Genomic DNA, 57,671 nt, shown 5'->3' with positions numbered 1-57,671 from the left:
TCCCTTCGCTAAAAGCGAAAAAAATCGATGCGATCATGTCCTCGCTTTCCATTACTGAAAAACGTCAGCAGGAAATTGCCTTTACCGACAAGCTTTATGCAGCCGACTCGCGTCTGGTTGTCGCTAAAGATTCTGCTATTCAGCCGACTATTGAGTCGCTGAAAGGTAAACGTGTCGGCGTGCTGCAGGGCACGACTCAGGAAACGTTCGGTAACGAGCACTGGGCGCCAAAAGGCATTGAAATTGTCTCCTATCAGGGACAAGACAATATCTATTCTGACCTGACTGCCGGGCGTATTGACGCCGCATTCCAGGATGAAGTCGCGGCCAGCGAAGGCTTCCTGAAACAGCCGGTCGGTAAAGATTACAAATTCGGCGGCCCGTCTGTGAAAGACGAAAAGTTATTCGGCGTGGGTACCGGTATGGGGCTGCGCAAAGACGATAACGAGCTGCGCGAAGCGCTGAACAAAGCCTTTGCTGAAATGCGCGCTGACGGGACTTACGAGAAGCTGGCGAAAAAGTATTTCGATTTTGATGTTTACGGCGGTTAATCACCGCAGGTGCTGATAAAGCCCGTAGATTTTTGACGCGTTGAATTTATGCCTGATGGCGCTGCGCTTATCAGGCCTACGGTGATTTTGTAGGCCGGATAAGGCAAAGCCGCCATCCGGTATTTAACGGTTAGTCTGAAATCAAAAGAGGCTTACTACTCCACCACACACGACAGGACAGGCAGCATGTTGTATGGCTTTTCAGGTGTTATTTTACAGGGCGCAATTGTTACGCTGGAGCTGGCACTCAGCTCGGTGGTACTGGCGGTTCTGATAGGTCTTGTCGGCGCGGCAGCTAAGCTGTCGCAAAGCCGGGCAATGGGGCTTATTTTCGAAGGGTACACAACGCTTATCCGCGGGGTTCCCGATCTCGTCTTAATGCTGCTCATTTTCTACGGGTTACAAATTGCGCTGAATACCATTACCGATGCCATCGGTATCGGCCAGATTGATATCGATCCGATGGTCGCGGGTATAATTACGCTTGGGTTTATCTACGGCGCCTATTTTACCGAAACGTTCCGTGGTGCGTTCATGGCTGTGCCAAAAGGTCATATTGAGGCCGCGACGGCATTCGGTTTTACCAGCTCACAAATATTTCGCCGCATTATGTTCCCGGCGATGATGCGCTATGCCTTACCGGGAATAGGCAACAACTGGCAGGTCATTCTTAAGGCCACGGCGCTGGTGTCACTGCTTGGACTTGAAGACGTGGTGAAAGCCACTCAGCTTGCCGGGAAGAGTACCTGGGAGCCGTTCTATTTTGCCGTGGTGTGCGGGGTCATCTATCTGGTGTTTACCACTGTTTCTAATGGTGTGCTGCTGTACCTTGAGCGCCGCTATTCCGTGGGTGTGAAGAGGGCTGACCTGTGATCGAGATTATTCAGGAATACTGGAAGTCCCTGCTGTGGACCGACGGATATCGCTACACTGGCGTCGCTATCACCCTGTGGCTTTTGATTTCGTCAGTAGTGATGGGCGGAATACTGGCGCTGTTTTTGGCGATTGGCCGCGTTTCCAGTAATAAATTTATCCAGTTCCCTATCTGGCTGTTCACCTATATTTTTCGTGGGACGCCGCTGTACGTTCAGCTACTGGTGTTTTATTCCGGGATGTATACGCTGGAGATAGTCAAAGGCACGGACTTCCTTAACGCATTTTTCCGCAGTGGGCTGAATTGTACCGTGCTGGCATTGACGCTGAATACCTGTGCCTACACGACGGAGATTTTCGCCGGGGCTATTCGTTCCGTACCCCATGGTGAGATTGAAGCCGCGCGCGCATACGGTTTCTCGTCATTCAAACTGTATCGCTGCATTATTTTACCTTCCGCGCTGCGTATTGCGCTGCCGGCTTACAGCAATGAAGTCATTTTAATGCTGCACTCCACGGCGCTGGCATTTACCGCCACGGTGCCTGATTTGTTGAAGATCGCCCGCGATATCAACTCGGCAACGTATCAGCCGTTTACCGCCTTCGGTATTGCCGCTGTACTGTATTTGATAATTTCATATGTCCTGATCAGTCTGTTCCGTAAAGCGGAAAAACGCTGGTTGCAGCATGTATCCTCTAAATGATTCGAGTAACACGATGTCTGAAAATAAATTAAACGTTATCGATTTACATAAGCACTACGGCGAACATGAAGTGCTGAAAGGGGTATCGCTGCAGGCCAATGCGGGTGATGTTATCAGTATTATTGGTTCGTCAGGTTCGGGTAAAAGTACCTTCCTGCGCTGCATTAACTTTCTGGAAAAGCCGAGTGCCGGAACGATTGTGGTTAGCGGTCAGAATATTGGCCTGGTGCGCGACAAAGACGGTCAGTTGAAGGTTGCAGATAAAAATCAGCTGCGTCTGCTACGCACGCGACTGACGATGGTCTTTCAGCACTTCAACCTGTGGAGCCACATGACGGTGCTGGAAAACGTGATGGAAGCGCCGATTCAGGTGCTGGGGCTGAGCAAGCAGGAAGCCCGCGAACGTGCGGTGAAGTATCTGGCCAAAGTCGGTATTGATGAGCGCGCGCAGGGCAAATATCCGGTACATCTGTCCGGTGGTCAGCAGCAGCGCGTCTCTATTGCGCGTGCGTTGGCGATGGAACCGGAAGTGTTGCTGTTTGATGAACCCACATCGGCGCTTGACCCAGAACTTGTGGGCGAGGTGTTGCGTATTATGCAACAGCTGGCCGAAGAGGGTAAAACCATGGTGGTCGTGACCCACGAAATGGGATTCGCTCGACATGTCTCCACGCACGTGATTTTCCTGCATCAGGGGAAAATTGAGGAAGAGGGCGACCCGGAGCAGGTATTCGGTAATCCGCAAAGCCCGCGTTTGCAGCAGTTTCTCAAGGGCTCGCTGAAATAAGTAAGTTGCCCGGAGGCGTTACGCTTTCCGGGCCTACCGCTTTAACGCGCTGTACTCCAGACGATAAACCCAGTCGTCATACGCTATGCCGTTCACTTCATAGGCTTTTTCAAGCACCTGAGTGCGTATAAATCCTGTTTTTTCCAGAATGCGTATCGACCCGGTATTTCCGGCTAATACATAGGCATTTATCGCCGTTACGCCAGCCTGTTGAAAGGCATAATCGCACACGGCACGTACGGCTTCGCTGGCAATCCCTTTTCCCTGCGCCCGCGGCGTGATGGCATAGCCAATATCAGCTTCCTGAGGATAAAGATGGCTTATCTGTAAGCCAATATCGCCCAGTTGCGCCGTGTTGTTGTGCTCCCGGATAACAAAGGTATGTCGAGCGGAAAGGCGTCTGGCGAAGAGCAGGCGAGTATCTTTGGTTGGGGCGATATCACCCATGAAACGCATGACGTCCGGATTTTCTCGTAGCCGCTGGAAAAAAGGCCAGTCAGCGAGTTGGTATAAAGAGAGAGTAAGTCGGGGTGTTGATATTATCGCCATAACGTCGCCATTGTGGTATTTGGTTTTTTAACCATACCACCACAATGGCAACAGTGAAGGGATATCAGACATTATAGGATGACATCGGCCAGCGCTTCTTCCAAATCGTACCAACGAAACGCAAAACCTGCCCCCTCCAGTCGCTTGGGCAACGCGCGCTGCCCCCCGAGGACCAGCACCGAGGATTCGCCCATCAGCAGCCGTATAGCGGCTGCCGGAACGCGCAGGATCGCCGGGCGGTTTAGGGCATGACCCAGCGCATGGGCGAACTGTTCATTGCGAACCGGGTATGGCGAAACCATATTGAAGGGACCGCGCAGATCGTTATCCAGCAGCCAGATAATCCCGTTGACCATATCGTCAATATGGATCCAGGCCAGGTATTGACGCCCATTGCCGATAGGACCGCCAAGCCCCAGACGAAACGGTGGAACCATCTTTGCGAGGATCCCGCCTGTAGAGGCCAATACAACGCCAGTACGCAGCAAACATACGCGGGTTTTGTCGCTTTGCGCAGCGCTGGCGATCTGTTCCCAGCGGGCGCACAACTTATGGGTGAATTCATTATGTGGCGGTTCTTCTTCCGTCACAACGACTTCACCCAGATCGCCGTAGTATCCCGTAGCGGAACCAGAGATGAGTACGGCAGGCGGCGTGTTGCTGACTTTGATTAAATCGACCAGTTTCTGCGTAATCCCCCAGCGGCTCTGGCACAAACGCTCTTTTTGCTCAGCGCTCCAGCGTTTGTCGGCGATAGGCTCTCCGGCAAGATTGATGACAGCATCAACGCCATCGAGGTTTTGCTGCTCTTCCAGCCCTTTCCATAGCGTGACCCGGGAGTCCAGAATCTGACGAGCCTTATCAGGAGTACGTGTCACTACGGTAATCTGATGCCCCAGTTCCAGCAGGCGGGGGATCAAATGACGTCCAATCAGGCCAGTACCGCCGGTAATCAGAATCTGCATGTCGCCTCCCGGGTTACGTTTAGCGCTGCCAGCTCAATGTCATGGAAACGGAGTCGGCGTAACGCAATGCGTGAAGTTTATCGATCTCCACTTCAGCATAAGTGACCCAGTGATGTTCGCGTGCGATATCGAGCACATCTTGCGTTAATTTTTCCAACAATGAGAAGCGGTTACTCTCAACGTGCGAAATGATGCTCTTGGTGATGGTGCGATAATTCAGCGCATCGTTGATATCTTCACTGGTCCGGGCTTTGTCTGCTGGATAGTGGATGGCAATATTGATGACGATATCCTGTCGGTTCAGAATCTCTTCTTCTTTAATGCCGATAAAAGTGCGCAGACGAAGGTTTTTTATACGAATAATTGCGTCAGGTTGTGACATTGCAGGTTTCCTCCATGTATGAACCTTTTCATGATACACGAGAACCGAATCGCGTTAACTTTTCTCGCTCTGCGCTTGCTGCATCGCCCGTTCTGTTGCAGGACGAGTACGGATACGTTCGTACCAGTTATTGACCGCCGGATAGTTGTCGAGGTCGATACGCTGGCGCTGGTGGAGATTAATCCACGGCCAGCAGGCAATGTCGGCAATGCTGTAATGATCGCCACCCAGCCAGGGTGATATTTCCAGGCGTTTATTCATGACGTTGTACAGTTGCTGGGTTTCCACCTGATACCGTTCAATGGCGTAGGGGATAGTCTGCGGTGCGAAGTGGCTGAAGTGATGATTTTGTCCCAGCATTGGCCCAAGTCCGCTAACCTGCCAGAAGAGCCACTGCAGCGTGGTGTGGCGCTCGCGTAATTCGCCGCTGAGTAGCTTACCGCTCTTTTCCGCCAGGTAGAGTAAAATCTCGCCAGACTCAAACAGGCTAATGGGTTTTCCGCCATCCTCCGGGACGCAGTCGATGATGGCCGGAATTTTATTATTCGGTGAAATCAGCAAAAAGTCAGGGCGGAACTGGCTGCCTCTGCTGATATCTACATGAATCAGACGGTATTTTAACTGCGCCTCTTCGAGAAACAGTGTGATTTTGTGCCCGTTTGGCGATGGAGTGTAGTAAAGGTCGATCATTTTCAGCGTCCGTTTTGTCATGAACCGGTCACTACAAGTATAGAAGCTGCCGACGTGCGTGAGTTTTCATCAAGTGACAGCGAGAGAAAGACTCTATATTTTGAAAGAAAGCCAATACACTTCAGAGGACATTATGAGCAAACCTGCAATTACGCTGTGGTCAGATGCCAACTTTTTCTCCCCTTATGTACTGTCTGTTTATGTCGCTCTGCAAGAGAAAGGGCTGCCTTTTACGCTGAAAACTGTCAACCTCAATAGTGGCGAACACTTGCAACCTTCATGGCAAGGGTATGCGCTGACGCGGCGCGTACCGGTTCTTGACATTGACGGTTTTGAACTGAGTGAATCCTCGGCGATTGCCGAGTTCCTGGAAGAGCGTTTCGCTCCACCACAATGGGAGCGCATTTATCCGCACGATCTACAAAAACGGGCTCGCGCCCGCCAGGTTCAGGCCTGGCTCCGTAGCGATCTGATGCCTATCCGGGAAGAGCGTTCGACGGATGTGGTTTTTGCTGGCGTGAAGAAAGGTCCGTTGACGGAAGCAGGAAGGGCCAGTGCGGAAAAATTGTTTGCCACGGCGGGCAGTTTACTGGCGCACGGTAAGCAGAATTTGTTTGGTGAATGGTGTATCGCAGACAGCGATTTAGCGCTAATGCTTAATCGACTGGTTCTGAATGGCGATGATGTACCAGAACAGCTCGCAGAGTATGCCACCTTCCAGTGGCAACGCGCTTCGGTACAACGTTTTATCGCGCTTTCAGCGAAGCGTTCCTGCTGAAAGTAGGGACGTAATCCAGTATCATTGAAAGGTATTTTTCAACGAGGGGTGAGTGATGAAACTGATGTTCGCATCGGACATTCATGGTTCGTTGCCGGCTACGGAATGCGTACTTGAACGGTTTGCCCAAAGCGGTGCGCAATGGCTGGTGATACTGGGCGATGTATTGAACCATGGGCCGCGTAATGCGCTGCCAGAGGGCTACGCGCCAGCGCAGGTCGCCGAGCGTTTGAATGAGCAGGCGTCGCGGATAATTGCGGTACGTGGTAATTGCGACAGCGAAGTGGATCAGATGCTTCTGCATTTTCCAATAACCGCGCCGTGGCAGCAAATTCTGACTGACAGCCAGCGACTCTTTCTGACGCACGGACATCTTTTTGGTCCGGATAACTTACCACCGCTCAACACCGGCGATGTGCTGGTTTATGGACATACGCATCTGCCGGTGGCAGAGCGACGTGGGGATATCTACCAGTTTAACCCGGGTTCGGTAAGCATCCCGAAAGGGGGATTTACGGCAAGCTACGGGATTCTGGATGATAATGTTCTCAGCGTGATGGCACTCAATGATCAAAGTATTATTGCGCAGGTCGAGATTAATCCGTAAGTTACCCCACAAACGTAAACGCGCCGTAAGAGCGCTAGAAAAAAGAAGGTTTCCTGATGGTGGAACAGCGTCGTTTGGCAAGTACTGAATGGGTGGATATTGTGAATGAAGACAATGAAGTCATCGCACAATCCAGCCGGGAACAAATGCGGGCACAATGCTTGCGCCACCGTGCAACGTATATCGTTGTACACGATGGTATGGGTAAAATTCTGGTTCAGCGTCGCACTGAGACAAAGGACTTTATGCCCGGTATGCTGGATGCTACCGCGGGGGGGGTTGTTCAGGCTGATGAGCAGCTTCTGGACTCCGCGCGTCGTGAAGCTGAAGAAGAATTGGGCATTGCCGGTGTCCCGTTTGCCGAGCACGGTCAGTTTTATTTTGAAGACCAGAACTGTCGCGTCTGGGGCGGGCTGTTTAGCTGCGTTTCTCACGGACCGTTTGCGCTGCAGGAAGAAGAAATTAGTGAAGTGTGCTGGCTGACGCCGGAAGAAATTACCGCGCGCTGTGATGAATTTACACCGGACTCACTGAAGGCACTGGCGCTGTGGATGACACGCAATGCCAAGAATGAAAGTGCGAAAGCCGAAAAACACGAAGAAGCTGAGTAAATTCAGCACCGCCGATCCTGGATGACGGGATCGGGAGTCGTTGTAGGCCGGATAAGCCGCTGATGCGCATTATCCGGCCTTGTTGTTTAATGGTAGCCCATTATCTGCGCGCCAATCACCACCACGCTGGACATAATAAACAGCAGTCCCAACAGCGTGGCGCCTACCTTCAGCCAGTTACGAAAATCCACCCGACAAACGCCTAACGTTGCCATCAGTGATGCCGACGTAGGATAGATAATATGACTGAATCCGTCACCAAACTGGAATGCCAGAACGGTGACCTGACGGTTGACGCCAACCAGATCGCCCAACGGTGCCAGTAGCGGCATGGTCAACGCAGCCTGACCGGAGCCGGAGGTAACGAAGAAATTAAATACCGCCTGGAACAGCAGCATAAACCACGCCGCAATGGCGTTATCCAGACCGCTAATGCCGTTGGCGATGCTGTGCAGCAGGGTATTCAGTACGCTGGCATCGCCCGCTTCACCATTGCCTACCAGCAGCAATATCCCCTTGGCAAAACCAACCAGCAGGGCAGGGGCAATCATCATACGCGCACCCTCAGTAAATGAGGACGCCATGATGTTAACCGTCATGCCGTTGAGCCGAAAGACGACGCCGATAATGCCAATCACCAACCCCATAGTGAAGAACTGGCTGGCAATCTCCGGGATAAACCACGCGTGGACGATAACGCCCCAAATGACCCACACGATCACGCCCGTCAGCACCATCAGTACCAGCCAGTCGCCGAGCGTGAAGCGGCGCTCAATGACCTCATCCTGCTGTTCGCGGAAGAAGCGGTCTGATTCATGCACGCGTGACAGCAGCGGATTCTTTTTGATGCGCGCCGCGTAGGCCAGCGTGAATGTCAGACCGATCATCGTCGCCACAACCCACACCACGATGCGCAGACCCGAACCCGAGAGCACAGGGACACCGGCAATACCCTGTGCGACAACCACACAGAATGGGTTCATCCACGAACTGGCAAAGCCAATTTGGGTGGCAATGTAGGTCACCAGTACGGTGGTGATACTGTCGTAACCTAAGCGTACCATCAGCGGCGCGATGATAATGGCAAAGGCGACAGCCTCTTCCCCCATGCCAAATACCGCGCCACCCAATGAGAAGAGAATAAACAGCACCGGGATAAACAAGACCTCGTTACCCCGGGTATGGCGGATGAGCGCCAGGATGCCGTTATCAATGGTTCCGGTGCGCATCACGATGCCAAACGCGCCGCCAATCACCAGCATAAACATAATGATGCCAACGGCAGTACCGAATTTAGAGCCGGAGGTTAACCCTTCAAACGGGAAGTTCATCAGACCAGGACTTTCGTCACCGGTGGTAAAGAACTTAACCGGGTGATACTGCTCTTCACCGGCTTCATTGGTCAGAATTCGGAATGAGTGGGGATCAACAACCTTGCGGGTCTTGGTTTGCCCATCAACCTGATACTGCACTTCCTGACTGTCGAACATCCCGACGGGAACAACCCAGGTCGCCAGACTGGTTAAAATGGCGACGAAAAAAATTATCACCAGCGTGTCGGGCATCGCCCACTTTTTGGCTGACCGTGTTTCTGTTACTGCTGACATGAAAGACTATCCCTGTTGCAATGCAAAAGAGGGTAAGTATGCAAACAGGAGAATAGTTATTCATTGATGCAGCGAATCCTGGTAAATGTTTCAGATTATGCAAACGGGAAAAACAGATATAAAAAAACCGGAAATATTAGCTATTTCCGGTTTGATAAGCAGGATGTGTTGCCGGATAAAGCATCCGGCACACGCAGCAAATTACTGCTGCTGCTGGGAAGACTGGATCGCGGTCAGAGCGATGGTGTAGACGATATCGTCTACCAGCGCGCCACGAGACAGGTCGTTCACCGGCTTGCGCATACCCTGCAGCATCGGCCCGATGGAGATCAGGTCGGCAGAACGCTGTACCGCTTTGTAGGTGGTGTTACCGGTGTTCAGATCCGGGAAGATGAACACGGTAGCGCGACCTGCAACCGGAGAGTTCGGCGCTTTGGATTTTGCTACATCAGCCATAACGGCGGCGTCATACTGCAGCGGGCCGTCGATCATCAGGTCAGGACGTTTTTCCTGTGCCAGACGAGTCGCTTCACGTACTTTCTCTACGTCGCTACCTGCACCAGAAGTACCGGTGGAGTAGGAGAGCATTGCTACGCGCGGTTCGATACCGAAGGCAATCGCGGATTCAGCGGACTGAATCGCGATTTCTGCCAGCTGTTCTGCGGTTGGATCCGGGTTGATCGCGCAGTCGCCGTAAACGTAAACCTGATCCGGCAGCAGCATGAAGAACACAGAAGACACCAGGGAACTACCCGGTGCAGTTTTGATCAGCTGCAGCGGTGGACGAATGGTATTCGCGGTAGTGTGAACGGCACCGGAAACCAGACCGTCAACGTCGTCCTGTTCCAGCATCAGGGTGCCGAGAACGACGTTGTCTTCCAGCTGTTCGCGGGCAACGGTTTCGGTCATGCCTTTGTTCTTACGCAGCTCGACCAGGCGTGCAACGTAGCTTTCGCGAACCACTTCCGGGTCAACGATTTCAACGCCAGCGCCCAGCTCAACGCCCTGAGACGCCGCAACGCGGGTGATCTCATCCGGGTTACCCAACAGTACGCAGGTTGCGATACCGCGTTCAGCACAGATAGCGGCCGCTTTAACGGTACGCGGTTCGTCGCCTTCCGGCAGAACAACGCGTTTGCCCGCTTTACGCGCCAGTTCGGTCAACTGGTAGCGGAACGCTGGTGGAGACAGACGACGGCTGCGCTCAGACGTTGCGGTCAGAGATTCAACCCAGTCGGCGTTGATGTAGTTAGCAACGTATTCCTGAACTTTCTCAATACGCTCGTGATCGTCAACCGGAACTTCCAGGTTGAAGCTCTGCAGGCTCAGAGAGGTCTGCCAGGTATTGGTGTTGACCATGAATACCGGCAGGCCGGTTTCGAATGCACGTTCGCACAGCTTAGTGATGCGCGCGTCCATTTCATAGCCGCCAGTCAGCAGCAGGGCGCCGATTTCCACGCCGTTCATGGCCGCCAGGCATGCTGCAACCAGCACGTCCGGACGGTCAGCGGAAGTCACCAGCAGTGAACCTGCGCGGAAGTGTTCCAGCATGTGCGGAATGCTGCGTGCGCAGAAAGTCACAGACTTCACGCGACGGGTATTGATATCGCCTTCGTTCACGATGGTGGCGTTCAGGTGACGCGCCATATCGATTGCACGGGTGGCGATCAGATCGAAGCTCCACGGCACCGCGCCCAGAACCGGCAGCGGGCTGGACTCCTGCAGTTTAGCCGGATCAACTTTGATCACTTTCGCTTTGGAAGAGTCGTCGAAAATCTCAGACAGATCCGGGCGAGTACGGCCCTGCTCATCAACCGGTGCGTTCAGTTTGTTAACGATTACGCCGGTGATGTTGGTGTTTTTCGCGCCGCCGTAGCTGCTGCGAGTCAGTTCAATACGCTCGTTCAGCTGTTCCGGGGTATCGGTACCCTGAGACATGACGAAGACGATTTCCGCGTTCAGCGTTTTCGCGATTTCGTAGTTCAGAGACTGCGCGAACTGATGTTTACGGGTTGGGACCAGGCCTTCAACCAGGACAACTTCAGCGTCTTTAGTGTTCGCGTGATAGTTCGCGATAATCTCTTCCATCAGCACATCTTTCTGATTGCTGGACAGCAGAGATTCAACGTGGCTCATCTTCAGCGGCTCAGCGGCTGGCAGAGAAGAGTTAGCACGCACGATGCTGGTAGTCTGGTCAGGCGCATCGCCACCGGCACGAGGCTGAGCGATAGGCTTAAAGACGCTCAGACGAACGCCTTTGCGTTCCATAGCACGGATCACGCCAAGGCTGACGCTGGTCAGGCCGACGCTGGTTCCGGTAGGGATCAGCATAATAATACGGGACACGGTTTATCCTCTTTCGTTACCGCCAATTTAGACGGGTTACAAAACAGCACCGCCAGCTAGGCTGGCGGTGTGAAATCAGGCAGTCAGACGGCTCGCGTCTTGCGCGATAACCAGTTCTTCGTTGGTTGGGATAACCACCGCAGGACGGGTACCTTCTTTGTTGATGAAACCAGATTTGCCGAAACGTGCGGCCAGGTTACGTTCGTGGTCAACTTCGAAGCCCAGAACGCCCAGTTTGCCCAGAGACAGTTCACGAACCATCGCGGCGTTTTCACCAATGCCACCGGTGAAGACAACCGCATCCAGACGACCATCCATCAGCGCGGTGTAGGAACCGATGTATTTCGCCAGACGGTGGCAGTAAACGTCCATTGCACGTTTAGCGTCTTCTTTGGTGGTGTAGTTGTCTTCAACATAACGGCAGTCGCTGGTGACTTCAGTCAGACCCAGCAGGCCAGACTCTTTGGTCAGCATTTTGTTGATCTGGTCAACGCTCATGCCCAGGGTGTCGTGCAGGTGGAAGATGATCGCCGGGTCGATGTCACCGGAACGCGTACCCATCACCAGACCTTCCAGCGGGGTCAGACCCATGGAGGTATCAACACATTTACCGTTACGGATTGCAGAAACAGAACCGCCGTTGCCCAGGTGGCAAGTGATGATGTTCAGTTCATCAACCGGTTTGTTCAGCATTTTTGCCGCTTCCTGAGTCACGAAGAAGTGGCTGGTACCGTGCGCGCCGTAACGACGAACGCCATGCTCTTTGTACAGGCTGTACGGCAGGGCATAGAGGTAAGATTCTTCCGGCATAGTCTGATGGAACGCGGTGTCGAATACGGCCACGTTTTTGTCTTTCAGATTCGGGAAGGATTTCAGCGCTTCAGCGATACCGATCAGGTGTGCAGGGTTGTGCAACGGTGCAAAAGAGGCTGCATCTTTGATACCCTGAATAACGGAATCGTCGATAACTACAGAGCCGGTGTATTTTTCGCCGCCGTGAACAACACGGTGACCAATCGCAGTCAGCTGAGCAGACAGTTCTGGTTTTTGTGCCAGAATAGTATTAACGATAAAATTCAGCGCTTCACTGTGAGCGGCGCCTGCACCTAAAGCCGCTTCTTGTTTACCGCCATCCATTTTCCATTTGATACGTGCTTCTGGGAGATGGAAACATTCGGCTAAACCAGAAAGGTATTCTTCACCGTTTACTGCATCGATGATGGCAAATTTCAGTGAGGAGCTACCGCAGTTCAGAACCAGTACTAACTTACTCGACATGGAAGTACCTATTTATGATACGTGGCTAAAAAAACGTCAGGGAGTCATAGAGCGTAGCGCATGATGACACCGACGTTTATGATTAACATCATGCGCCAGGGTCTTTTTGGGCACGATGGAATAAATACCTTTGAGTCTATGTCATTTTGCGTATTTTTCAGCCAATGGCATACTATGTGTCAATTTGACGACTCAATGATTTTGGACTAAAGGCCTTACAGGCCGGCACAGGATACCTGAATGTGGGTATCAAAGACAAAATGTTTTGAACGATGTCCTTTGTAGTTGTTGTTTTGCACAAATTTTTTAATTTTTATATGTGAAGTTGAGGTAACCGCCATGTCGACACCGGATAATCGTTCCGTCAATTTTTTTAGCTTGTTCCGCCGGGGGCAGCACTACGCGAAGACGTGGCCAATGGAAAAGCGCCTCGCGCCCGTGTTTGTAGAGAACCGCGTGATCCGTATGACACGTTACGCAATCCGTTTTATGCCGCCTATCGCCGTCTTCACGTTATGCTGGCAAATTGCGTTGGGTGGTCAGTTGGGACCGGCTGTGGCGACCGCGCTGTTTGCGCTGAGCCTGCCAATGCAGGGCATGTGGTGGTTGGGTAAGCGCTCCGTGACACCGCTGCCGCCTTCGATTCTCAACTGGTTCTACGAAGTTCGGGGGAAATTACAAGAAGCCGGACAGGCGTTATCGCCGGTTGAAGGGAAGCCTGATTACCAGGCGCTGGCTGACACGCTTAAGCGTGCCTTCAAACAACTGGATAAAACTTTCCTCGATGATTTGTAATTGACCCCTGATTACGCATATAAAAGAAGGCACAAGATGCCTTCTTTTTTTTCATCGCAGTAGTAGTGATACAGGAGTCCCAAATGGAAATGACCAACGCTCAACGTCTGATTTTGTCGAATCAGTACAAAATGATGACTATGCTCGATCCCACTAACGCCGAGCGTTATCGTCGTTTGCAGACGATTATTGAACGCGGTTACGGTTTGCAGATGCGCGAGCTGGATCGTGAGTTTGGTGAGCTGACGGAAGAAACCTGCCGTACGATTATCGATATTATGGAGATGTATCACGCATTACATGTGTCCTGGACTAATCTTAAGGATGCACAGGCCATTGATGAGCGCCGCGTGACCTTCCTCGGTTTTGACGCCGCAACGGAAGCCCGTTTCCTCGGATACGTTCGCTTTATGGTCAATGTGGAAGGTCGCTATACCCACTTTGATGCGGGTACGCATGGCTTCAACGCCCAGACCCCGATGTGGGAAAAATATCAGCGTATGTTGAACGTCTGGCACTCTTGCCCGCGCCAGTATCACCTGAGCGCGAATGAAATTAACCAAATCATTAATGCCTGAGGGGGCGAGCGTGCAGTGCAAAGGTTTTCTGTTTGATCTGGATGGAACGCTGGTCGATTCCTTACCCGCAGTAGAACGCGCGTGGTGCAACTGGGCCGATCGTTTTGGCCTCGATCACGACGAGGTGCTCGGATTTATTCATGGCAAGCAGGCCATTACCTCTCTGCGACACTTTATGGTGGGCAAATCTGAGGCTGAGATCGCTGCGGAGTTCACCCGTCTTGAGCAGATCGAAGCGACGGAAACCGCTGGGATCACCGCGCTGCCGGGGGCTGTTGAGTTGCTTAACCACCTCAATAAAGCGGGTATTCCTTGGGCGATTGTGACCTCCGGTTCTATGCCGGTCGCACGAGCGCGCCATCGTGTCGCGGGGCTTCCCGCGCCTGAAGTGTTTGTCACCGCCGAACGGGTAAAAAGAGGGAAACCAGAACCAGACGCTTATCTGTTAGGTGCTCAACTGCTGGGTCTCGCACCGCAAGAGTGTACCGTGGTTGAAGATGCGCCCGCTGGTGTGCTTTCAGGACTGGCGGCTGGGTGTCATGTGATCGCGGTCAATGCGCCTGCGGACACGCCGCGTCTGGATGAGGTCGACTTTTCGTTGACCAGTCTGGAACAGATTTCCGTGACCAAGCAACCCAACGGAAATGTGGTCGTAGTAAGAAATACCTGATCATGATTTAGCCCCAGATTGTTGGGGCTTTTTTATGGCAGAATCGACTCATCCCTCTCATTTAACAAGGATATGTTGTGAACGGTGAATTGATATGGGTTCTCTCATTGTTGGCGATTGCCGTCGTTTTGTTTGCCACTGGCAGAGTGCGTATGGATGCAGTTGCTCTGTTGGTCATCATTGCCTTTGTTCTGAGTGGAACACTGAGCATCTCAGAGGCTTTTTCGGGTTTCAGCGATCCTAACGTTATTTTGATTGCGGCTTTATTTATCATTGGTGACGGCCTGGTGCGTACCGGGGTGGCAACGGTGATGGGGGCATGGCTGGTGAAGGTGGCCGGCAGTAGTGAAGTCAAAATGCTGGTTTTGCTGATGATCACCGTCGCCGGGCTCGGTGCCTTTATGAGTTCCACTGGCGTAGTCGCGATTTTTATTCCTGTTGTTTTAAGCGTATCTATGCGCATGCAAACCTCGCCCTCGCGTCTGATGATGCCGCTTAGCTTCGCGGGGCTTATCAGCGGCATGATGACGCTGGTGGCGACGCCGCCCAACCTGGTCGTCAACAGTGAGTTACTGCGCGAGGGGCTCAACGGTTTCAGCTTTTTCAGCGTGACTCCGCTTGGGCTGGTTGTTCTGGTGCTCGGCATCATTTACATGCTGCTGATGCGTTTTATGCTCAAAGGTGAGGACTCCGGGCAACAGGGGGATGGCTGGAAACGCCGGACCTTTCGCGATCTTATCAAAGAGTATCGTCTGACGGGGCGCGCCCGCCGCCTGGCTATTCGTCCCGGCTCGCCGATGATTGGCCAGCGTCTTGACGACCTGAAGCTGCGTGAGCGCTACGGGGCGAACGTGATTGGTGTTGAGCGCTGGCGTCGCTTTCGGCGCGTAATTGTGGACGTTAATGGGGTCTCTGAGTTCCGTGCCCGTGACGTTTTGCTCATTGATATGTCCGCCGCTGATGTCGATCTGCGCGAATTCTGCAGTGAACAATTGCTGGAGCCGATGGTGCTGCGCGGCGAGTATTTTTCCGAACAGGCGCTTGATGTGGGGATGGCTGAGATTTCGTTGATCCCGGAATCAGAATTAATCGGTAAAACGGTAAGGGAAATCGCGTTTCGTACGCGTTACGGCCTGAATGTCGTCGGGGTGAAGCGTGATGGTACGGCGATGGACGGCGCGGTAGTGGATGAACCGTTGCTGATGGGCGATATCATTCTGGTCGTGGGTAACTGGAAACTTATCACATCGTTGGGTAAAAAAGGCCGCGACTTTGTGGTGTTGAACATGCCGGTCGAAGTCAGTGAAGCGTCTCCGGCGCACAGCCAGGCACCGCACGCGATTTTCTGTCTGGTTCTGATGGTTGCGTTAATGCTGACGGATGAAATACCCAATACGGTGGCCGCAATTATCGCCTGCCTGCTGATGGGGAAATTCCGGTGTATTGATGCAGAGAGCGCCTATAAGGCGATCCACTGGCCAAGCATTATCTTGATCGTCGGGATGATGCCTTTTGCGCTGGCTTTACAAAAGACCGGCGGTGTCGATCTGGTGGTAAAAGGACTCATGGACGTCGGTGGGGGATATGGCCCGTACATGATGCTGGGTTGTCTGTTTGTCCTGTGTGCGACCATTGGTTTATTTATCTCGAATACCGCAACAGCGGTGCTGATGGCACCGATTGCGCTGGCGGCGGCAAAGTCGATGGGCGTTTCGCCGTATCCTTTTGCGATGGTGATTGCGATGGCGGCTTCCGCCGCCTTTATGACGCCGGTGTCTTCACCTGTTAACACGCTGGTGTTGGGGCCGGGTAACTACAGCTTTAGCGACTTCGTGAAGATTGGCGTACCGTTTACGGTGATTGTCATGGCAGTGTGCGTGGTGATGATCCCGATGCTGTTCCCGTTTTGACCGCCGCAGTAAACGCCTGATGGCGATGCGCTTATCAGGCCTACGGATATCACGCCTACCTGTAGGCCGGATAAGGCGTTAGCCGCCATCCGGCAAAATCGTTTAAAGTGGTGAATCCTGACTGATTTCATCTAATGAGAGGTGAAAGCTTGGGACAAACATGTCCATAAAGTAGTCCATCTCTTCGCTGCGTCGTGACTCCAGCGTTTTTTCCAGACGTGTTTTCGCCAGCAGAAACTCGTTGTTACCGGCTGAGAGTTCTTCCAGGCACTTCAGATACGCGCACAGGGCATCGGCCTGTTTAACAATCGATCTTTCTTCTTCACTTAAGGCATGTTCATCAATGAGCGGTGCAAAAATATCGCGCAACTCATCGGGAACCATATCGACCAGTTTTTGCTGGGCAATTTTCTCTATCGCTTTATATTCCTGAGCAATCTGCGAGTTGAAATATTTCACTGGGGTAGGGAGATCGCCGGTTAACACCTCTGACGCATCGTGATACATCGCCAGCAGGGCAATACGCTCAGCATTTACCTGACCACCAAATTTACGGTTTTTGATCGCGGCCAGCGCATGAGCAACCATGGCAACCTGCAGACTGTGTTCAGACACGTTTTCGGTGCGCACGTTGCGCATCAGCGGCCAGCGGTTAATGAGCTTCAGACGGGATAGGTGGGCAAAAAAATGGCTCTGCTTCATAACGACCCTTATATGATGGCAACCTAAGAGTCATTGTGCGCAGAGAAGGCTGTCAGATGCAAATACTCGTCATACTGGTCCGACAGCCTTTGTTTAATTACAACTGGTGATAGCCTGACAGGAAGCGCTCGAATTTACTTAGCGACATTTCGATATCGTCAATACGCGGCAGTGTGACGATACGGAAATGATCCGGCCACGGCCAGTTGAAAGCCGTTCCCTGAACCAGCAGGACTTTTTCCTGCAGCAGAAAGTCGAGAACCATCTTCTGGTCGTCGTGAATATTGAAGCGTTTGGCATCAATTTTCGGGAACATATACAGCGCGCCGCGTGGCTTCACGCAGGAGACGCCCGGAATATCATTAAGTAATTCCCATGCCCGGTTGCGCTGTTCATACAAACGTCCGCCTGGCATGATAAATTCGCTGATGCTCTGGTATCCACCCAGCGCGGTTTGAATGGCGTGTTGCGCTGGAACGTTGGCGCATAAACGCATGGAGGCCAACATTTCAAGACCTTCAATATACCCTTTGGCATGTTTCTTCGGCCCGTTCAGTACCATCCAACCCTGGCGGAACCCCGCAACACGATAAGTTTTTGACAGGCCATTGAAGGTAATAGTCAGCAGATCCGGGGCCATTGCCGCAATTGAGTGATGCTCGGCATCATCATAGAGAATTTTGTCATAAATCTCGTCAGCAAAGATAATGAGGTTGTTCTGGCGAGCAATCTCAACAATCTCCATCAGCAGCTCTTTAGAGTAAACGGCGCCGGTAGGGTTGTTTGGGTTAATGATGACGATCCCACGTGTGCGCGGGGTGATTTTTGCCCGAATATCATCAAGGTCCGGGAACCAGTCTGACGATTCATCACACAGGTAGTGCACGGCATTACCGCCAGAGAGCGATACTGCCGCTGTCCACAGCGGGTAATCAGGTGCAGGAACCAGCATTTCGTCCCCACTGTTCAGCAACGCCTGCATCGCCTGAACGATTAATTCAGAAACGCCATTACCGATATAAATGTCCTCCACGGTAACATCGCGCATCCCGCGGGCCTGGTAATGCTGCATGATCGCTTTGCGGGCTGAATAAAGACCTTTTGAATCGCAATACCCTTGTGCGGTAGGCAAATTGCGGATCACATCGACCAGAATTTCATCTGGTGCTTCAAACCCGAATGGCGCAGGGTTGCCGATGTTGAGTTTCAGAACTTTATTGCCTTCTTCTTCCAGGCGCTTTGCTTCCTTCAGAACCGGGCCACGAATGTCATAACAGACATTTTCTAATTTGCTGGATTTTTCAATGGGGGACATGAATCTTGACCTTTTTAGCTGTGAATGCCACTCCCTGCCGTGGAAGTCAGCACAGAACAATGTACTCCCCCGACGGTGAGTTTTGAAGGGTCTTTAGTAGAAGATTTCGAAAGTTGCGATGTTATAATTAACTGTTAATAACTAAATAATGAAATTAATATAGAATTATAATCTTGATATTTTTGATTTTGTGGTTATATGTTTCGAGGTGGCGGCTCGGGTATGGTGATTTGTTTTGGTAAAAATAGTGAGATGTGCAAAACGGGGCGCGGTCGGGAGTATCTGCTGTATTGCGCAATTCGAAAATACTGAGGTTTGAGCCTGACAAACTGTTATCGGCCTGATCTGACAACGACGCGGTGTGAATCTATTGTTAAGTATAATTAATGAATGGTGGCATTCTTAATTAATTATTATTTAATATTTAAACAGTATTTATTGAACGCGTTAATAATACGAAAACTGCCAGTCTGAGTTATCACCTTTTTGCTTCGATTAATTCGCGATAACACTTATAAATATAGTGGTTTTAGGTTAAGATAAGTCCCATGAAATGGTACGCAACTTGTGTTTTGCGATAATTCTAATGTTAGTTAAGAGTTTCTAACATACTGAAAAGTTAGTTTTTAATGTGTAAATTAGTGTTCGTTAACTATTTTTCAAATTTACAAAATTTACATGTTTTCCATTAGTCAGAATCATCCAACAGCTAAAAAAATGACTCTTTCTCGTTGCTATATTCCGATGAGTGTCACGGGTATTATATAGCGCTGAAAGGGAATTGTTTCGTTTGTTAAAGCAAATACATCCTTATTTTCACCTGGTTACACCTGGTGAAACTGCGAGGGAGGCCCATTACAAATGGAGTTGTTTGTTTCTGAATGCACAGCATTAACCCGGTATGACCCGCGAGTAAGTGAAAAATTATGATAAATGCAAATCGTCCGATAATTAACCTCGATCTCGATCTGCTGAGAACCTTCGTTGCCGTTGCCGATCTGAATACCTTCGCGGCTGCGGCAGCTGCGGTATGTCGCACTCAGTCTGCGGTGAGTCAGCAAATGCAACGTCTCGAACAACTTGTGGGGAAAGAGTTGTTCGCGCGCCATGGACGTAACAAACTACTGACCGAGCATGGGATTCAGTTGCTGGGTTACGCCAGAAAAATATTGCGTTTTAATGATGAGGCATGCTCATCATTGATGTTTAACAATCTTCAGGGAGTGTTAACTATTGGCGCTTCTGATGAGTCAGCGGATACTATCCTTCCTTTTCTGCTGAACCGGATAAGTTCGGTTTATCCGAAGCTTGCGCTGGATGTCAGAGTGAAACGCAACGCTTACATGGTGGATATGCTGAAGTCACAAGACGTTGATCTGGTGGTGACAACCAACCGGCCAGGCGATTTTGAGTGTCTGAATCTGCGTACCTCACCTACGCACTGGTATTGTGCGGCCGAATATATTTTACAAAAAGGTGAGCCGGTGCCGCTGGTGCTGCTGGATGATCCGAGTCCGTTCCGCGATATGGTACTGGCAACGCTGAACGCTGCACAGATCCCGTGGCGTCTGGCCTATGTTGCTTCAACATTAGCGGCTGTTCGTGCGGCAGTGAAGGCGGGGTTGGGCGTGACTGCCCGTCCTGTAGAAATGATGAGCCCGGATTTACGCGTACTGGGCGCGGCGGACGGATTGCCACCGTTGCCGGAAACGGAGTACTTGCTGTGCTGCGACCCTGCATCACAAAATGAGCTGGCTCAGGTGATCTTTAAGTCGATGCAGACCTATCAAAATCCCTGGCAATACAACCAGTTTACCCCTGAAGGGGGAGACGATTCGCTGATTGTCGAAGGCGACTTTGAGTGATGTACCATAAATAATCGTTATAAAATGTAAGTGCAAAAAAGAGTCGCTGGTGATGAAAAAACATCCAGTGGCTCTTTTTTTATGCAAATAATGGTCGGAGATGGCATTTTGTATACCAAAACTTAACAAAATCAGTAGGTAAAAAAATCACCTACAAATAGTGCAAAAAACAATCACTCGAGGCGCTATTCATTTTCATGTTAAAAAACTAGAGAAATTGTTGCTGTTTTTTATGGTGAATTAACAAAAGCGTGTCACAGATCAAGAAAATACTCCCATTTAGGGGGAGGCATCTGTGTGAATTCCTGTCAAAATAGACGGGTATCATTTTTTTACTTCACTACGGACACGATTCAACAACATTAAAAATGACCGATGACGCGATCGAAATGGGTCTAAATAGCACTTTATGTTAATGGTGTTGGAGTTGTGTAAAATAATGTGAGGAAACTTTTGTTAAAGTTGACAAAAGGTTATAGAAAGGAGTAAAAAACCCCATCAATTAGCTGTCTAAAATGATTTTTCACAGTGATTGTAAGGTTTTTTTTATTCCTCCCCATGAATCGATGTGGCGTTCATCTGCCGAAAAGAGCAGAGAATTTGGCGCTACTTTTGATGAGTAAGCAATGAGTATGTCAACATCCACTGAAGTCATCGCTCATCACTGGGCATTCGCTATCTTTCTTATTGTCGCCATTGGCCTGTGCTGCCTGATGCTCGTCGGCGGCTGGTTTTTAGGTGGTCGCGCACGCGCGAGATCTAAAAACGTGCCGTTTGAATCAGGTATCGACTCGGTCGGCACCGCCCGCTTGCGCCTGTCTGCCAAGTTTTATCTGGTAGCCATGTTCTTCGTTATCTTCGACGTTGAAGCGCTGTATCTGTTCGCATGGTCAACCTCTATCCGTGAAAGCGGTTGGATTGGCTTTGTGGAAGCTGCAATTTTTATTTTTGTGTTACTGGCAGGTCTGGTTTATCTGGTGCGTATTGGCGCGCTGGACTGGACGCCCGCGCGTTCACGCCGCGAGCGTATGAACCCGGAAACGAACAGTATCGCTAATCGTCAACGCTAACCGCGAGGCATTAAGATGGATTATACGCTCACCCGCATAGATCCTAACGGTGAGAACGACCGTTACCCCCTGCAAAAACAGGAGATCGTAACCGACCCCCTGGAGCAGGAAGTTAACAAAAACGTGTTCATGGGCAAGCTGCATGACATGGTTAACTGGGGCCGTAAAAACTCAATTTGGCCATATAACTTTGGCCTTTCCTGCTGCTACGTAGAGATGGTGACCTCGTTTACCGCCGTGCATGACGTGGCCCGTTTTGGTGCAGAAGTATTGCGTGCATCGCCGCGTCAGGCTGACCTGATGGTCGTAGCCGGAACCTGCTTTACCAAAATGGCCCCGGTTATTCAGCGCCTCTACGATCAGATGCTGGAACCGAAATGGGTTATTTCCATGGGCGCCTGCGCCAACTCCGGCGGTATGTACGATATCTACTCGGTAGTGCAGGGCGTTGATAAATTTATTCCGGTCGATGTGTACATCCCGGGATGCCCGCCGCGTCCAGAAGCGTACATGCAGGCACTGATGCTGCTGCAAGATTCCATTGGCAAAGAACGCCGTCCGCTCTCCTGGGTGGTTGGCGATCAGGGCGTTTATCGCGCCAATATGCAGTCAGAACGCGAGCGTAAACGCGGCGAACGTATTGCTGTAACGAATCTTCGTACACCAGACGAGATTTAATTTGCGCCTGTCGGCAGCAGCACTTCCTTCGCTTACCACTACATAAATAGCGCGAAGCACTGCCGACCACCACGGACCATTTGCAATGGTGAACAATATGACCGACTTAACCGCGCAAGACGCCGTATGGCAAACACGGGATCACCTTGATGACCCGGTCATTGGCGAACTGCGCAACCGTTTTGGGCCGGATGCCTTTACCGTTCAGGCTACTCGCACTGGGGTACCCGTTGTCTGGGTCAAGCGTGAACAGTTACTCGAAGTTGGCGATTTCTTAAAGAGACTGCCGAAACCTTACGTCATGCTGTTTGACTTACACGGCATGGACGAACGTCTGCGTACGCACCGCGAAGGGTTACCCGCCGCGGATTTTTCCGTTTTCTATCACCTGATCTCCATTGAACGCAATCGCGATATCATGCTCAAGGTGGCTTTGTCTGAAAACGATCTGCGCGTACCGACTTTCACCAAACTGTTCCCGAACGCCAACTGGTATGAGCGTGAAACCTGGGAAATGTTTGGCATCGACATCGAAGGTCACCCGCACCTGACGCGTCTGCTGATGCCGCATACCTGGGAAGGCCATCCGCTGCGTAAAGACTACCCGGCGCGTGCGACCGAATTTGACCCGTTTGAGCTGACTAAAGCCAAACAGGATCTGGAAATGGAAGCGCTGACCTTCAAACCTGAAGACTGGGGCATGAAGCGTAGCACCGAAAACGAGGACTTTATGTTCCTCAACCTCGGTCCTAACCACCCGTCTTCCCATGGTGCGTTCCGTATTGTCCTGCAGCTTGATGGCGAAGAAATCGTCGACTGCGTACCTGACATCGGCTACCACCACCGTGGCGCTGAAAAGATGGGCGAACGTCAGTCCTGGCACAGCTACATTCCGTACACTGACCGTATCGAGTACCTCGGTGGCTGCGTGAACGAAATGCCGTACGTGCTGGCAGTCGAAAAGCTGGCGGGTATTACCGTACCGGATCGCGTCAACGTGATTCGCGTCATGCTGTCTGAACTGTTCCGTATCAACAGCCACCTGCTGTACATCTCCACGTTCATTCAGGACGTCGGCGCAATGACTCCGGTATTCTTCGCCTTTACCGACCGTCAGAAAATCTATGACGTTGTGGAAGCGATCACCGGTTTCCGTATGCACCCGGCCTGGTTCCGTATCGGCGGTGTGGCACACGATCTGCCGCGCGGTTGGGACAAACTGCTGCGTGATTTCCTCGACTGGATGCCAAAACGTCTGGATTCTTACGAGAAAGCCGCACTGCGTAACACCATCCTGAAAGGCCGTTCGCAGGGCGTTGCCGCTTACGGCAAGAAAGAAGCGCTGGACTGGGGCTGTACCGGTGCTGCGCTGCGTGCGACCGGTATTGATTTCGACGTGCGTAAAGCGCGTCCGTACTCTGGCTACGAAAACTTTGACTTTGAAGTCCCGGTTGGCGGTGGTGTATCCGACTGCTATACCCGCGTGATGCTGAAAGTTGAAGAGCTGCGCCAGAGTCTGCGCATCCTTGAGCAGTGCCTCAATAACATGCCGGAAGGCCCGTTCAAAGCGGATCACCCGCTGACGACGCCGCCGCCGAAAGAGCGCACGCTGCAACATATCGAAACCCTGATCACCCACTTCCTGCAGGTTTCGTGGGGACCGGTTATGCCGGCAAACGAGTCCTTCCAGATGGTGGAAGCGACCAAGGGTATTAACAGTTACTACCTGACCAGCGATGGCAGCACCATGAGTTATCGTACCCGTATCCGTACCCCGAGCTATGCGCACCTGCAGCAGATCCCGGTAGCGGTACGTGGCAGCCTGGTGTCCGACCTGATCGTCCATCTGGGTAGTATCGATTTTGTTATGTCAGATGTGGACCGCTAATTATGCACGAGAACCAACAACCACAAACCGAGGCTTTTGAGCTGAGTGCGGCTGAGCGTGAAGCGATTGAGCACGAGAAGCACCACTACGAAGACCCGCGTGCGGCGTCCATTGAAGCGCTGAAAATCGTTCAGAAGCAGCGTGGCTGGGTGCCGGATGGGGCGATCTACGCGATCGCTGACGTGCTGGGTATCCCGGCAAGCGACGTCGAAGGTGTTGCGACATTCTACAGCCAGATCTTCCGTCAGCCGGTCGGTCGCCACGTGATCCGCTATTGCGACAGCGTCGTGTGCCATATCAATGGCTACCAGGGGATCCAGGCTGCGCTTGAGAAAAAACTCAACATCAAGCCGGGGCAGACGACCTTTGATGGTCGCTTTACGCTGCTGCCGACCTGTTGCCTGGGGAACTGCGACAAGGGGCCGAATATGATGATCGATGAAGATACTCATGCTCACCTGACCCCGGAAGGCATTCCCGAACTGTTGGAGCGGTATAAATGAAAGACATTATCCGTACTCCCGAAACGCATCCGCTGACCTGGCGTCTGCGTGATGACAAACAGCCTGTATGGCTGGACGAATATCGTAGCAAGAACGGTTATGAAGGTGCGCGTAAGGCCCTGACCGGGCTGTCACCGGATGAAATCGTCAACCAGGTAAAAGACGCTGGCCTGAAAGGGCGCGGTGGCGCAGGCTTTTCCACCGGTCTGAAGTGGAGCCTGATGCCGAAAGACGAATCCATGAACATCCGTTACCTGCTGTGTAACGCCGATGAAATGGAACCCGGCACCTATAAAGACCGCTTGTTGATGGAACAGCTGCCGCACCTGCTGGTGGAAGGCATGCTGATCTCCGCGTTTGCGCTGAAAGCGTACCGTGGTTACATCTTCCTGCGCGGTGAATATATCGAAGCGGCTGTGCATCTGCGCCGCGCGATTGCCGAAGCGACCGAAGCCGGTCTGCTTGGCAAAAACATCATGGGCACCGGTTTCGATTTCGAACTGTTTGTGCACACCGGGGCGGGGCGTTACATCTGTGGTGAAGAAACCGCGCTGATCAACTCCCTCGAAGGTCGCCGTGCTAACCCACGCTCCAAGCCGCCGTTCCCGGCAAGCTCTGGTGCATGGGGTAAACCGACCTGCGTTAACAACGTCGAAACCCTGTGTAACGTACCGGCTATCCTCGCAAACGGCGTGGAGTGGTACCAGAACATTTCGAAGAGCAAAGACGCGGGCACCAAACTGATGGGCTTCTCTGGTCGCGTGAAGAATCCGGGACTGTGGGAGCTGCCGTTCGGCACTACTGCGCGTGAAATCCTCGAAGATTACGCGGGCGGCATGCGCGATGGCCTGAAGTTCAAAGCCTGGCAGCCGGGCGGCGCGGGGACTGACTTCCTGACTGAAGCACATCTCGACCTGCCGATGGAATTCGAAAGCATTGGTAAAGCCGGTAGCCGTCTGGGTACCGCGCTGGCGATGGCGGTTGACCACGAGATTGGCATGGTTGGGCTGGTGCGTAACCTCGAAGAGTTCTTTGCCCGCGAGTCCTGTGGCTGGTGTACGCCGTGCCGTGATGGTCTGCCGTGGAGTGTGAAAATTCTGCGTGCGCTAGAGCGTGGCGAAGGCCAGCCTGGGGATATCGAGACACTTGAGCAACTGTGTCGTTTCCTCGGCCCGGGTAAAACCTTCTGTGCACACGCACCGGGTGCGGTGGAACCGCTACAGAGCGCCATTAAATATTTCCGCGAAGAATTCGAAGCTGGCATTAAGCAGACCTTCAGCAATACCCACGCTATTGGTGGTATTCAGCCGAACCTGCTGAAAGAGCGCTGGTGATCACAGGGTTAGCCCTGTGTCGCGATAAGAAATTCGATTAACGCTTGGTCACTGACCGAGCCAACTGGAAGCATGCTGACTATGGCTACGATTCATGTAGACGGCAAAGAATATGAGGTCAATGGAGCGGACAACCTGCTGGAAGCTTGTCTGTCTCTCGGCCTTGATATTCCATACTTTTGCTGGCACCCGGCGCTGGGCAGCGTCGGTGCTTGCCGCCAGTGTGCGGTGAAGCAATATCAGAACGCGGAAGACACGCGTGGTCGCCTGGTGATGTCTTGTATGACACCGGCCACCGAAGGTACCTTTATTTCTATTGATGACGAAGAAGCGAAGCAGTTCCGCGAAAGCGTCGTCGAGTGGTTGATGACCAACCACCCGCACGACTGCCCGGTCTGCGAAGAGGGCGGTAACTGCCACCTTCAGGATATGACCGTCATGACTGGTCATAGCTTCCGTCGCTACCGCTTCACGAAGCGTACACACCGCAACCAGGATTTGGGGCCGTTCATCTCTCACGAAATGAACCGCTGCATCGCCTGCTATCGCTGCGTACGTTACTACAAAGATTACGCCGATGGCACGGATCTGGGCGTGTATGGCGCACATGACAACGTCTACTTCGGTCGTCCGGAAGACGGTACGCTTGAGAGCGAATTCTCCGGTAACCTGGTAGAAATTTGTCCGACCGGCGTGTTTACCGACAAAACGCACTCCGAGCGTTATAACCGTAAATGGGATATGCAGTTTGCCCCGAGCATCTGCCAGCAGTGTTCCATTGGCTGTAACACCAGCCCGGGTGAGCGTTACGGCGAACTGCGTCGTATCGAAAACCGCTACAACGGTACCGTTAACCACTACTTCCTCTGCGACCGTGGTCGTTTTGGCTATGGTTACGTGAACCTGAAAGACCGTCCGCGTCAGCCGGTACAGCGTCGTGGCGATGATCTGATCACCCTGAACGCTGAGCAGGCGATGCAGGGGGCGGCAGATATTCTGCGTCAGTCGAAGAAAGTGATCGGTATCGGCTCTCCGCGCGCCAGCGTTGAAAGTAACTTCGCGCTGCGTGAACTGGTCGGTGCGGATAACTTCTATACCGGTATAGCCCAGGGCGAGCAGGAACGTCTGCAACTGGCACTGAGCGTGCTGCGTGACGGCGGGATTCATACTCCGGCACTGCGCGAAATCGAATCTTATGATGCGGTTCTGGTGCTGGGCGAAGATGTCACCCAAACCGGTGCGCGCGTTGCGCTGGCAGTGCGTCAGGCGGTGAAAGGTAAAGCGCGTGAAATGGCGGCGGCACAGAAAGTGGCTGACTGGCAGATCGCAGCAATCCTTAACATCGGCCAGCGTGCTAAGCATCCGCTGTTCGTTACCAATGTCGATAACACCCGCCTGGATGATATCGCCGCTTGGACCTATCGTGCACCGGTTGAAGATCAGGCGCGTTTAGGTTTCGCTATCGCTCATGCGCTGGATAACAACGCGCCGGCGGTTGACGGTATCGACCGTGACCTGCAGAACAAAATTGACGTTATCGTTCAGGCATTGGCCGGGGCGAAGAAACCACTGATTATTTCCGGCACTAACGCCGGTAGTGCCGAAGTGATTCAGGCGGCTGCCAACGTGGCGAAGGCGCTGAAAGGCCGTGGTGCAGACGTCGGCATCACCATGATTGCTCGCTCGGTTAACAGCATGGGCCTCGGCATGATTGGCGGTGGTTCCCTTGACGATGCGCTGACCGAGCTGGAAACAGGCCGCGCTGACGCCGTTGTGGTGCTGGAAAATGACCTGCATCGCCATGCTTCAGCTGCTCGCGTTGATGCCGCTCTGGCGAAAGCGCCGCTGGTACTGGTCGTTGACCATCAGCGTACGGCAATTATGGAAAACGCCCATCTGGTGCTTTCCGCTGCAAGCTTCGCTGAAAGCGATGGTACGGTGATTAACAACGAAGGCCGCGCCCAGCGTTTCTTCCAGGTCTATGACCCATCCTACTACGACAGCAACACCGTAATGCTGGAAAGCTGGCGCTGGCTGCACTCGCTGCACAGCACCGTGCAGAGCCGTGAAGTGGACTGGACGCAGCTCGACCACGTTATCGACGCGGTCGTTGAGAAGTTGCCGCAGCTGGCAGGCATTAAAGATGCCGCGCCGGACGCAAGCTTCCGTATCCGTGGACAGAAGCTGGCGCGTGAACCGCACCGCTACAGCGGTCGTACCGCAATGCGCGCCAACATCAGCGTACACGAACCGCGCCAGCCGCAGGACAAAGACACCATGTTCGCCTTCTCTATGGAAGGGAACAACCAGCCGTCTGCGCCGCGTTCACAAATTCCGTTTGCCTGGGCTCCGGGCTGGAACTCCCCACAGGCGTGGAACAAGTTCCAGGATGAAGTGGGCGGTAAACTGCGTCATGGCGATCCGGGCGTGCGTCTGATCGAGGCTTCTGCGGGGGATATGGCGTACTTCACAACCGTTCCGGCGAGCTTCCAGGCTCAGGAAGGTCAGTGGCGTATCGCGCCTTACTATCACCTGTTTGGTAGTGATGAAATGTCCCAGCGTGCGCCGGTCTTCCAGACCCGTATGCCGCAGCCGTACATCAAGCTCAACCCGGCAGATGCCGCGAAGTTGGGTGTTAATGCCGGTACGCGCGTTTCTTTCAGCTACGATGGCAACACGGTTACGCTGCCGGTTGAAATCGCTGAAGGATTAACGGCAGGGCAGGTTGGTTTGCCGATGGGCATGCCTGGCATCGCGCCGGTTCTGGCAGGTGCGCGTCTTGAGGATCTGCAGGAGGCACAACAATGAGTTGGATTACACCCGATCTGATTGAGATCCTGCTGAGCATTCTCAAAGCGGTGGTGATCCTGCTGGTGGTGGTCACCTGCGGGGCATTCATGAGCTTTGGCGAACGCCGTCTGCTGGGTCTGTTCCAGAACCGTTACGGACCGAACCGTGTGGGCTGGGGCGGTTCGCTCCAGCTGGTTGCGGACATGATCAAGATGTTCTTTAAAGAAGACTGGATCCCGAAATTCTCGGATCGCGTCATCTTTACCCTGGCACCGATGATCGCCTTCACCTCGCTGCTGCTGGCTTTCGCCATCGTGCCGGTGAGTCCGAACTGGGTAGTGGCCGACCTGAACATCGGGATCCTGTTCTTCCTGATGATGGCGGGCCTCGCGGTATACGCGGTGCTGTTCGCCGGCTGGTCCAGTAACAACAAATACTCACTGCTCGGTGCGATGCGTGCGTCTGCGCAGACGCTGAGCTACGAAGTGTTCCTCGGACTTTCCCTGATGGGCGTGGTGGCGCAGGCCGGTTCATTTAACATGACCGACATCGTCAACAACCAGGCTGATATCTGGAACGTTATTCCGCAGTTCTTTGGTTTTGTCACCTTTGCCATCGCGGGCGTGGCGGTGTGTCACCGTCACCCGTTTGACCAGCCAGAAGCCGAGCAGGAACTGGCCGACGGTTACCACATTGAATATTCCGGTATGAAATTCGGTCTGTTCTTCGTGGGTGAGTACATCGGTATTGTCACCATTTCTGCGCTGATGGTTACCCTGTTCTTCGGTGGCTGGCATGGCCCGTTCTTACCACCATTCGTCTGGTTCGCGCTGAAAACCGCGTTCTTCATGATGATGTTCATTTTGATTCGTGCGTCGTTACCGCGTCCTCGTTATGACCAGGTAATGTCCTTCGGCTGGAAAGTCTGTCTGCCGCTGACGCTCGTCAACTTGCTGGTAACGGCGGCTGTCATTCTCTGGCAGGCGCAATAAGGGACACAAAGACCATGACCTTAAAAGAATTGTTCGTAGGTTTCGGCACCCAGGTACGCAGTATCTGGATGATCGGCCTGCATGCGTTCGCGAAACGCGAAACGCAGATGTACCCGGAAGAGCCGGTCTATCTACCGCCCCGTTTTCGTGGTCGTATCGTTCTGACACGTGATCCTGACGGTGAAGAGCGCTGCGTTGCCTGTAACCTGTGTGCGGTAGCGTGTCCGGTAGGCTGTATCTCTTTGCAAAAAGCAGAGACCAAAGATGGCCGCTGGTATCCGGAGTTTTTCCGCATTAACTTCTCACGCTGCATTTTCTGCGGCCTGTGTGAAGAAGCCTGTCCGACAACGGCTATTCAGCTGACTCCAGATTTCGAGCTGGGTGAGTACAAGCGCCAGGACCTGGTTTACGAGAAAGAGGATCTGCTGATCTCCGGTCCGGGCAAATACCCGGAATATAACTTCTACCGGATGGCAGGTATGGCAATCGACGGCAAAGATAAGGGCGAAGCAGAGAACGAAGCTAAGCCTATCGACGTCAAGAGCCTGTTACCGTAAGGAGAGGGGCAATGGAGTTCGCTTTTTATATCTGTGGCCTGATAGCCATTCTCGCAACCTTGCGGGTGATCACCCACACCAATCCGGTACACGCACTGCTGTATCTGATTATTTCGCTGCTGGCGATTTCCGGGGTGTTCTTCTCGTTAGGCGCTTACTTCGCCGGTGCGCTGGAAATTATCGTCTACGCGGGCGCTATCATGGTGCTGTTCGTATTCGTGGTAATGATGCTCAACCTCGGTGGTTCTGAAATTGAACAGGAACGCCAGTGGCTGAAACCTCAGGTGTGGATTGGTCCGGCGATTCTGTCGGCCATCATGCTGGTGGTCATTGTTTACGCCATTCTGGGCGTAAACGATCAGGGCATAGACGGGACGCCAATTAGCGCGAAAGCAGTCGGTATTTCCCTGTTCGGACCGTATGTACTGGCGGTCGAACTGGCTTCGATGCTGCTGCTGGCGGGTCTGGTTGTGGCCTTCCACGTGGGGCGCGAAGAGCGTTCAGGTGAAGTGCTGAGCAATCGCACCGATGACCGCGCGAAAAGAAAAACGGAGGAGCACGCATGATCCCCTTACAACATGGACTGATCCTCGCTGCGATTTTATTCGTCCTGGGTTTGACCGGTCTGGTTATCCGCCGCAATCTGCTGTTTATGCTGATCGGGCTGGAAATCATGATTAACGCCTCTGCGCTGGCCTTTGTGGTCGCCGGAAGCTACTGGGGCCAGACCGATGGTCAGGTGATGTACATTCTCGCCATCAGCCTTGCGGCTGCGGAAGCGAGCATTGGACTTGCGCTGTTGCTGCAACTTCATCGCCGTCGCCAGAACCTGAACATCGATTCAGTAAGTGAGATGCGTGGATGAACATGCTTGCCTTAACCATTATTCTGCCATTTATTGGCTTTGTATTACTGGCGTTTTCTCGTGGTCGTTGGTCAGAAAATCTGTCCGCTACCGTGGGTGTCGGGTCGATTGGTCTGGCCGCGCTGGTGACTGCGTTTGTTGGCGTTGATTTCTTTGCCAATGGCCAGCAGGCTTACAGCCAGCCGCTGTGGACGTGGATGTCAGTCGGTGATTTCAACATCGGTTTCAACCTGGTGCTGGACGGCCTGTCGCTGACCATGCTCTCCGTGGTGACCGGTGTCGGTTTCCTGATCCACATGTTCGCCTCCTGGTATATGCGCGGAGAAGAGGGCTATTCTCGTTTCTTCGCCTACACCAACCTGTTTATCGCCAGCATGGTGGTTCTGGTGCTGGCGGATAACCTGCTGCTGATGTACCTCGGCTGGGAAGGCGTGGGCCTGTGCTCCTATCTGCTGATTGGTTTCTACTACACCGATCCGAAGAATGGCGCTGCGGCAATGAAAGCCTTCGTGGTAACCCGTGTTGGTGACGTATTCCTGGCGTTCGCACTGTTCATTCTCTACAACGAGCTGGGCACGCTGAACTTCCGCGAAATGGTGGAACTGGCGCCTGCGCATTTTGCAGACGGCAACAACATGCTGATGTGGGCAACCCTGATGCTGCTGGGCGGTGCGGTCGGTAAATCTGCACAGCTGCCGTTGCAAACATGGCTTGCTGATGCGATGGCTGGCCCGACGCCTGTCTCCGCGTTGATCCACGCCGCGACGATGGTTACCGCCGGTGTCTACCTGATTGCACGTACGCACGGCCTGTTCCTGATGACCCCGGAAATCCTGCATCTGGTGGGGATTATCGGTGCTATCACGCTGGTGCTGGCGGGTTTTGCTGCGCTGGTACAGACCGACATCAAACGTGTTCTCGCTTACTCCACTATGAGCCAGATTGGCTACATGTTCCTGGCGCTTGGCGTTCAGGCGTGGGATGCGGCGATTTTCCACCTGATGACGCACGCCTTCTTTAAAGCGCTGCTGTTCCTGGCATCCGGCTCGGTTATCCTGGCCTGCCACCACGAACAGAACATCTTCAAGATGGGCGGCCTGCGTAAGTCTATTCCGCTGGTGTATCTCTGCTTCCTGATTGGTGGCGCGGCGCTGTCGGCTCTGCCGCTGATTACCGCTGGCTTCTTCAGTAAGGATGAGATTCTGGCCGGTGCGATGGCGAACGGTCATATCAATCTGATGGTTGCAGGTCTGGTCGGTGCGTTCATGACCTCGCTGTATACCTTCCGCATGATTTTCATCGTGTTCCACGGTAAAGAACAAATTCACGCTCACGCCGGGAAGGGGATTACCCATCATCTGCCGCTGATTGTGCTGATGATCCTGTCCACCTTTGTTGGCGCGCTGATTGTGCCGCCACTGCATGGCGTACTGCCGGCGACGACCGAGCTTGAGCATGGTCGCGTCATGACGCTGGAAATTACTTCCGGTATCGTCGCGATTGCGGGCATCCTGATCGCAGCATGGCTGTGGCTGGGTAAACGCCAGCTTGTGACATCGATTGCCAACAGTGCGCCAGGCCGTTTGCTGGGTACCTGGTGGTATAACGCCTGGGGCTTCGACTGGCTGTACGACAAAGTGTTCGTCAAGCCGTTCCTCGGTGTTGCATGGCTGCTGAAACGCGATCCGCTGAACGCAATGATGAACATTCCGGCGATCCTGTCTCGCTTTGCAGGTAAAGGCCTGCTGTTAAGCGAGAACGGCTATCTGCGCTGGTATGTGGCATCAATGAGCATCGGCGCCGTTGTTGTGCTGGCACTGTTGATGGTACTGCGTTGAGTTTGTTGGCTGGATGAACGACTGCCGGATGGCGCTGCGCTTATCCGGCCTACAAACCCAAAAATAATTTTTAGAATTCGTTGAAAATCTGTTCCTGAAGTACAGGCGTCATCGGCGAAGTCAGACCGAATACCGCCAGCGCAGAGCAACCGGAGCGTACTGAAGTACGTGAGGATTGCGAGCACTGCCGGGATTTGGGCTGATGAGTGAGATAGCCTGAGCAGGAGTAAATATAAGGGACATACTTAGCTATGTTATTACCCTGGTTGATATTAATCCCCTTTATCGGTGGCTTCCTGTGCTGGCAGACCGAACGCTTTGGCGTGAAGGTGCCGCGCTGGATAGCGCTGATTACCATGGGACTGACGCTGGCGCTTGGCTTGCAACTGTGGTTGCAGGGCGGCTATTCACTGACGCAATCCGCTGGCATTCCGCAGTGGCAGTCTGAGTTTGTCCTGCCGTGGATCCCACGTTTTGGCATCTCTATTCATTTAGCCATCGACGGTTTGTCGCTGCTGATGGTGGTGCTGACCGGTCTGCTCGGTGTTCTGGCGGTACTTTGCTCCTGGAATGAAATCGAAAAATACCAGGGCTTCTTCCACCTGAACCTGATGTGGATCTTAGGCGGCGTAATCGGCGTATTCCTTGCCATCGACATGTTCCTGTTCTTCTTCTTCTGGGAAATGATGTTGGTGCCGATGTACTTCCTGATCGCGTTGTGGGGGCATAAAGCCTCTGACGGTAAAACGCGTATCACGGCGGCCACCAAGTTCTTCATTTATACCCAGGCGAGTGGTCTGGTGATGTTGATTGCCATCCTGGCGCTGGTGTTTGTGCACTACAAAGCGACCGGCGTGTGGACCTTCAACTATGAAGAACTGCTGAATACCCCGATGTCCCACGGCGTGGAATACCTGCTGATGCTGGGCTTCTTCATCGCCTTCGCGGTGAAAATGCCGGTGGTTCCGCTGCACGGCTGGTTGCCGGATGCGCACTCCCAGGCACCGACCGCAGGTTCCGTTGACCTGGCGGGGATTCTGCTGAAAACGGCGGCCTATGGTCTGCTGCGCTTCTCCCTGCCGCTGTTCCCGAACGCGTCGGCGGAGTTCGCGCCTATCGCTATGTGGCTTGGCGTAATCGGCATCTTCTACGGCGCGTGGATGGCCTTTAATCAGTACGATATCAAACGTCTGATTGCCTACACCTCTGTATCGCACATGGGCTTCGTGCTGATTGCTATCTACACCGGCAGCCAACTGGCGTACCAGGGTGCGGTTATCCAGATGATTGCGCACGGTCTTTCTGCAGCCGGTCTGTTCATCCTGTGTGGTCAGCTGTACGAACGTCTGCACACGCGTGATATGCGTATGATGGGCGGCCTGTGGGGCAAAATGAAATGGTTGCCTGCGCTGTCAATGTTCTTCGCAGTGTGTACGCTGGGTATGCCGGGTACAGGTAACTTCGTTGGCGAATTCATGATTCTGTTCGGCAGCTATCAGGTGGTTCCGGTCATTACCGTGATCTCAACCTTTGGTCTGGTGTTTGCCTCTGTTTACTCGCTGGCGATGCTGCATCGCGCTTACTTCGGTAAGGCGAAAAGCCAGATTGCCAGTGTTGAACTGCCAGGGATGTCGCTGCGTGAGCTGTTTATCATCCTGTTGCTGGTCGTGCTTCTGGTACTGCTTGGCTTCTATCCGCAGCCGATTCTGGATACCTCGCATTCTGCGATGAGCAACATCCAGCAGTGGTTTGTTAATTCCGTTACTACTACAAGGCCGTAAATCGCCATGACAATAACTCCACAACACCTGATTGCGCTGCTACCGCTGCTGATCGTCGGCTTGACGGTGGTGGTTGTGATGCTCTCCATTGCGTGGCGACGCAATCACTTCCTCAATGCCACGTTGTCAGTCATTGGGCTTAACGCCGCGCTGGTTTCGCTCTGGTTTGTTGGCCAGGCGGGCGCCATGGACGTCACCCCGCTGATGCGGGTTGACGGTTTCGCCATGCTCTACACCGGGCTGGTGCTGCTGGCGAGTCTTGCCACCTGTACCTTCGCTTACCCGTGGCTGGAAGGCTACGACGACAACCGGGAAGAGTTCTACCTGCTGGTGCTGATTGCCGCGCTCGGCGGTATTCTGCTGGCTAACGCTAACCATCTGGCGGCGCTGTTCCTTGGTATTGAGCTTATCTCTCTGCCGCTGTTTGGCCTGGTCGGCTATGCGTTCCGTCAGAAACGTTCGCTGGAAGCCAGTATCAAATACACCATTCTGTCTGCCGCAGCGTCTTCCTTCCTGCTGTTCGGTATGGCGCTGGTGTACGCGCAGTCTGGGAATCTGTCGTTTGTCGCGCTCGGTAAGAGCCTCGGCGACGGCATGCTGAGCGAACCGCTGCTGCTGGCGGGCTTCGGTCTGATGATTGTTGGCCTCGGCTTCAAACTCTCGCTGGTTCCGTTCCACCTGTGGACGCCAGACGTCTACCAGGGTGCTCCGGCTCCGGTTTCCACCTTCCTGGCGACGGCGAGCAAAATCGCTATCTTCGGCGTGGTGATGCGTCTGTTCCTGTACGCGCCGGTTGGCGACAGCGAAGCGGTACGTATCGTGCTGGGTGTGATTGCCTTTGCTTCTATCATCTTCGGTAACCTGATGGCGCTGAGCCAGACCAACATCAAACGTCTGCTCGGCTACTCTTCCATCTCTCACCTCGGTTATCTGCTGGTGGCGCTGATTGCCCTGCAGAGCGGCGAGATGTCGATGGAAGCCGTTGGCGTTTATCTGGCTGGTTATCTGTTCAGCAGCCTTGGCGCGTTCGGTGTGGTCAGTCTGATGTCCAGCCCGTACCGTGGTCCGGATGCGGATTCTCTGTTCTCCTATCGCGGCCTGTTCTGGCATCGTCCGATCCTCGCGGCAGTGATGACAGTGATGATGCTGTCTCTGGCGGGTATCCCGATGACGCTGGGCTTTATCGGTAAATTCTACGTACTGGCTGTCGGTGTGCAGGCTAACCTGTGGTGGCTGGTTGCTGCCGTGGTGGTCGGTTCGGCGATTGGTTTGTACTACTACCTGCGCGTTGCTGTGAGCCTGTATCTGAGCGCACCGCAGCAACTGAACCGTGATGCGCCGTCTAACTGGCAGTACAGCGCGGGCGGTATCGTAGTGCTGATCTCTGCACTGCTGGTGCTGGTGCTGGGTATCTACCCGCAACCGCTGATCAGTATCGTGCAACTGGCGGCGCCGCTGATGTAAGCGACACGTTGGAATAAAAAAACCCGCCTCGGCGGGTTTTTTTATGGGGGCAAGGCTATCAGGCGGAAAGCTGACGGCTCACCAAAGGACCACTAACATCTTTTGCTGCGCGCTCCATCACTTCCTGAATCACAGAAGATAATTCGTTGACCTCGAATTTTGCCACGTAACCATCGGCCTTAACCCGGCGGACGTGATCTTCGTTGGCGCTACCGGAAAGTGAAGAGTGGATGACGACCGGGATCTTCTTCAGACGTTCGTCGGTTTTTATCTTACGGGTCAGCGTAAAACCATCCATCTCCGGCATTTCCAGATCGGTAAGCACCAGGGCAATCTTCTCGCTGATTGGCTTACCTTCCGCTTGCGCTTCTTCAGATAGCTGCTGAATTTTTTCCCATGCATCTTTGCCGGTGACATGCATCAGATGCGGAATTTCCATGGCGTTAAGTCCTTTCTCCAGCATCGCCCTGGCAACTTTGGAGTCTTCCGCAACAATGGCCACCGCACCCGGCGTGATAGTGAATTTGCTGGTTTTTAGGTCGGTTGCACGTAAATCGTGGTTGGACGGCACAATGTCATACAGGATCTGTTCGACATCAAGCACCAGCGCCAAATTGTTGGTTTCTTTGTCGTCGTCCAGACAAGCAATACTGGTGATGTAGCGACCATTAACAGCTTTCTCAGCAGTGTGCACCTGTTGCCAGTCGAGACGCATAATGTTCTCTACTGACTCCACCGCAAAGGCCTGTACGCTGCGGGCGTACTCTGTGATCAACAGGATATTAAGCCCGGTTTCGGGTTTACACCCGGCGACAGCAGGCAGGTCGATCACCGGGATCACCTGGTCCCGGATATTCACCATGCCTAACAACGGAGCCTTCATGCCGGCAGGGCGTGTAAAGGTCGGCATCGGTACGATTTCACGCAGTTTGAATACGTTGATGCCAAACAGCTCTGATTTCTGCTCCTCAACGGATTTGCCAAGGCGAAACAGCAGCAGTTCAAAACGGTTAGACAGGGTTAGGTTTGTCCTGTCATCAATATCTTTCTGGAAATTGTTCATCCTGTCCTCAGTGTGAAAGCCAGCCTTTCCACTGTTATCGGCACTGAGGCGGAAAAATGGAGCACTAAACGGTGAAAATGGCGAAATCGTGAGCCAGTTCCGTGTCTGGAAAAATCGCTCTGCACTCTTCAAGTAACCGCTGGCAGCCTTTTGCATCGTAGCGTGAGCTGACGTGGGTCATGATGAGTCTGCCCACACCGGCGTCCCGTGCCAGCTGTGCGGCCTGCCGGGTGGAGCTATGCCCGCGGCTGTTGGCTTTTTCCTCCATTGAGGCGTCCAGCGTGGTTTCATGTACCATCACGTCCACCCCTTTTGCCAATTTGATAGCGCTCGCACAGGGCCCGGTATCACCGAAAATAGCCACGGATTTCCCTCGGGTTGCCGGGGAGAGGAAATCGGCACCGTTAATCGCGCGACCGTCTTCCAGTACGATGGTTTTCCCGGCTTTCAAATCCTGAAACCACGGGCCCGCTTTAACGCCTGCCGCCTTCAGGGCGCTGGCATTAAGCGCGCCGGGTTTGTCGTGTTCTTCAACACGAAAACCGTAGCACTCCAGTGGATGTTCCAGTCGAAACGCAGTCACTTTGCGCAGGCCGTCATCCACAACCTCACCGGCGGTAATTTCTACAATATCCAGCGGGTAATCGGTCCAGGAGCCGCCCAGACGTAAAGCGGTTTCGGTAAACTCTCGCAACCCCTTGGGTCCGTAGAGCGTTAGCGGCTGGACGTTCCCGGCCATTGAACGACTGCACAGTAGCCCCGGTAAACCAAACAGGTGGTCGCCGTGTAAATGGCTGATAAAAATACGATCGAGTTTTCCCGGATTAAATGGCGTGCTAAGCATTTGATGCTGCGTCCCTTCGCCGCAATCAAAAAGCCACAAACCTGCCTGAGTCGGGTGTTGCAGATTCAGTAATATTGCCGTTACATTGCGAGAGCGTGTGGGAACTCCCGCTGACGTACCTAAAAATAGTAATTCCATCTTTACGTTACACTTTTCGCCATCAATGAGGCAGGGTGTTCAGGTTATCACAACAAAGGGGCAGACAATGATCCACTGGCAAGATCTCCATCATGCAAAGCTGAGTGTTCAGGAGCTGTATGCCATTCTTCAGCTTCGCTGTTCGGTATTCGTTGTTGAGCAACAATGTCCGTATCAGGACGTGGATGGCGACGACTTAGTCGGCGAAAACCGTCACATTCTGGGATGGCATAACGATGAACTGGTGGCGTATGCGAGGATTCTGAAAAGTGACGATGATCTGGAGCCGGTAGTAATTGGCCGGGTGATTGTCAGCGAAGCGCTGCGCGGTGAAAAACTGGGGCAGCAGTTAATGACGCAAACACTGGCATCCTGTGCGCAGCATTGGCCGCATAAGGCGTTATACCTGGGGGCTCAGGCACATCTGCAATCGTTTTATGCGAGATTTGGGTTTGTTCCAGTCACGGAAGTCTATGACGAAGACGGGATTCCACACATCGGCATGGCGCGTGAGGGGCATCAAGCGTAAACAGCCCCTGTCGTCTATAGTTAGCGGGTACGTCAATAGAAAGGGAGAATACAATGTCTTTTCATTCTTACGAGTCACGTATTGATGACGATTTGGAATTGTTGAGCGAAACGCTGGAAGAAGTGCTACGTTCTTCCGGCGATCCTGCCGACCAAAAATACCTTGAGTTGAAAGCGCGGGCTGAGCAGGCGTTAGAAGAGGTGAGAAATCGCGTTAGTCACGCCTCTGACAGTTACTATTATCGTGCAAAGCAGGCTGTTTGCCGGGCAGATGACTACGTACACGAAAAACCCTGGCGTGGGATCGGCGTGGGGGCGACAGTCGGTTTAGTGATGGGATTATTGCTGGCACGGCGATAAATACAGCGCTGTCATCGCACTCCCTATACGGGGGTACTGCTTTTTCTGCTCAGTACCCCGTATAATGTGAGGTTTTTAACAGGGAGAGGTCCGCGTGCATTCAATCACTACTGCGCTGGAAAGTTTGATGCGTCATTTGTCGCAAGAGATACCAGCCGCACCTGGAATTCGTATTTACGATATACCTTTCCCTCTGAATGATGCGTTTGACGCTTTAGGATGGCTGGCCAGCCAGCCCGTCTGGCCTCAGTTTTACTGGCAGCAACGTAACGGTGACGAAGAGGCTGCCGTACTGGGAGCCGTCGCCGCATTTTCCTCACTGGAATCTGCCCAACGGTTTTTACGCCAACATGATAATTACCCCGAACTGCGCGTCTGGGGCCTGAATGCGTTTGAGCCGCAGCGCGGTAATTTATTACTGCCGCGACTGGAATGGCGACGCTGTGCCGGGGTTGCGACCTTACGACTACACCTGTATAGCGACGTGTCGTTGCGTGAAGATGCCGCGCAGGCCGCTGCGTTTATTTCAGCGCTGGCGCAGGTAAAACCGCTTCCCGCACTGCGCCTGAATTTAACCGGTGAACAACACTGGCCAGATAAAGCAGGCTGGACGCGCCTTATTGAGCTTGCCACGCAAACTATTGCCGGGGAAGAACTCGACAAAGTGGTGCTGGCGCGTGCGACCGATTTACAGTTTTCTCAGCCAGTTAATGCCGCGGCGGTTATGGCCTCCAGCCGTCGTTTAAATCTCAACTGTTACCACTTCTATATGGCGTTTTCCGCCGAATCTGCTTTTCTTGGCTCTTCCCCTGAACGTCTGTATCGGCGGCGTGACACGGCACTGCGCACTGAGGCGCTGGCCGGAACCGTTGCCAATCACCCTGACGATCATCGCGCCTGGCAGTTGGGTGAATGGCTGATGAAGGACGATAAAAATCAGCGTGAGAACATGTTGGTAGTGGAAGATATTTGCCAACGGCTGCAGAACTGTACGCAAACCCTAGATGTCCTGCCGCCGCAGGTACTCAGGCTGCGCAAAGTACAGCATCTGCGCCGCTGTATCTGGACTGCGCTCAATCAGGCGGATGATACGCTCTGTCTGGTACAGCTACAGCCTACTGCGGCCGTAGCGGGTATTCCACGCGAGCTGGCGCGCGAATTTATCCAACATAATGAACCCTTTGAACGTGAGTGGTATGCCGGTTCTGCGGGTTATCTTTCACTGCGTCAGAGCGAGTTTTGCGTGTCATTACGTTCAGCGAAAATTAGCGCAAATGTCGTCCGTCTGTATGCCGGGGCGGGGATCGTGCGCGGTTCCGATCCTGAGCAAGAATGGCAAGAAATAGATAATAAAGCGGCAGGGTTACGTACTTTATTACAGATGGAAGGATAATGATTTCGTGTATATTCCCGATTCATATCAAAAATCCATTTATTCGATTCTTTATACTGTGTCGCAATATTGATACCGGACAATCTCATGTCAGTAAGCGCATTTAACCGACGCTGGGCGGCGGTCATTCTGGAAGCTCTCACTCGCCACGGCGTCAGGCATGTCTGTATTGCCCCTGGCTCTCGTTCGACGCCGTTGACTTTAGCGGCAGCGGAAAACCCCGCTTTTATCCACCATACTCATTTTGATGAGCGTGGGCTTGGGCATCTGGCCTTAGGTCTGGCAAAAGTCAGCAGGCAACCTGTTGCCGTGATTGTGACGTCCGGTACAGCGGTGGCGAATTTGTATCCCGCGTTGATTGAAGCGGGCCTGACCGGTGAAAAACTGATTTTACTCACGGCTGACCGACCGCCTGAGCTTATCGATTGTGGCGCTAACCAGGCGATTCGTCAGGCCGGTATGTTTGCCTCGCATCCGTCGCAAACGCTCTCTTTACCGCGTCCGACGCAGGACATTCCCGCAAGCTGGCTGGTGTCTACCATCGATAACGCCTTAGCCGCGCTACATAGCGGGGCGGTGCATATCAATTGCCCATTTGCGGAACCGCTGTATGGTGACATGGATGAAACAGGGGTTGCCTGGCAGCAGCGTCTTGGTGACTGGTGGCAGGATGACAAGCCCTGGCTGCGTGAAGCGCGTCGGCTGGAAAGCGACAAACAGCGTGACTGGTTTTTCTGGCGGCAAAAACGTGGCGTGGTACTTGCCGGGCGCATGAGCGCCGAAGACGGCAAGAAAGTTGCGCTCTGGGCGCAGACGTTAGGTTGGCCGTTGATTGGCGATGTTCTGTCGCAAACCGGACAACCGTTGCCGTGTGCCGATTTGTGGCTCGGGAATTCGAAAGCGGTGGCAGAGTTACAGCAGGCGCAGATTGTGGTGCAGCTTGGCAGCAGCCTGACCGGAAAACGACTCCTGCAATGGCAGGCCAGCTGCGATCCGCAGGAATACTGGATCGTTGATAATATCGAAGGCCGCCTCGATCCGGCTCACCATCGTGGACGCAGGCTGGTCGCCAAGGTTGGCGACTGGCTGGAGCTGCATCCGGCGGAGAAACGCCAGCCCTGGTGTGTGGAGATCCCGCGGCTGGCGAAACAGGCATGGCAGGCGGTAGAAGCCCGCCGTGATACGTTTGGCGAAGCACAGCTGGCACACCGTATTCACGAGTATCTGCCAGAGCAGGGACAGCTGTTTGTGGGCAACAGCCTGGTGGTGCGCCTGATTGATGCGTTGTCGCAGCTTCCGGCTGGTTACCCGGTCTATAGCAATCGTGGCGCGAGCGGCATTGACGGCCTGCTGTCAACCGCAGCTGGCGTACAGCGCGCCAGCGCAAAATCGACGCTGGCTATCGTCGGCGATTTATCTGCATTGTATGACCTGAATGCGCTGGCATTATTGCGTCAGGTTTCCGCACCGTTTGTCCTGATCGTGGTTAATAATAACGGCGGACAAATTTTTTCCCTGCTGCCGACGCCAGCAAGCGAACGTGAACGGTTCTACCTGATGCCGCAGAACGTCCATTTTGAGCATGCTGCCGCCATGTTTGACCTCAAATATCACCGCCCGGAGAACTGGGCGCAACTGGAGAGCGCGCTGACGAATGCCTGGCGTACTCCGGTGGCAACGGTGATTGAGCTGGTAGTGAATGAAACTGACGGGGCGCAAACCCTGCAGCAATTGCTGGCGCAGGTAAGTCATCTATGATCCTGCACGCGCAGGCGAACACGGGTCAGGTGGATTTTCCCTGGCTGGTTTTCCTGCACGGATTTTCCGGTGATTGCCGGGAATGGCAGGCGGTCGGTGAAGCATTCCCGGAGTTTTCGCGGTTGTATATCGACCTGCCTGGCCACGGCGGTTCTGCTGACATCAGCGTGAGCGGATTCGATGACGTCAGCGATTTGTTGCGTAATACGCTGCTTAGTTACAACATACTTAACTATTGGCTGGTGGGATACTCTTTAGGCGGCAGAGTCGCGATGATGGCTGCCTGTCAGGCGTTGCCCGGACTGTGTGGTCTGGTGGTTGAAGGTGGGCATCCAGGGCTGCAAAGTGAAAATGAACGCACCCAGCGTCGTCTCTCGGATGGCCGCTGGGCCGCGCGTTTTCGTACTGAGCCGCTGCGCGAGGTGTTTAATGACTGGTATCAACAGCCGGTCTTTTCCTCACTGAATGTCGCGCAAAGAGAGGCGCTGGTCGATATGCGTAGCCAGAATAACGGGCAAACGCTGGCGGCAATGCTGGAGGCCACCTCGCTTGCCGTACAACCTGATTTACGTGCGCAACTCACTACGCGCACATTTCCGTTTTATTATTTATGTGGTGAACGTGACGATAAATTCCGCGCTCTGGCGGCGGAAATATCCGTACCGAACCATGTGATTCGTAACGCCGGACACAACGCGCATCGGGAGAATCCCGCTGGCGTGGTGGACTGTCTGGCTCAGATTCTGCGTCGCTGACTATAGGACATTTTATGATCTATCCTGATGAAACAATGCTTTACGCACCGGTAGAATGGAACGATTGCTCTGAAGGCTACACCGACATTCGCTATGAGAAATCCACCGACGGTATCGCAAAAATCACCATTAATCGTCCGCAGGTACGCAATGCCTTCCGTCCGGTCACCGTGAAAGAGATGATCCAGGCGCTGGCGGATGCGCGCTATGACGACAATATCGGCGTGATTATTCTGACCGGTGCGGGCGATAAAGCGTTCTGTGCAGGCGGCGATCAGAAGGTACGTGGCGATTACGGCGGATACCAGGATGACTCCGGCGTGCATCATCTGAACGTACTGGACTTCCAACGCCAGATTCGTACCTGTCCGAAACCGGTCGTGGCGATGGTGGCAGGGTATTCCATCGGCGGTGGTCATGTGCTGCACATGATGTGTGACCTGACCATTGCGGCTGAAAACGCCATCTTTGGTCAGACCGGGCCGAAAGTCGGTTCCTTCGACGGCGGGTGGGGCGCGTCCTACATGGCGCGCATCGTCGGTCAGAAAAAAGCACGTGAAATCTGGTTCCTGTGCCGTCAGTACGATGCAAAACAAGCGCTGGATATGGGCCTGGTAAACACTGTCGTTCCGCTGGTCGATCTGGAAAAAGAGACCGTGCGCTGGTGTCGTGAAATGCTGCAAAACAGCCCGATGGCGCTGCGCTGCCTGAAAGCTGCGCTGAACGCCGACTGCGATGGTCAGGCGGGTCTGCAGGAGCTGGCGGGTAACGCCACGATGCTGTTCTACATGACGGAAGAAGGTCAGGAAGGCCGTAACGCCTTTAACCAGAAACGCCAGCCTGACTTCAGCAAATTCAAACGGAATCCGTAATGCGTAGCGCGCAGGTATACCGCTGGCAGATCCCCATGGACGCGGGGGTGATTCTGCGCGACAGGCGGTTAAAAACGCGTGACGGGCTGTACGTTTGTCTTCGTGACGGCGAGCGCGAAGGGTGGGGAGAGATCTCCCCGCTGCCGGGCTTCAGTCAGGAAAGCTGGGAAGAGGCGCAAACTGAGCTGCTGGCCTGGGTGAAGGGTTGGCTACAGGGCGATGCTTCCTTACCGCAAATGCCTTCGGTCGCCTTTGGCGCAAGCTGCGCGCTGGCCGAACTGGCAGGCACTCTGCCAGAGGCGGCGGACTACCGTGCTGCGCCGCTGTGTACGGGCGATCCTGACGATCTGGTGCTGCAACTGGCGGACATGCCGGGCGAAAAAGTGGCGAAGATTAAGGTCGGTCTGTATGAAGCGGTTCGCGACGGCATGGTAGCCAATCTGTTACTGGAGGCGATCCCGGAACTGCACCTGCGGCTTGATGCCAATCGTGCCTGGACGCCGTTGAAAGCTCAGCAGTTCGCGAAATACGTTAATCCGGAGTATCGCGGACGCATTGCCTTCCTCGAAGAACCGTGCAAAACCCGTGATGATTCCCGCGCGTTCTCGCGTGAAACAGGGATTGCCATTGCCTGGGATGAAAGTCTGCGTGAAGCGGATTTCACCTTCGAAGCCGAAGAGGGCGTGAAGGCAGTCGTCATCAAGCCTACGCTGACGGGTAGCCTCGACAAGGTGCGTGAGCAGGTTGCCGCCGCACACGCGATAGGTCTCACCGCCGTGATCAGCTCCTCTATCGAATCGAGCCTGGGCTTAACCCAGCTGGCGCGCATTGCTGCCTGGTTGACGCCACAGACTATCCCTGGTCTGGATACGCTCAGCCTGATGCAGTGCCAGCAGGTACGCGCGTGGCCTGGCAGTACGTTGCCGTGCATTGAGATTGATGCGCTGGAACGATTGCTATGACCCAGCGGGAAATGCCCGATGGCGCAAGCGCATCGGGCCTGGAACGGTTGTCCGATACGCCTGATTTTACTGACTGGCCGTGGCGTCACTGGCGACAGGCTCGTACTGACGCGCCAGCCTTACGCCTCAACGATGAGGTGTTACGCTGGAGCGATCTCTGTACGCGAGTCGATCGTCTGGCAAGCGGCTTTGCGGCTCAAGGGGTGGGAGAGGGCGATGGCATATTGCTCCGCGCCTGGAATCATCCCCGTCCGCTGCTGGCATGGCTGGCACTGTTGCAGTGTGGGGCGCGGGTTTTACCTGTGAACCCACAGTTGCCTCAGTCGCTGCTTGATGCGCTGGTCCCGGAGTTAACTCTGCGTTTTGCGCTGGATCTGGAAGGCGAAAGTCCGCTCCCGGGGTTGGCACCGCTGCGGATGCTGGAACAGTCTGGCGAGCATGCTGCCGTCTGGTTGCCTCAGCGCTTGAGCACAATGACGTTAACTTCCGGCTCAACCGGACTGCCTAAAGCAGCGGTACATACCTGTCAGGCGCATTTGGCGAGTGCGCAGGGTGTGCTGTCACTGATGCCATTTGGCGAAGACGATGACTGGCTGCTCTCGCTACCGTTATTTCACGTTTCCGGCCAGGGGATTATGTGGCGCTGGTTGTTTGCGGGCGCGCGTATGACCGTGCGCGATAAGCAGCCGTTAGAGCAGATGCTGGCGGGTTGTACCCATGCTTCGCTGGTTCCCACGCAGCTTTGGCGACTGTTGGTCAATCACACACCGGTATCGCTAAAGGCCGTGTTGCTGGGCGGTGCCGCGATTCCTGTTGAATTGACTGAACAAGCGCGTGAGCAGGGTATTCGCTGCTGGTGCGGTTACGGGTTAACGGAATTTGCCTCCACGGTGTGTGCGAAAGAGGCCGATGGTAAGGCGGATGTCGGCTCTGCACTACCAGGCAGAGAAGTCAGGATTGTTGATGATGAAGTCTGGCTTCGTGCCGCCAGCATGGCGCAAGGGTACTGGCGCAACGGACAGCTTTATCCACTGGTTAATGCGCAAGGCTGGTTTGCCACCCGCGATCGCGGCGTGTTAAAGGATGGCAAGCTAACCATAGTCGGGCGTATGGACAATCTGTTCTTTAGCGGTGGAGAAGGGATCCAACCGGAAGAGGTGGAGCGCGTTATTGTATCGCATCCCCATGTTCTGCAAGCTTTTATTGTTCCAATAGAAGATGAAGAGTTTGGCCACCGCCCCGTTGCGGTTGTGGAGTACGATACTGAAGCCGGAAGAATTGATCTGGCAGAATGGGTGAAAGATAAGCTGGCACGTTTCCAGCAACCCGTTCGTTGGCTAACCTTACCCGCAGAATTAAAAAGCGGTGGTATTAAGGTTTCTCGCCGGGCGCTGCTGGAGTGGGTCCGTACCCGCGGTAAAGCTTAAGAAAACATTAAATTTATCTCGCATAATTGCCATTCCCTGGCCATTGTCCTTTGGTTTATCTGCTAAAGTGTAACCTGGTGTGAAAATCATTAGCAAAAGGTGCGCTATGGAATGGCATGTGAAGAAGTCTTGCTGTAACCAAAAAGCAGGGAGGCTCTATATTATACTTTGTGATAGCGGTGGTTCGTTGAAAATGTTGGCTGAAGCGCAAGCCAGCGAGCGTGTAAAAGCAGGCGATCTCCTGTCACCGTTAAAAGATGCCCAGTATTGTATTAACCGTGACGCATCGCGAGTGATTAAAATCATTGATGCCAGACAGTATCTCGCCGAAGAATGGGAGCGTCTGCGACAACTGTCTGACGATAAATGATCTCAGGGCGTGTGTTGGCGGGCAGGTAAGAATATGGTCATTAATCCCGCCATAATACACAGCACACCCACCAGGGCTTTTACTGAAAAGGTTCCTTGCCAGCCCGGTAAAATCATTGATGCGATCCACACCAGCACATAGCTGAGGCTGAGCAAGGCATAGGCTTTGCTCAGCGCGAGTTGATGCAGGGCTTTATGCCAGCACATCACTGACAGTAAATAACCTACCAGCCCACCATATAAGGCGAATGCGCTGCTGCTGGTTGCAAAAACGGCGGAGATAAACGCCAGCGGTTGCAGCATGGGCGGCAGATTATCCATCGCGTAACCCAGACTTAGCTGAGCAACCGACGTAATAATCACGCTACACAGCCCCCAAAAAATGCCCATTACACCGCGCTCCCAAGAATAAAGATGCCGGTGATGAGTAGCCCAACCCCCAACCAGTGACGCGTTGTGACAGGTTCACGCCAGATTTTCCATGCCGCCAGCGTGACCCATACAAAGTTCAGGCTTAGCATCGGGTAGGCGATGCCGACGGGAATATTCTGCAATACTGCCAGCCAGAGCAGCATGGCCAGTCCCAGACAGGCCAGCGCCAGACCAATCCACTGCGCGATATAGCGTGTTCGCGCGTGGGCGGGTACCGGGCGGGTGGCCTGCTTCTGGCACAATTGCCCACAGACGCTGAGCAGGCTGGCAAAGACTAAGGTTAGCCAGATCATTTAGGCCTGTACTGAATCAAGACCAGGCGCCCCTGATTGTCGATATAGTCAGCGGGAGGAATGGCAAGCTGATTAATATCCTCATCCTTCGAAATTGACAGCACAAGCGTAATGATCCCTTCCTGACGATGTTGCGCCAACCAGTCGGCAAAGTCATCCCGGCTGATGAAGCGTCCCTGGGCATCCGGATAATTAAGGCCGTATTTTAACTCACCTGTTTGCCCGTACATGTTGATGTCATCGCGTTTCAGGCTCCAGGCCAGGCCAGCGGCAACGCCAACACTGTCGGTGAAAATATAACGGCTCGACTCCAGCGACTCTTTGGTCATCTCGACAAAAAACTGTGGCTGTTTGGATTCCATTACCCGGTCAGGTACTGAGAAGCCGAACAACAGCGCCAGTCCCAGCGGGCAGAGCGCTGCTAATTTCCAGTTTTTTTCACAGTTGTTAAGCGTATACCAGCCAAATAGCGTCCAGGTGATAAAGATACCCCATGAGCAAAACACTTTATACGTTTCGATATGCGACCAGACCGGTGTCTTCAACGGTCCGAGCGTGGACACGATAAATGTGGCGACAATACCAATAACACCGAACAGAATGTTGATCCAACCGTTGACGCGCAGGGCTGCAGAACCTTTTTCAGCAGCCTGCAAGCCAAACCGCGCGGTAAGGATTGCCAGCGGTGCGAAGCAGGAAAGAATATAGGTTGGCAACTTCCCTTTGGCGATACTGAAAAACAGGATCGGCATAATAATCCAGCTCAGCAGGTATAAGGCGCTACGTGGTACATCCCGTTCACGCCAGCCGGTACGCAATGCGCCCGGTAGTAGCCCGAGCCAGGGTAAGGCACCCGCCACGAAAATCGGTATGTAGTACCAGAATGGCGCTTTATGCTGGGCATCATCCTGCGCAAAACGCTGAATATGCTCAATCCAGAAAAAGTAGTGCCAGAAGTCGGGTTCGCGTTGCGCAATCGCCAGACCCCACGGCAGGACAATGGCAATACAGCTGATAATCGACAGCAGGCCGTAAATAAAGATCTCTTTCCAGCGCTTTTGCACGAAAACCCATGGCAACACGCTGAGGACAGGGACAGCGAGCGCGAGAAAGCCTTTGGTCATCACGCCCATGCCGCAGGTAAATCCTAACAGCAAAAAGGCGACAATTTTACGTGTTCTGGTGGTGGCTTGCATTCCCTCCCAAAAACAGCACATACCCGCCATCAGCCACAGCGCGATAATGGGATCAAGTACCGCATAGGTTCCGATACTGTAAACAGAGAAAAACGTTAGAAAGATGACGGCAGAGAGTAGGGCCGTACGTTTATCACGCCATAGCCGCATTGCCAGCCAGGCGACCAGGAGTGCAGTCAGTAGGGTTGCAAAAATAGCCCCCGCTCTGACGCCAAAGTTGTTTGCGCCAAATAACCATTGCCCGATACTGTTTAACCAGTATCCCGCGATAGGTTTTTCAAAATAGCGTAGTCCTAAAAAATGTGGGACGATCCAGTCGCCAGACGTCAGCATTTCCCGGCTGATTTCAGCATAGCGCGTTTCGTCGGGCTGCCAGAGCAGGCGGCTATTGATGGGTAAAATAAAATACAGTGCAATAAATGCGACAAATGCCAGGGCGTAACGTGCGGATTTCATGATGTCACACTCGCGGGTTGCTGGCAGCCGAGCCATCCCTCTCTGCCGGGTATTTTGCCACGAACGATCTGGCCCGTTGGCAGTGTACTGATATCGTCTGGTAACAGTTCGCCCAGTGGACAAAACGTAATCCCGGCGTCGGCGGCACGAATGAGCAGATCGTCAAATTGCTGCTGAAAAGCAATGCCTTCCACCTCTGCGTGAATCGTGTAGACCGGGGTGCCTTTGTCCCTCTGAATGCGGGAGAGAATATAGTCGTTGAAGTCCGCTGCCTGCACCTCCTGACCAACTACTTCATCCCATGTCGGTAGCGTGACCGGAATTTGTGGTGTCCCTATTTCTCCCGTTTCAAGTACAGGACGGAATAACGATGTCCCCCTGCAATCGCTGTTATAGCGCAGATGGAATGTTTCTTTCGCCTCTACGACCCGCGAGTCGGCACGCCAGCCAGCGACGGCAGAGCAGGTAACGGGTTGGCCGATGATTGTTTCGAGTGCATTAATACCCCGCGAAATATCATCAATCAGCTGTTTATCGTTCCAGTTGCCACTTCGTGATTGCCAGGCATGATGATCCCAGGCGTGTAAGCCTGTTTCGTGATACCGGGCAGCTTGCGAAATGATGGCCGCATTAGCCAGGCCAATTTCTTTTCCAGGCCAGGCGGTGCCGGCCAGTAAAATGTCCCACCCGTAGAGTGAGGCTGCGTTTGAGCGCAGCATCTTCCACAAAAATTGCGGCTTCACCAGACGCCAGAGATGGCGTCCCATGTTGTCGGGCCCGACGCTAAAAAAGAAACTAGCCCGAACGTTATGCCGGTTCAATGTCTCCAGCAGGCGGGGCACGCCTTCGCGTGTCCCCCTGAATGTATCGACATCTATGCGCAAGCCCACTTTGGTCATGATGTGTGTTCCGTGATGTCCACACTGCGTAAGAAGAAGTCCAGCGTCTCTTCAACCGTTTCTTGCATATCGATTGTTGGTTCCCAGTTCAGGCAACGTTTGGCGTTACGAATACTGGGTTTGCGGTGCTCAACGTCCTGGTAGCCTTTACCATAGTAGCTGCTACTCTCAACGTCGCGGAAACCAGCAAACGGCGGAAAGTGTTGGCGCAACGGATGTTTTTCGAAGCAGGAAAGGAGCATTTCAGCCAGTTCCTGAATACTTGCTTCGTTATCCGGGTTACCGATATTGATGATCTCGCCATCACAGCGCCCGCCGTCGTTTTCAATGATACGGAACAGGGCTTCGATACCGTCACGAATGTCGGTAAAGCAACGCTTCTGCTTGCCGCCTTCAATCAGCTTGATGGGGGAGCCTTCCACCAGATTCAGGATCAGTTGGGTAATGGCGCGTGAGCTGCCGATACGTGCGGCGTTCAGGCTGTCCAGACGCGGTCCCATCCAGTTAAATGGACGGAATAAGGTGAAACGCAGCCCTTCTTTTTCACCGTATGCCCAAATAACGCGATCCAGCAGTTGTTTAGAGACCGAGTAGATCCAGCGCGGTTTATTAACCGGGCCGACGATCAGGTTGGAGCTGTCTTCATCGAAGTCTTTATCGGTACACATACCGTAGACTTCAGATGTTGACGGGAAAATGATGCGTTTGCGGTACTTGACACAGTAACGAATAATTTTCAGGTTTTCTTCAAAATCGAGTTCGAAGACGCGCAGCGGGTTGCGGGTATATTCAATCGGTGTGGCAATGGCGACCAGTGGCAGCACGACGTCGCATTTTTTCACATGATATTCAATCCATTCGGAGTGAATGCTGATATCACCTTCCACAAAATGGAATCGTGGGTGTTGCAGAAAACGCTCAATCGCATCGCTGCCAATATCAAGCCCGTAGATTTCGTAGTTATCTTCGCGTAGCAGGCGTTCGGTCAGGTGGTTGCCAATAAAACCGTTAACGCCAAGGATCAACACGCGGGTACGACGTTTGCTGGCGGAAACGGGCTGGCTGTTGAGGCGAGAACCGGCAACCAGACCCAAAACTTGTGCCAGCTGTGAGCCCTGCATGGTAATGCCATCACCCGCTTGCCCGGTAATGATTTCGAGTGCGCCATCGGCACAGGCAATCAGCAATGGCGATACGGAGATAACCGTTCCCGGCAGCGCTGCAGATGTATTTGCACTCTGGCGCGATGACCAGATGGTGAATTTTTGCGTACCGGCATAGCTAAATGCACCTGGCCATGGATCGGACACGGCGCGAACCATGTTATGCAGTTGTGCGCAGGGTTTGTTCCAGTCGAGGAAACTGTCTTCCGGCGTACGGCGACCAAAACAGGTGGCGTCGGCTTCCTGTTGTGGGTACTCCTGAAAATCACCGGCTTTGATGGCTGGCAGCGCCTGTGCCAGTACCTCACGGGCAGACTGGCATAATTTATGATGCAGGGTTAACGCTACGTCATCGGGGGAAATGGTAATGCGTTGTTGGGCGACGATGGCACCGGCATCTGCGCGCTTGACCATGCGGTGCAGCGTCACGCCTGTTTCGGTTTCGCCATTGACTAATACCCAGTTCAGCGGTGCACGGCCACGATATTTGGGCAGTAATGAGCCGTGCAGATTAAAGGCTCCCGCAGGTGCAAGACGCAGGATCTCATCGCTGAGTAAATGGCGATAGTAGAATGAGAAGATCACATCGGGGGCGAGCTGGGCGATCCGCTCGATCCACAGCGGATGATTGACCTCGTCCGGAGCGTACACCGGAATACCTGCGCTGGCAGCGAGGCGGGAAACTGAGCCAAAAAACGCTTTTTCACCTGGGTTATCGGCGTGCGTAAAAATAGCAGCGATGTCATAACCTGCATCCAACAGGGCCTGAACCCCCTGACATCCCATATCGTGATAGGCAAATACGACGGCTTTCATGCGCGGTTTTCCTCAGTTGACTGCGTGGTTTGTGGACGGATAACGTGTTGAACAAAATAGCGAGGGCGTGCGCGGACATCGTTATAGATGCGACCGATATATTCGCCGAGTAATCCCATGCCAATGAATTGCGCGCCGATAAAGGTAAACAGCACGGCAAACAGCATAAACACACCTTCTGCCGCCCACTGCGGGCCGAGCGTCAGGCGAAGAACAACAAGCAGGACCGACAGGGTAAAGCCTGTGGCGGCAATGATGCTGCCCAGCAGGCTCAACATACGCAATGGCGTGGTGGTCAGGCAGGTTACCAGGTCATACATCAGGTTTATCAGACGCATGAAACTGTACTTAGAGTCGCCAAATTCACGTTCGGCATGGTGTACCGGGATTTCCGTGGCGCGGCGGGCAAAGATGTTAGCCAGGATCGGAATAAAGGTGCTACGCTCCTGGCAATGCAACATGGCATCGACGATGTGACGGCGATAGGCGCGCAGCATGCAGCCATAATCGCCCATGGCTTTACCGGTCGTGCGCTGAATCAGATGGTTGATCATCCGTGAGGCGGTCTTACGAAAGCGGCTGTCCTGGCGGTTCTGACGCACCGTTCCGACGACATCGAAGCCTTCTTTTGCCGTGGCAACCAGCCGCGGGATCTCCTCTGGCGGGTTTTGTAAATCAGCATCTAACGTGATGATCAGGTCGCCCGTGACGTGGCTGAAACCGGCCATAATCGCCGAGTGTTGCCCATAGTTTCGATTCAACAGAATAGAGACAATATGGCTGTTCGGTGCCTGGGAGGCGTCCATCATCAGTTGAGTCGAATTGTCACTGCTACCGTCGTCAATGAGCAGGATTTCATATTCAGTATCCAGTTTTTCGCAGGCGGCGCTGGTGCGCCTGATTAATTCTGGCAGGCTTTCCTGTTCGTTAAAAACGGGAATGACCACCGAGACTTTACTAATCGGTGTGGCTTCAAACATGCTTATTATCCTGCAATCTGGCGAAGTGCCGTAATGACGCGTTGTGTGTCATCGTCGGTCATGTCGGGAAATAGCGGCAGTGAACATATGCGTGCGCTATTCCATTCGGTATTAGGCAAAGAAAGATCGGTGAAACGTTCGCGATAATATTTCTGCGTGTGGGCCGCGCGAAAATGCAGGCCTGTGCCAATATTTCTGGCCTTTAGTGCTTCCATCAGAGCATCTCTGCTCAGCCCGCAGCGGGCTTCATCCACGCGAATGATGAACAAATGCCAGGCGTGCACATGTGACCACTGAGGCAGGGTGAGCGGTTGAAACGGCGTATCGGCCAGCGCCTGTTGATACTGCTGCGCAATTTGCGCACGGCGTGCGTTCAGACGAGCCAGCTTGTTCAACTGTACCAGGGCGATGGCAGCGTTGATATCAGTCAGGTTGTACTTATATCCCGGCGCGAGAACTTCAGCTTGCGGCGCGCGGCCATAGGTTTGACGGTCATACGCATCTACACCCAGGCCGTGAAATTTGAGGCTGCGAAGCCGTTGAGCGAGCTGGCTGTCGTCAGTAACAATCAGTCCACCCTCAGCACAGGTCACATTCTTGATAGCGTGAAAGGAAAATATTGCGGTACCACGAGCACCGACATGACGACCCTTGTATAACGTTCCGACGGCGTGTGCTGCGTCTTCAATAACAGGGATTCCATAGCGTTCACCGATGGCGTAAATGGCATCAAGATCGGCTGGGGCCCCGGCATAATGCACGGGAATAATAGCTTTGGTTCGTGGTGTGATAGCGGCTTCAATTTGTTCGGGGGTCACCATCAGCGTATCGCGGTCAACATCGATCATAACCGGTGTGGCGCCCAGCAGGACAATCATGTTGAGTGTAGATACCCACGTCATCGACGGGGTGATCACTTCATCGCCTTCACCCACACCCAGCGCCATTAGCGTAATGTGCATACCTGCCGTCGCGGAACAGACGGCAACGGCGTTTTGGTTTCCTGTGAGCTGGCAGAAAGCGTCTTCCAACTGCTGATTTTTAGGACCCGTGGTTATCCACCCTGAATCCAGAACCGCCTTAACTGCGGCAAGTTCTTCATCACCCATTGCCGGACGGGAGAAAGGCAAAAAGTCAGACATCATTATTCCTTCAAGCCATTTAACGCCACCGCAGTTTTATTTTTAGTGATAAACAGGGGCATCGTTAATTATTTCATCAGGCCACAAAGGTTAAAGACTGAAGGTTAATTTATCCTTAAGAGTTTAAGGTTTGGGGTATAAAGATAAAAACAGGGAGGGGTGATTTATTTATTTGAATATAAAGTATTTTTAGTCGTTATGGCGGCGTTGGTCTCTGTTGCTGAATGCAGAGAACAATACCGCTATTGTGAACATCGTTTATATTACGTTTAAACTCGTGGGATTTACAGTAACCCTTTCAAGGTCAACGTTTTACGCGTGGCGATATTTAAGTCGTAGGTGCCAAGATCTTCCGCTTTAACCCAGGCGAAGTCCTGGAACTCTTCGTTAATGTTCACTTCACGATTAGCCGCCACACAATCGAAGATGAGATAAATCATATAAATATCTTCCTGACTGCCATCGGCATAGGTTTTGGTCCGAATATCATCGCTGAAGGTCCACGGAGTAATTTCTGATAATACCAGTTGTTCACCCAACTCTTCCCTCACTTCCCGACGCAAAGCCTCTTCGATGCGCTCACCTGGCTCAACGCCGCCGCCAGACAGCGCCCACTGACCAGGGAAAACACCGCGATCGTCGGCCATTTTGCACAGTAAAAAACAGCCTTCATTTTGAATGAGTGGGCAAACAATCGTTCTTTGACGCATAAGTCTGTTCCTTGTAGGGGAGGGGCGGAGGAGTCCATTGTTAACACATCTTACCTTTTGCAGGCGACAGAAAAAACGCTTCATTGCTGTTTAAGCCAGCTTTGCCGGGGAAGATGACGTTGTCTGTTGAAAACGGCAATCAGGTGCCTTTTATCGTCTATTTCGGGTAAGAACTTAACCTTACTGAAACATTGCGGGTAGTATTTAGTTACAATATGTCATTGCATCGCTTTTTTAGCTCATTGATTCCTCGCCATCTGGCAGTACAATCCAGCGGTTTTGGGGCTATGTTTTGATTCTTGCTGGAAAGGATAGAAAATGAAAAAAAGTTTATTACTGGGTTTTGCCGGAATGCTGTTTGTTTCTGCGTCGGCGAATGCGATTAGCATTAGCGGTCAGGCAGGCGAAGATTACACCAACCTCGGTTTCGGTATGGGTACTGAGTCCACTGGACTGGCTGTTAGCGGCAACTGGATGCATAACGATGACGACGGTGATGTTGCAGGGCTTGGCCTTGGTCTGAATATCCCTCTGGGTCCGTTGCTGGCAACAGTCGGTGGGAAAGGTATCTATACCAACCCGAAAGACGGTGATGAAGGCTACGCGGCAGCTGTCGGTGGTGGTTTACAGTGGCCGATTGGCGACAGTTTCCGTCTGTTTGGTGAATACTACTACTCCCCGGATTCACTCTCCAGCGGGATCGACAGCTACGAAGAAGCAAATGCCGGTGCGCGCCTGACGATTATGCGTCCGCTGAGTATTGAAGCAGGTTACCGTTACCTGAATCTGGCGGGTAAAGATGGCAACCGCGATAACGCGATTGCTGACGGCCCATACATCGGGGTAAACGCCAGTTTCTAATCGACCAGGCGCGGCGTTCAGTCGCGCCTTCCCCCCTCCATGCGTTATAGTGTTTTCATCATAAAAGCAGGAGAACACGATGTTAAACGTGGAGATGCTATCCACCGGGGATGAAGTGTTGCACGGACAAATCGTCGACACTAATGCCGCCTGGCTGGCCGATTTTTTCTTTAATCAGGGATTACCGTTAACACGCCGCAATACAGTTGGCGACAATCTGAACGATTTGGTCGCTATTCTGCGTGAGCGTAGCGAACATGCTGATGTGCTGATCGTCAATGGCGGCTTAGGGCCGACCAGCGATGATTTGAGCGCACTGGCGGCGGCAACCGCAAAAGGTGAAGGGCTGGTGCTGCATGAAGCGTGGCTGGCCGAAATGGCGCGTTTTTTCCGTGAGCGGGGACGCGTCATGGCGCCGAGCAATCGCAAACAGGCTGAGCTTCCGGCCAGTGCGGAGTTTATTAATAATCCGGTCGGAACTGCCTGCGGGTTCGCCGTAAAGCTTAATCGCTGCCTGATGTTCTTTACGCCGGGTGTGCCGTCAGAATTTAAAGTCATGGTTGAACATGAGATCCTGCCGCGCCTGCGTGAGCGTTTTTCTCTCTCTCAACCCCCGCTATGCCTGCGCTTAACGACCTTTGGTCGTTCTGAAAGCGATCTGGCGCAGAGCCTGGATCCTTTGGTTTTACCGCCCGGGGTGACAATGGGCTATCGCTCGTCGATGCCGATTATCGAGCTGAAGTTAACCGGACCCGATTCCCAACGTGAAGCGATGCTGGCGCTATGGCCAGAGGTGAAACGCGTTGCTGGCCAGAATATGATTTTTGAAGGTACCGAAGGGTTACCTGCGCAAATTGCCCGTAAGCTCCAGGAGCGCCAGTACAGTCTGACGCTGAGCGAGCAATTTACCGGAGGCTTAATTGCCCTGCAGCTGTCTCGCGCCAGTGCCCCGTTGTTAGCGAGCGAGGTAGTGCCATCTCAGGAAGAAACGCTGGCGCAAACGGCACACTGGATAACCGAGCGACGCGGCAATCATTATGCCGAACTGGCGCTGGCGGTATCGGGTTTCGAAAACGAACATATTAACTTCGCACTGGCAACACCTGACGGCACGCATGCCTTGCGGGTGCGACTCAATGCAAATCGCTATAGTTTGGCTGTTCGTCAGGAGGTTTGCGCAATGATGGCGCTTAATATGCTGCGGCGTTGGCTAAATGGTCAGGATATCGCCGGGGAACACGGCTGGATCGATGTGGTGGAATTCCTGACGGTTTGATTAGTGGCAGGGAAGGTTACAAACCTTCCCTGTCTGACTCACGCTGTGACATCGTCTGGCAACAACCCGGTAATTAACTGAACCAAATCACGATCAATTCCTTGTTCCAGCATCATGCGAGCGATCCGTATTGCTTCTTCTTGCGTACCTTTTTGTACTCCTTGTTCCAACCCTTGTTGCAGCCCATCGTGGTGGCCTTCTTGTCTGAGTCTCTCTGCGATTGTCATCAGCCTCTCCTTGTTATGAGGGGAACGTTCGGCAACTTTATGGATAAATTCGTTGACGTGAGAAACGTCGCCGTACTGTAGCAGATAATTAAATAGCGTCTGTAGCTGGCTGTCATTAGCGGTGCTTGTAACTAATAACGAGACCAGTCGGTCTACTAATCCCATCAAATCGCGATCGCGGATATGTTTTTGCATCAATTCAAGCAACGCAACACGCCGATGTTGCGCGATTTCATCGTCAGGAATCACGGTAATGTCGACCAGCGGAAAAGCTTCTGAATAAAGTTGTCGCGCCAGTTGTGGGTTGTCAAATTCATCCAGCCAGTTGAGTGACCAGGGATAGGGACTTTGTTGACCGTGATAAAACAACATGGGGATCACCAGCGGCAGCGTTTTATTCCCGGCATCAAGATGATGCTGCATCGCAG

The 57,671-nt window shown here is 53.2% G+C and carries 56 protein-coding genes (2 of these 56 cut by a window edge); 36 read left to right on the top strand and 20 right to left on the bottom strand.

Annotation, left to right across the window (positions count from 1 at the left end; genetic code table 11):
• The 4 genes from hisJ to hisP all read left to right on the top strand — a co-directional run.
• Window positions 1-551 carry the 3' portion of a histidine ABC transporter substrate-binding protein HisJ gene (gene hisJ, locus EHN13_RS17585; protein WP_003028120.1) on the top strand. The gene continues 232 nt to the left of window position 1, outside the view, so only the last 551 of its 783 coding nucleotides appear in the window; its start codon lies off the left edge, out of view; the stop codon is at window positions 549-551.
• A 186-nt stretch (window positions 552-737) separates the two neighbouring features.
• On the top strand, window positions 738-1,424 hold the full coding sequence (locus EHN13_RS17580) for a histidine ABC transporter permease HisQ (protein WP_003028118.1): 687 nt from the start codon (window positions 738-740) through the stop codon (window positions 1,422-1,424).
• Entirely contained in the window at window positions 1,421-2,128 is a 708-nt protein-coding gene (gene hisM, locus EHN13_RS17575) for a histidine ABC transporter permease HisM (protein WP_003028116.1), read from the top strand. Before EHN13_RS17580 ends, hisM begins: the two co-directional genes overlap by 4 nt.
• 13 nt (window positions 2,129-2,141) lie before the next feature.
• The gene (hisP, locus tag EHN13_RS17570; RefSeq protein ID WP_061068225.1) at window positions 2,142-2,915 is read left to right on the top strand and encodes a histidine ABC transporter ATP-binding protein HisP; all 774 of its coding nucleotides are present in this window, start codon (window positions 2,142-2,144) and stop codon (window positions 2,913-2,915) included.
• A 33-nt stretch (window positions 2,916-2,948) separates the two neighbouring features.
• On the opposite strand, the gene EHN13_RS17565 is transcribed toward hisP, so the two are convergent.
• The 4 genes from EHN13_RS17565 to yfcG form a co-directional block, all read right to left on the bottom strand.
• Complete coding sequence (locus EHN13_RS17565; RefSeq protein ID WP_071887365.1) at window positions 2,949-3,464, bottom strand: GNAT family N-acetyltransferase; 516 nt, start codon at window positions 3,462-3,464, stop codon at window positions 2,949-2,951.
• A gap of 71 nt (window positions 3,465-3,535) precedes the next feature.
• The gene (locus tag EHN13_RS17560) at window positions 3,536-4,429 is read right to left on the bottom strand and encodes a TIGR01777 family oxidoreductase (RefSeq protein WP_124021811.1); all 894 of its coding nucleotides are present in this window, start codon (window positions 4,427-4,429) and stop codon (window positions 3,536-3,538) included.
• Between the two features lie 19 nt (window positions 4,430-4,448).
• Complete coding sequence (folX, locus tag EHN13_RS17555; protein WP_005129505.1) at window positions 4,449-4,811, bottom strand: dihydroneopterin triphosphate 2'-epimerase; 363 nt, start codon at window positions 4,809-4,811, stop codon at window positions 4,449-4,451.
• 54 nt (window positions 4,812-4,865) lie between these two features.
• Window positions 4,866-5,501, bottom strand: a complete 636-nt coding sequence (gene yfcG, locus EHN13_RS17550; protein WP_124021821.1) for a GSH-dependent disulfide bond oxidoreductase — start codon at window positions 5,499-5,501, stop codon at window positions 4,866-4,868.
• Between the two features lie 133 nt (window positions 5,502-5,634).
• Between yfcG and yfcF the strand changes: the two genes are divergently transcribed.
• Genes yfcF through yfcD form a run of 3 tightly spaced genes read left to right on the top strand, consistent with a single transcriptional unit; the run spans window position 5,635 to window position 7,497 of the window.
• Window positions 5,635-6,279: a glutathione transferase gene (yfcF, locus tag EHN13_RS17545; protein ID WP_048211062.1), complete on the top strand. Its 645-nt coding sequence runs from the start codon at window positions 5,635-5,637 to the stop codon at window positions 6,277-6,279.
• 55 nt (window positions 6,280-6,334) lie between these two features.
• Window positions 6,335-6,886, top strand: a complete 552-nt coding sequence (gene yfcE / locus EHN13_RS17540; protein WP_124021810.1) for a phosphodiesterase — start codon at window positions 6,335-6,337, stop codon at window positions 6,884-6,886.
• A 56-nt stretch (window positions 6,887-6,942) separates the two neighbouring features.
• On the top strand, window positions 6,943-7,497 hold the full coding sequence (gene yfcD, locus EHN13_RS17535; protein WP_048211064.1) for an NUDIX hydrolase YfcD: 555 nt from the start codon (window positions 6,943-6,945) through the stop codon (window positions 7,495-7,497).
• Window positions 7,498-7,583: 86 nt separating this feature from the next.
• Here yfcD and yfcC read toward each other — a convergent pair whose 3' ends face one another.
• The 3 genes from yfcC to ackA form a co-directional block, all read right to left on the bottom strand.
• Window positions 7,584-9,104 carry a putative basic amino acid antiporter YfcC gene (gene yfcC, locus EHN13_RS17530; RefSeq protein ID WP_116360438.1) on the bottom strand — a complete coding sequence of 507 codons (1,521 nt, stop codon included), beginning with the start codon at window positions 9,102-9,104 and terminating at the stop codon, window positions 7,584-7,586.
• 201 nt (window positions 9,105-9,305) lie between these two features.
• Window positions 9,306-11,450: a phosphate acetyltransferase gene (pta, locus tag EHN13_RS17525; protein ID WP_124021809.1), complete on the bottom strand. Its 2,145-nt coding sequence runs from the start codon at window positions 11,448-11,450 to the stop codon at window positions 9,306-9,308.
• Window positions 11,451-11,525: 75 nt separating this feature from the next.
• The gene (gene ackA / locus EHN13_RS17520; RefSeq protein ID WP_048211067.1) at window positions 11,526-12,728 is read right to left on the bottom strand and encodes an acetate kinase; all 1,203 of its coding nucleotides are present in this window, start codon (window positions 12,726-12,728) and stop codon (window positions 11,526-11,528) included.
• A gap of 339 nt (window positions 12,729-13,067) precedes the next feature.
• Here ackA and yfbV point away from each other — a divergent pair, with 339 nt between their 5' ends.
• The 4 genes from yfbV to EHN13_RS17500 all read left to right on the top strand — a co-directional run bounded on the left by yfbV (window position 13,068) and on the right by EHN13_RS17500 (window position 16,681).
• Entirely contained in the window at window positions 13,068-13,523 is a 456-nt protein-coding gene (gene yfbV, locus EHN13_RS17515; protein WP_003028087.1) for a terminus macrodomain insulation protein YfbV, read from the top strand.
• An 83-nt stretch (window positions 13,524-13,606) separates the two neighbouring features.
• Window positions 13,607-14,101, top strand: coding sequence for a YfbU family protein (locus EHN13_RS17510; protein ID WP_003028086.1), 495 nt, complete (start codon window positions 13,607-13,609; stop codon window positions 14,099-14,101).
• Window positions 14,094-14,771 carry a sugar phosphatase gene (locus EHN13_RS17505; protein ID WP_086523398.1) on the top strand — a complete coding sequence of 226 codons (678 nt, stop codon included), beginning with the start codon at window positions 14,094-14,096 and terminating at the stop codon, window positions 14,769-14,771. Before EHN13_RS17510 ends, EHN13_RS17505 begins: the two co-directional genes overlap by 8 nt.
• Window positions 14,772-14,848: 77 nt before the next feature.
• Window positions 14,849-16,681 (top strand): SLC13 family permease, encoded by a 1,833-nt coding sequence (locus EHN13_RS17500; protein ID WP_048211069.1) that lies wholly within the window; start codon window positions 14,849-14,851, stop codon window positions 16,679-16,681.
• A 102-nt stretch (window positions 16,682-16,783) separates the two neighbouring features.
• On the opposite strand, the gene yfbR is transcribed toward EHN13_RS17500, so the two are convergent.
• Together yfbR and alaA are read right to left on the bottom strand one after the other, a co-directional pair.
• On the bottom strand, window positions 16,784-17,383 hold the full coding sequence (yfbR, locus tag EHN13_RS17495; RefSeq protein WP_061068221.1) for a 5'-deoxynucleotidase: 600 nt from the start codon (window positions 17,381-17,383) through the stop codon (window positions 16,784-16,786).
• 97 nt (window positions 17,384-17,480) lie between these two features.
• Window positions 17,481-18,698 carry an alanine transaminase AlaA gene (gene alaA / locus EHN13_RS17490; RefSeq protein WP_005129483.1) on the bottom strand — a complete coding sequence of 406 codons (1,218 nt, stop codon included), beginning with the start codon at window positions 18,696-18,698 and terminating at the stop codon, window positions 17,481-17,483.
• A 926-nt stretch (window positions 18,699-19,624) separates the two neighbouring features.
• Here alaA and lrhA point away from each other — a divergent pair.
• The 14 genes from lrhA to nuoN all read left to right on the top strand — a co-directional run bounded on the left by lrhA (window position 19,625) and on the right by nuoN (window position 36,323).
• Entirely contained in the window at window positions 19,625-20,563 is a 939-nt protein-coding gene (gene lrhA / locus EHN13_RS17485; protein ID WP_005129482.1) for a transcriptional regulator LrhA, read from the top strand.
• Window positions 20,564-21,189: 626 nt separating this feature from the next.
• Window positions 21,190-21,633 (top strand): NADH-quinone oxidoreductase subunit NuoA, encoded by a 444-nt coding sequence (nuoA, locus tag EHN13_RS17480; protein ID WP_040230134.1) that lies wholly within the window; start codon window positions 21,190-21,192, stop codon window positions 21,631-21,633.
• Between the two features lie 15 nt (window positions 21,634-21,648).
• The gene (gene nuoB / locus EHN13_RS17475; RefSeq protein WP_003028075.1) at window positions 21,649-22,311 is read left to right on the top strand and encodes an NADH-quinone oxidoreductase subunit NuoB; all 663 of its coding nucleotides are present in this window, start codon (window positions 21,649-21,651) and stop codon (window positions 22,309-22,311) included.
• Window positions 22,312-22,396: 85 nt separating this feature from the next.
• On the top strand, window positions 22,397-24,199 hold the full coding sequence (gene nuoC / locus EHN13_RS17470; protein ID WP_075551358.1) for an NADH-quinone oxidoreductase subunit C/D: 1,803 nt from the start codon (window positions 22,397-22,399) through the stop codon (window positions 24,197-24,199).
• Between the two features lie 2 nt (window positions 24,200-24,201).
• On the top strand, window positions 24,202-24,702 hold the full coding sequence (nuoE, locus tag EHN13_RS17465; protein WP_003028069.1) for an NADH-quinone oxidoreductase subunit NuoE: 501 nt from the start codon (window positions 24,202-24,204) through the stop codon (window positions 24,700-24,702).
• Entirely contained in the window at window positions 24,699-26,036 is a 1,338-nt protein-coding gene (nuoF, locus tag EHN13_RS17460; protein ID WP_005129472.1) for an NADH-quinone oxidoreductase subunit NuoF, read from the top strand. The genes nuoE and nuoF overlap by 4 nt, the downstream gene beginning before the upstream one ends.
• A gap of 81 nt (window positions 26,037-26,117) precedes the next feature.
• A complete protein-coding gene (nuoG, locus tag EHN13_RS17455; RefSeq protein WP_124021808.1) occupies window positions 26,118-28,844 on the top strand; it encodes an NADH-quinone oxidoreductase subunit NuoG in 2,727 nt (908 codons plus the stop codon).
• Complete coding sequence (gene nuoH, locus EHN13_RS17450; protein ID WP_003028063.1) at window positions 28,841-29,818, top strand: NADH-quinone oxidoreductase subunit NuoH; 978 nt, start codon at window positions 28,841-28,843, stop codon at window positions 29,816-29,818. Before nuoG ends, nuoH begins: the two co-directional genes overlap by 4 nt.
• A gap of 14 nt (window positions 29,819-29,832) precedes the next feature.
• A complete protein-coding gene (gene nuoI, locus EHN13_RS17445) occupies window positions 29,833-30,375 on the top strand; it encodes an NADH-quinone oxidoreductase subunit NuoI (RefSeq protein WP_003028062.1) in 543 nt (180 codons plus the stop codon).
• A gap of 11 nt (window positions 30,376-30,386) precedes the next feature.
• Window positions 30,387-30,941, top strand: coding sequence for an NADH-quinone oxidoreductase subunit J (gene nuoJ, locus EHN13_RS17440; protein WP_003028059.1), 555 nt, complete (start codon window positions 30,387-30,389; stop codon window positions 30,939-30,941).
• A complete protein-coding gene (nuoK, locus tag EHN13_RS17435) occupies window positions 30,938-31,240 on the top strand; it encodes an NADH-quinone oxidoreductase subunit NuoK (protein ID WP_000612644.1) in 303 nt (100 codons plus the stop codon). Before nuoJ ends, nuoK begins: the two co-directional genes overlap by 4 nt.
• A complete protein-coding gene (nuoL, locus tag EHN13_RS17430; protein ID WP_048211071.1) occupies window positions 31,237-33,078 on the top strand; it encodes an NADH-quinone oxidoreductase subunit L in 1,842 nt (613 codons plus the stop codon). The genes nuoK and nuoL overlap by 4 nt, the downstream gene beginning before the upstream one ends.
• A gap of 251 nt (window positions 33,079-33,329) precedes the next feature.
• Window positions 33,330-34,859: an NADH-quinone oxidoreductase subunit M gene (nuoM, locus tag EHN13_RS17425; RefSeq protein ID WP_003027692.1), complete on the top strand. Its 1,530-nt coding sequence runs from the start codon at window positions 33,330-33,332 to the stop codon at window positions 34,857-34,859.
• A gap of 6 nt (window positions 34,860-34,865) precedes the next feature.
• Window positions 34,866-36,323 (top strand): NADH-quinone oxidoreductase subunit NuoN, encoded by a 1,458-nt coding sequence (nuoN, locus tag EHN13_RS17420; protein WP_048211072.1) that lies wholly within the window; start codon window positions 34,866-34,868, stop codon window positions 36,321-36,323.
• Window positions 36,324-36,381: 58 nt separating this feature from the next.
• On the opposite strand, the gene EHN13_RS17415 is transcribed toward nuoN, so the two are convergent.
• Window positions 36,382-37,386 carry a chemotaxis protein gene (locus EHN13_RS17415; RefSeq protein ID WP_048211073.1) on the bottom strand — a complete coding sequence of 335 codons (1,005 nt, stop codon included), beginning with the start codon at window positions 37,384-37,386 and terminating at the stop codon, window positions 36,382-36,384.
• Window positions 37,387-37,450: 64 nt separating this feature from the next.
• Complete coding sequence (rbn, locus tag EHN13_RS17410) at window positions 37,451-38,368, bottom strand: ribonuclease BN (protein ID WP_124021807.1); 918 nt, start codon at window positions 38,366-38,368, stop codon at window positions 37,451-37,453.
• 67 nt (window positions 38,369-38,435) lie between these two features.
• Between rbn and EHN13_RS17405 the strand changes: the two genes are divergently transcribed.
• The 9 genes from EHN13_RS17405 (at window position 38,436) to pmrD (ending at window position 46,793) form a co-directional block, all read left to right on the top strand.
• Window positions 38,436-38,897, top strand: a complete 462-nt coding sequence (locus EHN13_RS17405) for a GNAT family N-acetyltransferase (RefSeq protein WP_048211075.1) — start codon at window positions 38,436-38,438, stop codon at window positions 38,895-38,897.
• A gap of 53 nt (window positions 38,898-38,950) precedes the next feature.
• Window positions 38,951-39,256 (top strand): stress response protein ElaB, encoded by a 306-nt coding sequence (elaB, locus tag EHN13_RS17400; protein WP_005129450.1) that lies wholly within the window; start codon window positions 38,951-38,953, stop codon window positions 39,254-39,256.
• A 94-nt stretch (window positions 39,257-39,350) separates the two neighbouring features.
• Window positions 39,351-40,649 (top strand): isochorismate synthase MenF, encoded by a 1,299-nt coding sequence (gene menF / locus EHN13_RS17395; protein ID WP_061068216.1) that lies wholly within the window; start codon window positions 39,351-39,353, stop codon window positions 40,647-40,649.
• 87 nt (window positions 40,650-40,736) lie between these two features.
• On the top strand, window positions 40,737-42,407 hold the full coding sequence (gene menD, locus EHN13_RS17390) for a 2-succinyl-5-enolpyruvyl-6-hydroxy-3-cyclohexene-1-carboxylic-acid synthase (RefSeq protein ID WP_124021806.1): 1,671 nt from the start codon (window positions 40,737-40,739) through the stop codon (window positions 42,405-42,407).
• Window positions 42,404-43,162 (top strand): 2-succinyl-6-hydroxy-2,4-cyclohexadiene-1-carboxylate synthase, encoded by a 759-nt coding sequence (gene menH / locus EHN13_RS17385; protein WP_124021805.1) that lies wholly within the window; start codon window positions 42,404-42,406, stop codon window positions 43,160-43,162. The genes menD and menH overlap by 4 nt, the downstream gene beginning before the upstream one ends.
• Before the next feature lie 14 nt (window positions 43,163-43,176).
• Window positions 43,177-44,034, top strand: a complete 858-nt coding sequence (gene menB / locus EHN13_RS17380; protein WP_124021804.1) for a 1,4-dihydroxy-2-naphthoyl-CoA synthase — start codon at window positions 43,177-43,179, stop codon at window positions 44,032-44,034.
• A complete protein-coding gene (gene menC, locus EHN13_RS17375) occupies window positions 44,034-44,996 on the top strand; it encodes an o-succinylbenzoate synthase (RefSeq protein WP_124021803.1) in 963 nt (320 codons plus the stop codon). The genes menB and menC overlap by 1 nt, the downstream gene beginning before the upstream one ends.
• Complete coding sequence (gene menE / locus EHN13_RS17370; RefSeq protein WP_124021802.1) at window positions 44,993-46,423, top strand: o-succinylbenzoate--CoA ligase; 1,431 nt, start codon at window positions 44,993-44,995, stop codon at window positions 46,421-46,423. The genes menC and menE overlap by 4 nt, the downstream gene beginning before the upstream one ends.
• A gap of 106 nt (window positions 46,424-46,529) precedes the next feature.
• Complete coding sequence (gene pmrD, locus EHN13_RS17365; RefSeq protein ID WP_101741524.1) at window positions 46,530-46,793, top strand: signal transduction protein PmrD; 264 nt, start codon at window positions 46,530-46,532, stop codon at window positions 46,791-46,793.
• A 2-nt stretch (window positions 46,794-46,795) separates the two neighbouring features.
• Here pmrD and arnF read toward each other — a convergent pair whose 3' ends face one another.
• The 8 genes from arnF to nudI all read right to left on the bottom strand — a co-directional run bounded on the left by arnF (window position 46,796) and on the right by nudI (window position 54,879).
• Complete coding sequence (gene arnF / locus EHN13_RS17360) at window positions 46,796-47,182, bottom strand: 4-amino-4-deoxy-L-arabinose-phosphoundecaprenol flippase subunit ArnF (RefSeq protein WP_048211084.1); 387 nt, start codon at window positions 47,180-47,182, stop codon at window positions 46,796-46,798.
• Window positions 47,182-47,517 carry a 4-amino-4-deoxy-L-arabinose-phosphoundecaprenol flippase subunit ArnE gene (arnE, locus tag EHN13_RS17355; protein WP_048211085.1) on the bottom strand — a complete coding sequence of 112 codons (336 nt, stop codon included), beginning with the start codon at window positions 47,515-47,517 and terminating at the stop codon, window positions 47,182-47,184. Before arnE ends, arnF begins: the two co-directional genes overlap by 1 nt.
• A complete protein-coding gene (arnT, locus tag EHN13_RS17350) occupies window positions 47,514-49,169 on the bottom strand; it encodes a lipid IV(A) 4-amino-4-deoxy-L-arabinosyltransferase (protein ID WP_124021820.1) in 1,656 nt (551 codons plus the stop codon). The genes arnE and arnT overlap by 4 nt, the downstream gene beginning before the upstream one ends.
• Entirely contained in the window at window positions 49,166-50,068 is a 903-nt protein-coding gene (gene arnD, locus EHN13_RS17345) for a 4-deoxy-4-formamido-L-arabinose-phosphoundecaprenol deformylase (RefSeq protein ID WP_115601735.1), read from the bottom strand. Before arnD ends, arnT begins: the two co-directional genes overlap by 4 nt.
• On the bottom strand, window positions 50,065-52,047 hold the full coding sequence (arnA, locus tag EHN13_RS17340) for a bifunctional UDP-4-amino-4-deoxy-L-arabinose formyltransferase/UDP-glucuronic acid oxidase ArnA (RefSeq protein ID WP_124021801.1): 1,983 nt from the start codon (window positions 52,045-52,047) through the stop codon (window positions 50,065-50,067). The genes arnD and arnA overlap by 4 nt, the downstream gene beginning before the upstream one ends.
• Window positions 52,044-53,027, bottom strand: coding sequence for an undecaprenyl-phosphate 4-deoxy-4-formamido-L-arabinose transferase (gene arnC / locus EHN13_RS17335; protein ID WP_124021800.1), 984 nt, complete (start codon window positions 53,025-53,027; stop codon window positions 52,044-52,046). Before arnC ends, arnA begins: the two co-directional genes overlap by 4 nt.
• Before the next feature lie 5 nt (window positions 53,028-53,032).
• Window positions 53,033-54,169, bottom strand: a complete 1,137-nt coding sequence (gene arnB / locus EHN13_RS17330) for a UDP-4-amino-4-deoxy-L-arabinose aminotransferase (protein WP_124021799.1) — start codon at window positions 54,167-54,169, stop codon at window positions 53,033-53,035.
• Window positions 54,170-54,453: 284 nt separating this feature from the next.
• A complete protein-coding gene (nudI, locus tag EHN13_RS17325; protein WP_101741530.1) occupies window positions 54,454-54,879 on the bottom strand; it encodes a nucleoside triphosphatase NudI in 426 nt (141 codons plus the stop codon).
• Between the two features lie 318 nt (window positions 54,880-55,197).
• On the opposite strand from nudI, the gene EHN13_RS17320 reads away from it, so the two are divergent.
• Window positions 55,198-55,740, top strand: a complete 543-nt coding sequence (locus tag EHN13_RS17320) for a YfaZ family protein (RefSeq protein WP_048211092.1) — start codon at window positions 55,198-55,200, stop codon at window positions 55,738-55,740.
• 79 nt (window positions 55,741-55,819) lie between these two features.
• Window positions 55,820-57,016: a nicotinamide mononucleotide deamidase-related protein YfaY gene (locus EHN13_RS17315; protein WP_048211093.1), complete on the top strand. Its 1,197-nt coding sequence runs from the start codon at window positions 55,820-55,822 to the stop codon at window positions 57,014-57,016.
• A gap of 38 nt (window positions 57,017-57,054) precedes the next feature.
• Here EHN13_RS17315 and EHN13_RS17310 read toward each other — a convergent pair whose 3' ends face one another.
• Window positions 57,055-57,671 carry the 3' portion of an Rpn family recombination-promoting nuclease/putative transposase gene (locus tag EHN13_RS17310; protein WP_124021798.1) on the bottom strand. The gene runs 301 nt beyond the window's last position, so 617 of the gene's 918 nt are visible here — the last part of the coding sequence; its start codon lies beyond the right edge, outside the window; the stop codon is at window positions 57,055-57,057.

The organism is Citrobacter youngae, assembly GCF_003818115.1.
Taxonomy (GTDB): Bacteria; Pseudomonadota; Gammaproteobacteria; order Enterobacterales; family Enterobacteriaceae; genus Citrobacter; species Citrobacter youngae.
This window is presented reverse-complemented; position numbering and strand designations above follow the sequence as displayed.

Coding starts and splice junctions, on each gene's coding strand:
- EHN13_RS17580 (WP_003028118.1), top strand. CDS start 738: ATGTTGTATGGCTTTTCAGGTGTTATTTTACAGGGCGCAATTGTTACG.
- hisP (WP_061068225.1), top strand. CDS start 2,142: ATGTCTGAAAATAAATTAAACGTTATCGATTTACATAAGCACTACGGC.
- EHN13_RS17565 (WP_071887365.1), bottom strand. CDS start 3,464: ATGGCGATAATATCAACACCCCGACTTACTCTCTCTTTATACCAACTC.
- EHN13_RS17560 (WP_124021811.1), bottom strand. CDS start 4,429: ATGCAGATTCTGATTACCGGCGGTACTGGCCTGATTGGACGTCATTTG.
- folX (WP_005129505.1), bottom strand. CDS start 4,811: ATGTCACAACCTGACGCAATTATTCGTATAAAAAACCTTCGTCTGCGC.
- yfcG (WP_124021821.1), bottom strand. CDS start 5,501: ATGATCGACCTTTACTACACTCCATCGCCAAACGGGCACAAAATCACA.
- yfcF (WP_048211062.1), top strand. CDS start 5,635: ATGAGCAAACCTGCAATTACGCTGTGGTCAGATGCCAACTTTTTCTCC.
- yfcE (WP_124021810.1), top strand. CDS start 6,335: ATGAAACTGATGTTCGCATCGGACATTCATGGTTCGTTGCCGGCTACG.
- yfcD (WP_048211064.1), top strand. CDS start 6,943: ATGGTGGAACAGCGTCGTTTGGCAAGTACTGAATGGGTGGATATTGTG.
- yfcC (WP_116360438.1), bottom strand. CDS start 9,104: ATGTCAGCAGTAACAGAAACACGGTCAGCCAAAAAGTGGGCGATGCCC.
- ackA (WP_048211067.1), bottom strand. CDS start 12,728: ATGTCGAGTAAGTTAGTACTGGTTCTGAACTGCGGTAGCTCCTCACTG.
- yfbV (WP_003028087.1), top strand. CDS start 13,068: ATGTCGACACCGGATAATCGTTCCGTCAATTTTTTTAGCTTGTTCCGC.
- EHN13_RS17510 (WP_003028086.1), top strand. CDS start 13,607: ATGGAAATGACCAACGCTCAACGTCTGATTTTGTCGAATCAGTACAAA.
- EHN13_RS17505 (WP_086523398.1), top strand. CDS start 14,094: ATGCCTGAGGGGGCGAGCGTGCAGTGCAAAGGTTTTCTGTTTGATCTG.
- yfbR (WP_061068221.1), bottom strand. CDS start 17,383: ATGAAGCAGAGCCATTTTTTTGCCCACCTATCCCGTCTGAAGCTCATT.
- alaA (WP_005129483.1), bottom strand. CDS start 18,698: ATGTCCCCCATTGAAAAATCCAGCAAATTAGAAAATGTCTGTTATGAC.
- lrhA (WP_005129482.1), top strand. CDS start 19,625: ATGATAAATGCAAATCGTCCGATAATTAACCTCGATCTCGATCTGCTG.
- nuoA (WP_040230134.1), top strand. CDS start 21,190: ATGAGTATGTCAACATCCACTGAAGTCATCGCTCATCACTGGGCATTC.
- nuoB (WP_003028075.1), top strand. CDS start 21,649: ATGGATTATACGCTCACCCGCATAGATCCTAACGGTGAGAACGACCGT.
- nuoC (WP_075551358.1), top strand. CDS start 22,397: ATGGTGAACAATATGACCGACTTAACCGCGCAAGACGCCGTATGGCAA.
- nuoE (WP_003028069.1), top strand. CDS start 24,202: ATGCACGAGAACCAACAACCACAAACCGAGGCTTTTGAGCTGAGTGCG.
- nuoF (WP_005129472.1), top strand. CDS start 24,699: ATGAAAGACATTATCCGTACTCCCGAAACGCATCCGCTGACCTGGCGT.
- nuoG (WP_124021808.1), top strand. CDS start 26,118: ATGGCTACGATTCATGTAGACGGCAAAGAATATGAGGTCAATGGAGCG.
- nuoH (WP_003028063.1), top strand. CDS start 28,841: ATGAGTTGGATTACACCCGATCTGATTGAGATCCTGCTGAGCATTCTC.
- nuoI (WP_003028062.1), top strand. CDS start 29,833: ATGACCTTAAAAGAATTGTTCGTAGGTTTCGGCACCCAGGTACGCAGT.
- nuoJ (WP_003028059.1), top strand. CDS start 30,387: ATGGAGTTCGCTTTTTATATCTGTGGCCTGATAGCCATTCTCGCAACC.
- nuoK (WP_000612644.1), top strand. CDS start 30,938: ATGATCCCCTTACAACATGGACTGATCCTCGCTGCGATTTTATTCGTC.
- nuoL (WP_048211071.1), top strand. CDS start 31,237: ATGAACATGCTTGCCTTAACCATTATTCTGCCATTTATTGGCTTTGTA.
- nuoM (WP_003027692.1), top strand. CDS start 33,330: ATGTTATTACCCTGGTTGATATTAATCCCCTTTATCGGTGGCTTCCTG.
- nuoN (WP_048211072.1), top strand. CDS start 34,866: ATGACAATAACTCCACAACACCTGATTGCGCTGCTACCGCTGCTGATC.
- EHN13_RS17415 (WP_048211073.1), bottom strand. CDS start 37,386: ATGAACAATTTCCAGAAAGATATTGATGACAGGACAAACCTAACCCTG.
- rbn (WP_124021807.1), bottom strand. CDS start 38,368: ATGGAATTACTATTTTTAGGTACGTCAGCGGGAGTTCCCACACGCTCT.
- EHN13_RS17405 (WP_048211075.1), top strand. CDS start 38,436: ATGATCCACTGGCAAGATCTCCATCATGCAAAGCTGAGTGTTCAGGAG.
- elaB (WP_005129450.1), top strand. CDS start 38,951: ATGTCTTTTCATTCTTACGAGTCACGTATTGATGACGATTTGGAATTG.
- menD (WP_124021806.1), top strand. CDS start 40,737: ATGTCAGTAAGCGCATTTAACCGACGCTGGGCGGCGGTCATTCTGGAA.
- menH (WP_124021805.1), top strand. CDS start 42,404: ATGATCCTGCACGCGCAGGCGAACACGGGTCAGGTGGATTTTCCCTGG.
- menB (WP_124021804.1), top strand. CDS start 43,177: ATGATCTATCCTGATGAAACAATGCTTTACGCACCGGTAGAATGGAAC.
- menC (WP_124021803.1), top strand. CDS start 44,034: ATGCGTAGCGCGCAGGTATACCGCTGGCAGATCCCCATGGACGCGGGG.
- menE (WP_124021802.1), top strand. CDS start 44,993: ATGACCCAGCGGGAAATGCCCGATGGCGCAAGCGCATCGGGCCTGGAA.
- pmrD (WP_101741524.1), top strand. CDS start 46,530: ATGGAATGGCATGTGAAGAAGTCTTGCTGTAACCAAAAAGCAGGGAGG.
- arnF (WP_048211084.1), bottom strand. CDS start 47,182: ATGGGCATTTTTTGGGGGCTGTGTAGCGTGATTATTACGTCGGTTGCT.
- arnE (WP_048211085.1), bottom strand. CDS start 47,517: ATGATCTGGCTAACCTTAGTCTTTGCCAGCCTGCTCAGCGTCTGTGGG.
- arnT (WP_124021820.1), bottom strand. CDS start 49,169: ATGAAATCCGCACGTTACGCCCTGGCATTTGTCGCATTTATTGCACTG.
- arnD (WP_115601735.1), bottom strand. CDS start 50,068: ATGACCAAAGTGGGCTTGCGCATAGATGTCGATACATTCAGGGGGACA.
- arnA (WP_124021801.1), bottom strand. CDS start 52,047: ATGAAAGCCGTCGTATTTGCCTATCACGATATGGGATGTCAGGGGGTT.
- arnC (WP_124021800.1), bottom strand. CDS start 53,027: ATGTTTGAAGCCACACCGATTAGTAAAGTCTCGGTGGTCATTCCCGTT.
- arnB (WP_124021799.1), bottom strand. CDS start 54,169: ATGTCTGACTTTTTGCCTTTCTCCCGTCCGGCAATGGGTGATGAAGAA.
- nudI (WP_101741530.1), bottom strand. CDS start 54,879: ATGCGTCAAAGAACGATTGTTTGCCCACTCATTCAAAATGAAGGCTGT.
- EHN13_RS17320 (WP_048211092.1), top strand. CDS start 55,198: ATGAAAAAAAGTTTATTACTGGGTTTTGCCGGAATGCTGTTTGTTTCT.
- EHN13_RS17315 (WP_048211093.1), top strand. CDS start 55,820: ATGTTAAACGTGGAGATGCTATCCACCGGGGATGAAGTGTTGCACGGA.